This window comes from Pelagibius sp. 7325 (assembly GCF_037652055.1).
Taxonomy (GTDB): Bacteria; Pseudomonadota; Alphaproteobacteria; order Kiloniellales; family Kiloniellaceae; genus Pelagibius.
This window is the reverse complement of the sequence record NZ_JBBKAH010000006.1, coordinates 1-55,464: the sequence shown is the minus strand read 5'-3', so window position 1 is coordinate 55,464 and position 55,464 is coordinate 1. Positions and strand designations below refer to the sequence as shown.

At 66.8% G+C, this 55,464-nt stretch carries 52 protein-coding genes and 1 tRNA gene (1 of these 53 only partly in view); 28 read left to right on the top strand and 25 right to left on the bottom strand.

The window, feature by feature from the left end; genetic code table 11:
- On the bottom strand, nucleotides 1-851 hold the beginning of the coding sequence (locus tag WDC82_RS16300) for an ABC transporter ATP-binding protein (protein ID WP_340118418.1). 997 nt of this gene lie to the left of the window's left edge; 851 of the gene's 1,848 nt are visible here — the first part of the coding sequence; the start codon lies at nucleotides 849-851; its stop codon lies beyond the left edge, outside the window.
- Nucleotides 852-1,064: 213 nt separating this feature from the next.
- Here WDC82_RS16300 and WDC82_RS16295 point away from each other — a divergent pair, with 213 nt between their 5' ends.
- From WDC82_RS16295 to WDC82_RS16240, 12 genes are all read left to right on the top strand, one after another.
- Complete coding sequence (locus WDC82_RS16295) at nucleotides 1,065-1,826, top strand: DUF2927 domain-containing protein (RefSeq protein ID WP_340118417.1); 762 nt, start codon at nucleotides 1,065-1,067, stop codon at nucleotides 1,824-1,826.
- On the top strand, nucleotides 1,823-2,533 hold the full coding sequence (locus tag WDC82_RS16290) for a hypothetical protein (protein WP_340118416.1): 711 nt from the start codon (nucleotides 1,823-1,825) through the stop codon (nucleotides 2,531-2,533). The genes WDC82_RS16295 and WDC82_RS16290 overlap by 4 nt, the downstream gene beginning before the upstream one ends.
- 142 nt (nucleotides 2,534-2,675) lie before the next feature.
- Nucleotides 2,676-3,923: an amidohydrolase family protein gene (locus tag WDC82_RS16285; protein WP_340118415.1), complete on the top strand. Its 1,248-nt coding sequence runs from the start codon at nucleotides 2,676-2,678 to the stop codon at nucleotides 3,921-3,923.
- A gap of 197 nt (nucleotides 3,924-4,120) precedes the next feature.
- On the top strand, nucleotides 4,121-5,704 hold the full coding sequence (locus WDC82_RS16280; protein ID WP_340118414.1) for an ABC transporter substrate-binding protein: 1,584 nt from the start codon (nucleotides 4,121-4,123) through the stop codon (nucleotides 5,702-5,704).
- Between the two features lie 99 nt (nucleotides 5,705-5,803).
- Entirely contained in the window at nucleotides 5,804-6,829 is a 1,026-nt protein-coding gene (locus WDC82_RS16275; RefSeq protein WP_340118413.1) for an ABC transporter permease, read from the top strand.
- 8 nt (nucleotides 6,830-6,837) lie between these two features.
- Nucleotides 6,838-7,809 (top strand): ABC transporter permease, encoded by a 972-nt coding sequence (locus WDC82_RS16270; protein ID WP_340118412.1) that lies wholly within the window; start codon nucleotides 6,838-6,840, stop codon nucleotides 7,807-7,809.
- A gap of 5 nt (nucleotides 7,810-7,814) precedes the next feature.
- Nucleotides 7,815-8,834, top strand: coding sequence for an ABC transporter ATP-binding protein (locus WDC82_RS16265; protein WP_340118411.1), 1,020 nt, complete (start codon nucleotides 7,815-7,817; stop codon nucleotides 8,832-8,834).
- Entirely contained in the window at nucleotides 8,827-9,870 is a 1,044-nt protein-coding gene (locus tag WDC82_RS16260; RefSeq protein ID WP_340118410.1) for an oligopeptide/dipeptide ABC transporter ATP-binding protein, read from the top strand. Before WDC82_RS16265 ends, WDC82_RS16260 begins: the two co-directional genes overlap by 8 nt.
- 25 nt (nucleotides 9,871-9,895) lie before the next feature.
- Nucleotides 9,896-11,074 (top strand): M20 aminoacylase family protein, encoded by a 1,179-nt coding sequence (locus WDC82_RS16255; protein ID WP_340118409.1) that lies wholly within the window; start codon nucleotides 9,896-9,898, stop codon nucleotides 11,072-11,074.
- A gap of 107 nt (nucleotides 11,075-11,181) precedes the next feature.
- The gene (locus WDC82_RS16250) at nucleotides 11,182-11,736 is read left to right on the top strand and encodes a PAS domain-containing protein (RefSeq protein ID WP_340118408.1); all 555 of its coding nucleotides are present in this window, start codon (nucleotides 11,182-11,184) and stop codon (nucleotides 11,734-11,736) included.
- A 146-nt stretch (nucleotides 11,737-11,882) separates the two neighbouring features.
- Nucleotides 11,883-12,509, top strand: coding sequence for a rhomboid family intramembrane serine protease (locus WDC82_RS16245; protein ID WP_340118407.1), 627 nt, complete (start codon nucleotides 11,883-11,885; stop codon nucleotides 12,507-12,509).
- A 152-nt stretch (nucleotides 12,510-12,661) separates the two neighbouring features.
- A complete protein-coding gene (locus WDC82_RS16240; protein WP_340118406.1) occupies nucleotides 12,662-13,243 on the top strand; it encodes a hypothetical protein in 582 nt (193 codons plus the stop codon).
- Between the two features lie 23 nt (nucleotides 13,244-13,266).
- Here WDC82_RS16240 and WDC82_RS16235 read toward each other — a convergent pair whose 3' ends face one another.
- The 3 genes from WDC82_RS16235 to WDC82_RS16225 are packed head-to-tail and all read right to left on the bottom strand — an operon-like array spanning nucleotide 13,267 to nucleotide 16,867.
- Entirely contained in the window at nucleotides 13,267-14,229 is a 963-nt protein-coding gene (locus WDC82_RS16235; protein ID WP_340118405.1) for an ABC transporter permease, read from the bottom strand.
- On the bottom strand, nucleotides 14,226-15,203 hold the full coding sequence (locus tag WDC82_RS16230; protein WP_340118404.1) for an ABC transporter permease: 978 nt from the start codon (nucleotides 15,201-15,203) through the stop codon (nucleotides 14,226-14,228). Before WDC82_RS16230 ends, WDC82_RS16235 begins: the two co-directional genes overlap by 4 nt.
- A complete protein-coding gene (locus WDC82_RS16225) occupies nucleotides 15,182-16,867 on the bottom strand; it encodes a peptide ABC transporter substrate-binding protein (RefSeq protein WP_340118403.1) in 1,686 nt (561 codons plus the stop codon). Before WDC82_RS16225 ends, WDC82_RS16230 begins: the two co-directional genes overlap by 22 nt.
- Before the next feature lie 152 nt (nucleotides 16,868-17,019).
- On the opposite strand from WDC82_RS16225, the gene WDC82_RS16220 reads away from it, so the two are divergent.
- Both WDC82_RS16220 and WDC82_RS16215 read left to right on the top strand, forming a co-directional pair.
- Entirely contained in the window at nucleotides 17,020-18,156 is a 1,137-nt protein-coding gene (locus tag WDC82_RS16220) for a site-2 protease family protein (protein ID WP_340118402.1), read from the top strand.
- A gap of 38 nt (nucleotides 18,157-18,194) precedes the next feature.
- Nucleotides 18,195-18,854: a hemolysin III family protein gene (locus WDC82_RS16215; RefSeq protein ID WP_340118401.1), complete on the top strand. Its 660-nt coding sequence runs from the start codon at nucleotides 18,195-18,197 to the stop codon at nucleotides 18,852-18,854.
- A gap of 4 nt (nucleotides 18,855-18,858) precedes the next feature.
- Here the strand turns inward: WDC82_RS16215 and WDC82_RS16210 are convergent, their stop codons facing one another.
- The 3 genes from WDC82_RS16210 to WDC82_RS16200 all read right to left on the bottom strand — a co-directional run bounded on the left by WDC82_RS16210 (nucleotide 18,859) and on the right by WDC82_RS16200 (nucleotide 21,401).
- Nucleotides 18,859-19,674, bottom strand: a complete 816-nt coding sequence (locus tag WDC82_RS16210) for an NYN domain-containing protein (RefSeq protein ID WP_340118400.1) — start codon at nucleotides 19,672-19,674, stop codon at nucleotides 18,859-18,861.
- A gap of 64 nt (nucleotides 19,675-19,738) precedes the next feature.
- On the bottom strand, nucleotides 19,739-20,713 hold the full coding sequence (locus WDC82_RS16205; RefSeq protein WP_340118399.1) for a TAXI family TRAP transporter solute-binding subunit: 975 nt from the start codon (nucleotides 20,711-20,713) through the stop codon (nucleotides 19,739-19,741).
- A 121-nt stretch (nucleotides 20,714-20,834) separates the two neighbouring features.
- The gene (locus WDC82_RS16200; protein ID WP_340118398.1) at nucleotides 20,835-21,401 is read right to left on the bottom strand and encodes a hemerythrin domain-containing protein; all 567 of its coding nucleotides are present in this window, start codon (nucleotides 21,399-21,401) and stop codon (nucleotides 20,835-20,837) included.
- A gap of 334 nt (nucleotides 21,402-21,735) precedes the next feature.
- On the opposite strand from WDC82_RS16200, the gene WDC82_RS16195 reads away from it, so the two are divergent.
- Nucleotides 21,736-23,025, top strand: coding sequence for a polyhydroxyalkanoate depolymerase (locus WDC82_RS16195; RefSeq protein WP_340118397.1), 1,290 nt, complete (start codon nucleotides 21,736-21,738; stop codon nucleotides 23,023-23,025).
- Between the two features lie 62 nt (nucleotides 23,026-23,087).
- Here WDC82_RS16195 and WDC82_RS16190 read toward each other — a convergent pair whose 3' ends face one another.
- Entirely contained in the window at nucleotides 23,088-23,735 is a 648-nt protein-coding gene (locus WDC82_RS16190; RefSeq protein ID WP_340118396.1) for a ribose ABC transporter permease, read from the bottom strand.
- Between the two features lie 1,031 nt (nucleotides 23,736-24,766).
- Here WDC82_RS16190 and WDC82_RS16185 point away from each other — a divergent pair.
- The gene (locus WDC82_RS16185; protein ID WP_340118395.1) at nucleotides 24,767-25,471 is read left to right on the top strand and encodes an AAA family ATPase; all 705 of its coding nucleotides are present in this window, start codon (nucleotides 24,767-24,769) and stop codon (nucleotides 25,469-25,471) included.
- A gap of 1 nt (nucleotide 25,472) precedes the next feature.
- On the top strand, nucleotides 25,473-27,494 hold the full coding sequence (locus WDC82_RS16180; protein WP_340118394.1) for an SPOR domain-containing protein: 2,022 nt from the start codon (nucleotides 25,473-25,475) through the stop codon (nucleotides 27,492-27,494).
- Nucleotides 27,495-27,529: 35 nt separating this feature from the next.
- On the opposite strand, the gene WDC82_RS16175 is transcribed toward WDC82_RS16180, so the two are convergent.
- The 4 genes from WDC82_RS16175 to WDC82_RS16160 form a co-directional block, all read right to left on the bottom strand.
- Nucleotides 27,530-28,369 (bottom strand): division plane positioning ATPase MipZ, encoded by an 840-nt coding sequence (locus WDC82_RS16175; protein ID WP_340118393.1) that lies wholly within the window; start codon nucleotides 28,367-28,369, stop codon nucleotides 27,530-27,532.
- A gap of 95 nt (nucleotides 28,370-28,464) precedes the next feature.
- Nucleotides 28,465-29,028, bottom strand: a complete 564-nt coding sequence (locus WDC82_RS16170) for a hypothetical protein (protein ID WP_340118392.1) — start codon at nucleotides 29,026-29,028, stop codon at nucleotides 28,465-28,467.
- Between the two features lie 331 nt (nucleotides 29,029-29,359).
- On the bottom strand, nucleotides 29,360-30,082 hold the full coding sequence (locus WDC82_RS16165; protein WP_340118512.1) for an orotate phosphoribosyltransferase: 723 nt from the start codon (nucleotides 30,080-30,082) through the stop codon (nucleotides 29,360-29,362).
- A gap of 75 nt (nucleotides 30,083-30,157) precedes the next feature.
- Complete coding sequence (locus WDC82_RS16160; RefSeq protein WP_340118391.1) at nucleotides 30,158-31,441, bottom strand: multidrug effflux MFS transporter; 1,284 nt, start codon at nucleotides 31,439-31,441, stop codon at nucleotides 30,158-30,160.
- A 265-nt stretch (nucleotides 31,442-31,706) separates the two neighbouring features.
- Here WDC82_RS16160 and WDC82_RS16155 point away from each other — a divergent pair, with 265 nt between their 5' ends.
- Together WDC82_RS16155 and WDC82_RS16150 are read left to right on the top strand one after the other, a co-directional pair.
- Complete coding sequence (locus tag WDC82_RS16155) at nucleotides 31,707-32,030, top strand: enoyl-CoA hydratase-related protein (protein ID WP_340118390.1); 324 nt, start codon at nucleotides 31,707-31,709, stop codon at nucleotides 32,028-32,030.
- A 2-nt stretch (nucleotides 32,031-32,032) separates the two neighbouring features.
- A complete protein-coding gene (locus WDC82_RS16150) occupies nucleotides 32,033-32,635 on the top strand; it encodes a hypothetical protein (RefSeq protein WP_340118389.1) in 603 nt (200 codons plus the stop codon).
- A 121-nt stretch (nucleotides 32,636-32,756) separates the two neighbouring features.
- Here the strand turns inward: WDC82_RS16150 and WDC82_RS16145 are convergent, their stop codons facing one another.
- Nucleotides 32,757-33,680, bottom strand: coding sequence for a dienelactone hydrolase family protein (locus WDC82_RS16145; RefSeq protein WP_340118388.1), 924 nt, complete (start codon nucleotides 33,678-33,680; stop codon nucleotides 32,757-32,759).
- A 414-nt stretch (nucleotides 33,681-34,094) separates the two neighbouring features.
- Between WDC82_RS16145 and WDC82_RS16140 the strand changes: the two genes are divergently transcribed.
- The gene (locus WDC82_RS16140) at nucleotides 34,095-35,006 is read left to right on the top strand and encodes a LytTR family DNA-binding domain-containing protein (RefSeq protein WP_340118387.1); all 912 of its coding nucleotides are present in this window, start codon (nucleotides 34,095-34,097) and stop codon (nucleotides 35,004-35,006) included.
- 10 nt (nucleotides 35,007-35,016) lie between these two features.
- A complete protein-coding gene (locus tag WDC82_RS16135; protein WP_340118386.1) occupies nucleotides 35,017-35,208 on the top strand; it encodes a hypothetical protein in 192 nt (63 codons plus the stop codon).
- Here the strand turns inward: WDC82_RS16135 and WDC82_RS16130 are convergent.
- The 7 genes from WDC82_RS16130 to WDC82_RS16100 all read right to left on the bottom strand — a co-directional run bounded on the left by WDC82_RS16130 (nucleotide 35,181) and on the right by WDC82_RS16100 (nucleotide 43,053).
- Entirely contained in the window at nucleotides 35,181-35,741 is a 561-nt protein-coding gene (locus tag WDC82_RS16130; RefSeq protein ID WP_340118385.1) for a GNAT family N-acetyltransferase, read from the bottom strand. The two genes, WDC82_RS16135 and WDC82_RS16130, sit on opposite strands and share 28 nt — an antisense overlap.
- 10 nt (nucleotides 35,742-35,751) lie before the next feature.
- The gene (locus tag WDC82_RS16125; RefSeq protein WP_340118384.1) at nucleotides 35,752-36,183 is read right to left on the bottom strand and encodes a PaaI family thioesterase; all 432 of its coding nucleotides are present in this window, start codon (nucleotides 36,181-36,183) and stop codon (nucleotides 35,752-35,754) included.
- A 491-nt stretch (nucleotides 36,184-36,674) separates the two neighbouring features.
- Nucleotides 36,675-38,198, bottom strand: a complete 1,524-nt coding sequence (locus tag WDC82_RS16120) for a hypothetical protein (protein ID WP_340118383.1) — start codon at nucleotides 38,196-38,198, stop codon at nucleotides 36,675-36,677.
- Nucleotides 38,199-38,390: 192 nt separating this feature from the next.
- Complete coding sequence (gene cysQ / locus WDC82_RS16115; protein ID WP_340118382.1) at nucleotides 38,391-39,242, bottom strand: 3'(2'),5'-bisphosphate nucleotidase CysQ; 852 nt, start codon at nucleotides 39,240-39,242, stop codon at nucleotides 38,391-38,393.
- A complete protein-coding gene (locus tag WDC82_RS16110; RefSeq protein ID WP_340118381.1) occupies nucleotides 39,239-41,581 on the bottom strand; it encodes a xanthine dehydrogenase family protein molybdopterin-binding subunit in 2,343 nt (780 codons plus the stop codon). The genes cysQ and WDC82_RS16110 overlap by 4 nt, the downstream gene beginning before the upstream one ends.
- 154 nt (nucleotides 41,582-41,735) lie before the next feature.
- A complete protein-coding gene (locus tag WDC82_RS16105; protein WP_340118380.1) occupies nucleotides 41,736-42,674 on the bottom strand; it encodes an acyl-CoA desaturase in 939 nt (312 codons plus the stop codon).
- Between the two features lie 52 nt (nucleotides 42,675-42,726).
- Nucleotides 42,727-43,053 (bottom strand): metalloregulator ArsR/SmtB family transcription factor, encoded by a 327-nt coding sequence (locus WDC82_RS16100; protein ID WP_340118379.1) that lies wholly within the window; start codon nucleotides 43,051-43,053, stop codon nucleotides 42,727-42,729.
- A gap of 182 nt (nucleotides 43,054-43,235) precedes the next feature.
- Between WDC82_RS16100 and WDC82_RS16095 the strand changes: the two genes are divergently transcribed.
- Nucleotides 43,236-43,682, top strand: coding sequence for a VOC family protein (locus WDC82_RS16095; RefSeq protein WP_340118378.1), 447 nt, complete (start codon nucleotides 43,236-43,238; stop codon nucleotides 43,680-43,682).
- A gap of 93 nt (nucleotides 43,683-43,775) precedes the next feature.
- Nucleotides 43,776-44,900, top strand: a complete 1,125-nt coding sequence (locus WDC82_RS16090; protein ID WP_340118377.1) for a hypothetical protein — start codon at nucleotides 43,776-43,778, stop codon at nucleotides 44,898-44,900.
- Between the two features lie 211 nt (nucleotides 44,901-45,111).
- Here the strand turns inward: WDC82_RS16090 and WDC82_RS16085 are convergent, their stop codons facing one another.
- The gene (locus WDC82_RS16085; protein ID WP_340118376.1) at nucleotides 45,112-46,071 is read right to left on the bottom strand and encodes a ribonucleotide-diphosphate reductase subunit beta; all 960 of its coding nucleotides are present in this window, start codon (nucleotides 46,069-46,071) and stop codon (nucleotides 45,112-45,114) included.
- Between the two features lie 334 nt (nucleotides 46,072-46,405).
- On the bottom strand, nucleotides 46,406-48,208 hold the full coding sequence (locus WDC82_RS16080; protein WP_370661559.1) for a ribonucleoside-diphosphate reductase subunit alpha: 1,803 nt from the start codon (nucleotides 48,206-48,208) through the stop codon (nucleotides 46,406-46,408).
- 521 nt (nucleotides 48,209-48,729) lie between these two features.
- On the opposite strand from WDC82_RS16080, the gene WDC82_RS16075 reads away from it, so the two are divergent.
- Complete coding sequence (locus WDC82_RS16075; protein WP_340118374.1) at nucleotides 48,730-49,440, top strand: SOS response-associated peptidase; 711 nt, start codon at nucleotides 48,730-48,732, stop codon at nucleotides 49,438-49,440.
- Here the strand turns inward: WDC82_RS16075 and WDC82_RS16070 are convergent.
- Both WDC82_RS16070 and WDC82_RS16065 read right to left on the bottom strand, forming a co-directional pair.
- Nucleotides 49,437-49,910, bottom strand: a complete 474-nt coding sequence (locus WDC82_RS16070; protein ID WP_340118373.1) for a BLUF domain-containing protein — start codon at nucleotides 49,908-49,910, stop codon at nucleotides 49,437-49,439. The two genes, WDC82_RS16075 and WDC82_RS16070, sit on opposite strands and share 4 nt — an antisense overlap.
- 142 nt (nucleotides 49,911-50,052) lie before the next feature.
- A complete protein-coding gene (locus WDC82_RS16065; protein ID WP_340118372.1) occupies nucleotides 50,053-51,117 on the bottom strand; it encodes a peptidoglycan-binding protein in 1,065 nt (354 codons plus the stop codon).
- Between the two features lie 302 nt (nucleotides 51,118-51,419).
- Between WDC82_RS16065 and WDC82_RS16060 the strand changes: the two genes are divergently transcribed.
- The 3 genes from WDC82_RS16060 (at nucleotide 51,420) to WDC82_RS16050 (ending at nucleotide 54,270) form a co-directional block, all read left to right on the top strand.
- A complete protein-coding gene (locus WDC82_RS16060) occupies nucleotides 51,420-52,391 on the top strand; it encodes a rhodanese-like domain-containing protein (protein ID WP_340118371.1) in 972 nt (323 codons plus the stop codon).
- A 166-nt stretch (nucleotides 52,392-52,557) separates the two neighbouring features.
- Nucleotides 52,558-53,793 carry a YeeE/YedE family protein gene (locus tag WDC82_RS16055; RefSeq protein ID WP_340118370.1) on the top strand — a complete coding sequence of 412 codons (1,236 nt, stop codon included), beginning with the start codon at nucleotides 52,558-52,560 and terminating at the stop codon, nucleotides 53,791-53,793.
- Nucleotides 53,794-54,120: 327 nt separating this feature from the next.
- Complete coding sequence (locus WDC82_RS16050) at nucleotides 54,121-54,270, top strand: hypothetical protein (protein WP_340118369.1); 150 nt, start codon at nucleotides 54,121-54,123, stop codon at nucleotides 54,268-54,270.
- Nucleotides 54,271-54,356: 86 nt separating this feature from the next.
- On the opposite strand, the gene WDC82_RS16045 is transcribed toward WDC82_RS16050, so the two are convergent.
- Nucleotides 54,357-54,431 (bottom strand) — tRNA-Val (locus tag WDC82_RS16045).
- A 511-nt stretch (nucleotides 54,432-54,942) separates the two neighbouring features.
- On the opposite strand from WDC82_RS16045, the gene WDC82_RS16040 reads away from it, so the two are divergent.
- The coding region (locus WDC82_RS16040; RefSeq protein ID WP_340118368.1) for a histone H1-like repetitive region-containing protein at nucleotides 54,943-55,464 on the top strand (522 nt) is incomplete at its 3' end.

Here is a 55,464-nt window from a genome sequence, read left to right as displayed (position 1 = left end):
GTGACCGCCAGGATCAGGGCGGTGTTGAGCAGCGTCAGCGTCACCGTCATCAGGAAGATCGCGCGCATCAGCTGGCGCAGGTTCAGGGTGTGGCGGTCGATCACCTCGGCGACGAAGTCTTCTTCGCGCTCGGCATGAGCGAACAGCTTCACCGACTGGATGTTGGTGTAGCTGTCGACGATCCGCCCGGTCAGGGTCGAGTTCGATTCCGAAACCGCCGCCGACTTGCGGCGCACCGGCGGCACCATGAAGTAGATGACGGCCGCATAGGCCAGGGTCCATACCAGCACCGGCAGCAGCAGACGCCAGTCGATGCCGGCGAAGAGTGCCAGCGTGCCGACCAGGTAGATGAGCAGGAACCACACGCCGTCGATGACATTGATGACCGCCTCGCGCACCGCGTGACCGGTCTGCAGCACCTTCTGGGCGATGCGCCCAGCGAAGTCGTTCTGGAAATAAGTCAGGCTCTGGCGCACCACGTAGCGGTGGTTCAGCCAGCGCACCCGGTTGGTGAGGCCCGGCGCGATGCTGAGATTGATCAGGCCACGCGACACCAGGGTCGCCAGCGGACGCAGGAACAGCGCGACGAAGGCCATGCCGGCCAGCATCCAGCCGTGTTCGGCGAGGAAGTTCTCCGGCGTGCTCACGGTCACCCAGTCGACCAGCACGCCGAGGAAGGCATAGAGCGCGAGTTCGGCACCGGCGGCGATGCCCGAGATCGCCAGGGTGACGATCAGCAGCCCGCGGATCGGCCCCAGGAAATGCCAGAAGAACGCCACCGTGCCTTTGGGCGGGCGGGTGATGTCGGACGGGGCGAGGGGGTCGAACAGGCGCTCGAAGAAGGCATACATGCTGGGCGGTTTGCGGCTCGCTGGCTAGGGGTCGCGGTCGGGTGGATACCTCATACTTGGGGGCGGCCGCAGGCGAAGGCAAATCCGCCGCAAATTCTTGCCGCCAGAAGGATGATAGCAGCTATCCTCGCCACCAGCCGTGCGAAATGGTCAGGGCTGCTGCCCCCCGTCGCCGCCCAACGGCGGCGGGCATGTCAGGAGAAAAGCAAGATCATGCGTAAAAGCGTTGCAGCCTGGGCCTTCGCCGGGTCGCTGCTGCTGACAGCCTGCACGGCGCCCGCGCCCTCAGGGGACCTGGCGCCAGATCCGGCAGAGGAAGCGATCCTCGCCGATTTCCACCGCGTCGCCTATGGCCAACCCACGATCAGCGGCGGCCATCTGGCCAAGTGGACGGGCCCGATTCGCGCTGCCGTGATCGGTACTGACAGGCCGGACTATCGCTCGGCGGCGCGGCGCCACCTGGCCGAACTCGCGGACCTCACCGGTCTTGCCATCGCCGAGGCGCCGGCGGATCAGGCGAACCTGCTGGTCTTCTATGACGACGATCCCTTCGCGGCTGTGCGTGACAACCGGAGCCGCTTCGCCCACCGCATCGCCGATCCGTCGAGCTTCGACAGGCGGCTGGACGCCATGGCGCCGGATGCCACCTGCTTCGGCTTCCTGTGGGGCGGTTGGCCGGGCGGGCAGGGCATCGGCTTCGCCGTGGTCTTCCTGCGTACCGACCGCGGCGACCGCACCGTCGAGGGCTGCCTGGTGCAGCAGACGACACAGGCGCTGGGTCTCCTGCACGATCTCGATCCGAGTGCCGAGTCGGTGTTCGGCGATGCGGGCAAGTACGTCGCCCTCACGCCGCAGGATCGCCTCATTCTGCGCCTACTCTACGACCCGCGCCTGAAGCCCGGCATGGGCTGGGCCGAGGCGGAGCCGCTGGCCCGCGCGGCGCTGCGCGACCTGCGGAAGGGGGGCGGGGGATGAGAGGCTTCATCATTTTGGCGTTCCTGCTGGTGGCAGCCACAACACCGGTGCAGGCGGAGATCGTGGCGGGTTATTCCTGCGGATATTACTTTCCGGATTCCGAGACTGCACCGCCGGAAGTTCGAGAGTTGTTGGAGAAGGTCTCCCCTGGTGCGATCAAGTCCTGCTCGGTCTGGGGTGATCCGGAAACCAGGACCTATGATTTCGTATCCGTGCCTCTGCACCACCCCTTCGGTGTTTGTCAGGTCACAATGCGCCGGTTGTTCCACGAAGATGGCAACTGGACGCATACGCCCCCAGCGGACAAGCCATATCTAGGCGACCGCAGCGTGTCGATGATGGTTGCTGAGGGAGATTGTCCGCGTCAGGACGACCCGCGCTATGTCATCACGAATGATATCAGCCCGGGTGTATTTCTGGCAGCAGTTCGGGTATGGGAAAGACTTTCCTCGGCAAGTGGTCCTGATGCCTTGGCCGACGTGACCTTTCCCTCCGCTCGGGCAGGTCAAATATTCCGGGACTTCGAAAGCGAGTTCGGTCTGTGGAAATCGTTCAAGCTGGTGGGCGTGAGCTTGTCGTCGGCCGCGGCGCATTCTCCCGCTTATTACCATCTGGACCTTGAGGGGAGCCCTACGAACTGGACACTGCTCTTCGATTTCATGGACGAAGAGCCTGTCGTCGTTGGCATCGGCACCTTCGTATACTGATCGGCGCGGACTAGCTCGGACGGCTAGACCTTTTGTCTCAAAGGCTGAGACTCACTGTTTCACAATTGCGGCTTTTGCGGCCTGAGCTTAGCATGAACGCCGATTCCCATGGTTGGAACCTAGGGAGAGGGAGCGTTCAGGGGTGGGCGAGCGCGCGATGATTCTCTTCGAGAACGCCCGGCTGTTCGACGGCTTGGGCGGCGAACTGCGTGACGGCCACCACGTCCTCGTCGAGGGCGAGCGCATCAGGGAGGTCTCGGACAAACCCATCAAGGCAGCGAACGCCGAGGTCATCGACCTCAAGGGGCGCACCCTCATGCCTGGCCTGATCGACGCGCACTTCCATGCCATGGCGGCGGAGCCCGACTTCACCAAGATGGAGGGGCTGCCGCGCTCCTACCTGCACCAGCATGCAAGACACCTCTTGGAGGCCGCGCTGAAGCGCGGCTTCACCACGGTGCGCGATGCCGGCGGCGCAGACTACGGCCTGGCGATGGCGGTGAAGGCGGGGCTCATCGAGGGGCCGCGGCTGTTCTATGCCGGCCGCGCGCTGACCCAGACCGGCGGCCACGCCGACTTCCGCGGCCTGGAAGCAAGTCACGGCGACTATTGCTTCTGCAGCCAGAGCGGGCCGATCTTCGGTGTCATCGCCGACGGCGTGCCGGCGGTGCAGAAGGCGGCGCGCGAGGAGCTGCGCCGCGGCGCCACGCAGATCAAGATCATGGCATCCGGCGGTGTCTCCTCGCCGACCGATCCGATCTGGAACCTGCAGTACTCGGAACAGGAGATCCGCGCCATCGTCTGGGAAGCGCAATCGTGGCGTACCTACGTCATGGCACACGCCTATACGCCGGAAGCGATTGCGCGCTGCGTGGCTTTCGGGGTGCGCTCCATCGAGCACGCCAACCTGATCGACGCGGCAACTGCTAGACAGTGTGCGGAGGCCGGCGCTTACGTCGTGCCGACGCTGGTGACCTACCAGATGCTGGAGCGCTTCGGCGCCGAACTCGGTCTCCCGGCGGTCGGCCTGGAGAAGCTGAAGGTGGTGCGCGCGGCCGGCGTGCAGTCGCTCGAGATCCTGAAAGCCGCCGGCGTGTCGATCGGCTTCGGCACCGACCTGCTGGGCGCCATGCAGCAGCACCAGTCGCACGAGTTCGCCATCCGCGCCGAGGTGCTGTCGCCGGCGGAGATATTGCGCTCGGCGACCTCGGTGAACGCGGCGCTGCTGAACGCCGAGGGCGACCTGGGCGTGGTGGCGCCCGGCGCCTATGCCGACCTGCTGGTGGTCGACGGCGATCCGCTGGACGACCTCGCCCTGCTGGAAGACCAGGGTGCGCACCTGCCGGTCATCATGAAAGGTGGCATCTTCATGAAGCGGGCGCTGCCGTGAACCGGGCGCTGTAAGGCCGGGCAAGCGGCTTGTTTTGCGCGACCGGCTCGTAATAGGCTAACCCTGTTCGGGCGGCTTTTCGCAAGTATTATCAGCAGTTGCATTCTTCAATAACTAAATCAACGGTTGAGGACGATTGGGTCCGGCGGAACATCGACAGGGGGATGCGGCAAATGATGAAGAATAGAGCTGGAAGATTGAGGCGTGGGTTCTTCGCGGTGGCTGCCGCCGCCGGCATTCTCGCCGGCGGCCTGGGCGCCGAAGCGAAGACCTTCAAGTGGGCCTTCCAGGGCGACATCCAGACGCTCGATCCCCACGGTCTGTTCGAGACCTTCACCCTAGGCTTCCAGCTGAACTTCTACGAAGGCCTGGTGTCACGCACGCCGGATCTGCAGCTGCAGCCGGGCTTGGCGACCTCGTGGGAGAACGTCGAGCCGACGGTCTGGCGCTTCACGCTGCGCCAGGGCGTGACCTTTCACAACGGCAACAGCTTCAATGCCGACGACGTCATCTTCTCGGTCCAGCGGATCAACTCCGAAGGCTCCGATATGAAGGTGATCGCGACTCTCATCAAGGAGGCGGTGAAGGTCGACGACTACACGGTCGACCTGGTGACCGATCAGCCCAATCCGATCCTGCCGCTTCAGCTCGAGATCTTCATGATCATGGACAAGGAGTGGTCGGAGGAGCACGGCACCACCGGAGCGACCAACGTCAAAGGCGACGACCAGGGCAATTACGCCAACCTCAACGCCAACGGCACCGGCCCCTTCATGATCAAGGAACGCCAGCCGGACGTGCGCACCGTGCTGGTGCCCAATCCGAACTGGTGGGGTGACGCACAGAGCAACGTCACCGAGGCGGTCTTTACGCCGATCGGGCAGGACGCGACGCGCGTGGCGGCGCTGATTTCCGGCGACGTCGACATGGCCTACCCGGTACCGGTGCAGGACTGGAAGCGGCTGGAGGACGCCGATGGCGTCAGTCCGCTGACCGGCGCCGAGGCGCGCACCATCTTCCTCGGCTTCGACCAGGACCGCGACGAACTGCTGTATTCCAGCGTGAAGGGCAAGAACCCCTTCAAGGACCAGCGCGTGCGCCAGGCCTTCTATCAGGCCATCGACATCGAGGCGATCAAGGACAGGATCATGCGCGGCGCCGCGACGCCCAGCAACCTGATGATCGCGCCGCAGATCAACGGCTTCAACCCGGCGCTCAACGCACGGCTGCCTTACGACGTCGACAAGGCCAAGGCGCTGCTCGCCGAGGCCGGCTATCCGGACGGCTTCACCGTCACCATGGACTGCCCCAACGACCGCTACGTGAACGACGAGCGGATCTGTCAGGCGGTGGCCTCGATGCTCGCCCGTATCGGCGTGAAGATCGACCTCTTGGCGCAGACCAAGTCGAAGTACTTCGCCAAGGTGCTGGCGCAGAACGGCTACGACACCTCGTTCTACCTGCTGGGCTGGACGCCCTCGACCTTCGATGCTCACAATGTCATCGACTCGATCATGTCCTGCCGGGTGGACGGCAAGGGCTCCTTCAATCTCGGCGGCTACTGCAACAAACGGGTGACCGAGCTGTCGGACCTGATCCAGGTGGAGACCGACCAGGAGAAGCGCCAGGCGCTGATCGACGAAGCCAACAGGATTCACGCGGATGAGGTCGGCCATATTCCGCTGCACCAGCAGCCGCTGTCATGGGGCGTCAGCGACAAGGTGAGCGTGGCCCAGCGCGCCGATGACATGTTCCACCTGCGGCACGTGACGGTGAAGTAGCCAGGGTGCTATGAAGGGGGCCCGGGCCGTTCCGCCCGGGCCCCTTTTTGATTCGGGTCAGGTGATGTTCGTTCTCTTCGGCGCCAGGGTCTGGGTCCCATGATCGCCTTCATCGTCCGGCGGCTGTTGCAGTCTGTGCTGGTGATGCTGGCGGTGGGCTTCATCGCTTTTTCGCTGTTCACCTACGTCGGCGACCCGGTCAACAACATGGTCGGCCAGGATACCACCCTGGAGCAGCGTGCCGAGCTGCGCCAGCGCCTCGGCCTCGATGATCCCTTCGTCGTGCAGTACGGCCGCTTCCTTGTGAAGGCCGTGCAGGGCGACTTCGGCATTTCCTACCGACATCGCCGCCCGGTGGCCGAGCTGATCGCCGAGCGCGTGCCGGCGACCCTGGAGCTCTCCTTCGTCGCCGCCGCGCTGGCCCTGTTCATCGGCGTGCCCATGGGAGTCTACACCGGTCTCCACCGGCGCGGCTTCCTTTCGCAGACCTTTCTGGCCGTTTCCTTAGTCGGCATCTCGCTGCCGACTTTCCTCATCGGCATCCTGCTGATCCTCGTCTTCGGCGTCATGTCGCAGGACATCAACGCCGCGCTCGGCTTCACCCTGGTGCCGCAGCTGCCCACCTTCGGGCGCGGCGATACCGTGCAGCTCGGCTGGTGGTCGACCGGCTTCCTAACCACCTCGGGACTGCTCGCCCTCATCCTGCCCTCGGTCACCCTGGCGCTGTTCCAGATGACCCTCATCATGCGCCTGGTCCGCTCGGAGATGCTGGAGGTGCTTCGCACCGACTACATCAAGTTCGCCCGCGCGCGTGGACTCTCCAACCGGGCGGTGAACTTCGGCCACGCGCTGAAGAACACCCTGGTGCCCGTCATCACCATCACCGGCCTGCAGCTCGGCTCCATCATCGCTTTCGCCCTCATCACCGAGCAGGTGTTCCAGTGGCCCGGCATGGGCCTCCTGTTCCTGCAGGCCATCACCGAGGTCGATATCCCGGTGATGGCGGCCTACCTGATGCTGGTCGGCTTCTTCTTCGTCGTTATCAACCTCATCGTCGACCTGCTTTACTATGTGGTCGATCCCCGCCTGCGCGCCGACAAGGTCGTCGCCGGCGGCCACGGCTAGGGGGCGGAATGGGCGTCGGCGGAGAACGGCAGGATGAAGCGGCAGCGGCCGGTGCCGTCGCGCGCCTCGGCGACGTCTTCAGGCGCTTCTTCGACAGCGATCTCTGGCACTCCTTCACGCGCTCCCCCGTGGTGGTGGTCTCCGCGCTTGTCACCCTGGCCGTCGTCGGCGCGGCCCTTTTCGCGCCGCTCATCGCGCCACACAATCCCTTCGACCTGGCCAGCATCGACCTGCTCGATTCCGAGATCCCGCCGGTTTGGCTCGACGGCGGCGACCCGCGCTTCCTGCTCGGCACCGATGCCGAGGGGCGCGACATTCTTTCGACCATCATCTACGGCGCGCGCATATCGCTGGGCGTCGGCTTCGCCTCGGTGCTTTTCGCCATGGTACTGGGCGTCGGCCTCGGCCTGCTTAGCGGCTACCTCGGCGGCACCGTGGATGCCGTCATCATGCGCATCGCCGACGTCCAGCTGACCTTTCCGGCCATTCTTATCGCTCTTCTGATCGACGGCCTGTCGCGCGCCGTGCTGCCGCGCGACCTGCACGGCGACATCTGGTTCACCGTACTGGTGCTCGCCATCGGGCTGTCGTTCTGGGTCCAGTACGCCCGCACCGTGCGCGGCTCGGCGATGGTTGAGCGCGGCAAGGAATACGTTCAGGCCGCGCGCGTCATCGGCGTGCCGCCGTTGCTCATCATGCTGCGCCATGTGCTGCCCAACGTCATGGGGCCAGTGCTGGTGATCGCCACCATCAACCTCGCCATCGCGGTGATCACCGAGGCGACGCTGTCCTTCCTCGGCGTCGGCGTCCCGGCGACCTCGCCGTCGCTCGGCACGCTCATCCGCGTTGGCAACGACTTCCTGTTCTCGGGCTCGTGGTGGATCACCATCTTCCCGGGTGCCGCGCTGGCCATCCTGGTGCTCGCCGTCAACCTGCTGGGCGATTGGCTGCGCGACGCCCTGAACCCGAAGCTGCGGTGAGCGCGATGCCGTCGGACAGCGCGAAGAAGGCTCTGCTGCAGGTCGACAATCTGTGCATCGAGATTCCCGGCCGCCGCGGCACACTGGTCGCCGTCGACGGCATCTCCTTTGAGATCGGCGAGGGCGAGGTGCTGGGCGTGGTCGGCGAGTCGGGGGCCGGCAAGTCGCTGACCGGCGCGGCCGTCATCGGCCTCCTGGAGCCGCCCTGCCGCATCGCCGGCGGCGAGATCCGCTTCGACGGCCGGCGCATCGACAATCTGCCCTACGAGAAACTGCGCCGCATCCGCGGGCGCCACATCGGCATGGTGTTCCAGGACCCGCTGACGTCGCTGAACCCGCTCTACACCGTCGGGCGACAACTGACCGAGACCATCCTCACCCACACCGATCTCAGCGAGAAGGGCGCCCGCAAGCGGGCCGTCGAACTGCTACAGGAGGTCGGCATTCCGGCCGCCGAGCGGCGCGTCGACCAGTACCCGCACGAGTTCTCCGGCGGCATGCGCCAGCGCGTGGTCATTGCGCTGGCGCTCTGCGCCAATCCGCGCCTCATCATCGCCGACGAGCCGACGACGGCGCTGGACGTCTCCATCCAGGCGCAGATCATCACTCTTTTGAAGCGGCTCTGCCGCGAGCACGGCGCCGCCGTCATGCTGGTGACCCACGACATGGGCGTGATCGCGGAGACCGCCGACAGAGTCGCGGTGATGTACGCCGGGCGCATCGTCGAGATTGGCCCGGTGGCCGAGGTGGTGCTGCGGGCCAGGCACCCCTACACCGTCGGACTCATGGGCTCGATCCCGCTGGTCGGCCACGACGTCGAGCGCCTGACCCAGATCGACGGCGCCATGCCGCGTCTCGATGCCATTCCGGCCGGCTGCGCCTTCAACCCGCGCTGCCCCAAGGTCTTCGAGTACTGCCGGCGCGCCCGTCCCGAGCTTGAATCCGTCGGCGCGCCCCAGGACTCCTGCCGGGCGGCCTGCTGGCTCTATGACGACGCGGCGATGCGGAGCGCGACCCATGAGTGAGGCGATGGTGCAGGAGCAGGCGGACGTGCTGGTCGAGGTCGAGGGCCTTGCCAAGCTGTTCGACGTCTCGCCGCCGCTGCTGAACCGCCTGCTGCAGGGTCAGAAACGCGTGCTGCTGAGTGCGGTCGACGACGTTTCCTTCAGGATTCCGCGCGGCAAGACGTTCAGCCTGGTCGGCGAGTCCGGCTGCGGCAAGTCGACGGTGGCGCGGCTCGTGGTCGGCCTGCACGGGCCGACGCGCGGGCGCATCGTCATCGACGGCGCCGACCTGGCGAAGCTGCGGACGCAGGCAGAGATCGCACCGGTCCGCCGGCGCCTGCAGATGATTTTCCAGGATCCCTATGCCAGCCTCAATCCGCGTTGGCGCGTCGCCGGCATCATCGCAGAGCCGATCCGTGCTCATAGGATCCTCAGCGACCGCAAGGCCATCGCCGCGCGGGTGGGCGAGCTGCTGGAGCAGGTCGGCCTCGCCGCCGCCGACGGCGAGAAGTTTCCGCACGAGTTCTCCGGCGGCCAGCGCCAGCGCATCTCCATCGCCCGCGCGCTGGCCAGCAATCCGGAGTTCCTGGTCTGCGACGAGCCGACTTCGGCGCTCGACGTATCGGTGCAGGCGCAGATCCTCAACCTGATGAAGAGCCTGCAACGGGAGTTGGGGCTGACTTATCTCTTCATCAGCCATGACCTGGCGGTGGTCTATCATATTTCCGACTTCGTCGGCGTCATGTACCTCGGCCGCCTGGTCGAGTGGGGCGAGGCCAAGGCACTCTTTGCCCGCCCGCAGCACCCCTATACACGCATGTTGCTGGATGCGATCCCCGACCTTGAGATGACCGGCCGGGCCCGCATTCCGGTGGCGGGCGAGGTGCCGAGTCCCATCGCGCCGCCGCCAGGCTGCCATTTTCACCCCCGTTGCCCCTTCGCCGAGGCGCGCTGCCGCCGCGAGGCGCCGAAACCCTTGGCGACGGCGGCGGGTGAGGTATCCTGCCATGCTGTGGAGGAAGGCCGCCTGCCGCCGCGCGGCGCCGTCCCCCGCTGAGCGCTGTTACGAGAGGATTCATTCCATGGCCGTCATCAACCGCATCGCCGAGTTCCACGACGAGATCAAGGGCTGGCGCCGCGATATCCATGCCCATCCGGAGACCGCCTTCGAGGAAGAGCGCACCGCCGACTTCGTGGCGGAAAAGCTGGCTGAGTTCGGCATCCAGGTGCACCGCGGCCTCGCCAAGACGGGTGTGGTCGGCGTGCTGGACGGCCAGAGCAATGCTTCGGGCCGCGCCATCGGCCTGCGCGCCGACATGGACGCGCTGCACATCCAGGAACTGAATGGTTTCGATCATCGCTCGCGCCACGACGGCAAGATGCACGCCTGTGGCCATGACGGTCACACGGCGATGCTGCTGGGCGCCGCCAAGTACCTTGCCGAGACGCGCAACTTCGACGGCCGCGTCACCTTCATCTTCCAGCCGGCCGAGGAGAACGAGGGCGGCGGCCGCGTGATGGTGGAGGAGGGCCTGTTCGATCAGTTTCCGGTCGAGGCGGTCTACGGCCTGCACAACATGCCCGGCATGCCGGTGGGCACCGTCTCGCTGCGCAGCGGCCCGGCCATGGCTGCTTTCGACATCTTCGAGATCGTGGTGACCGGCAAGGGCACCCACGCCGCCATGCCGCAGCTCGGCATCGACCCCATCGTCACCGGCGCGCAGATCGTATCGGCCCTGCAGACCATAGCCAGCCGGCGCACAGCGCCGATGGATTCCGTGGTGGTCAGCGTGACGCAGTTCCACGCCGGCGATACCTGGAACGTGATCCCGGAGACCGCCGTCATCCGCGGCACCGTGCGCTCCTTCAAGAAGGAGACCCAGGACCGCATGGAGCAGGACATCCAGCGCATGGCCCGCGCCATCTGCGAGTCTCAGGGCGCCACCATGACCCTGCGCTACGAGCGGCGCTACCCCGCGCTGGTGAACAGCGAGGCGGAGACCGGCATCGCCGCGGCGGCGGCCGCCCGCGTGGTCGGCGAGGACAAAGTGGTGAACGGCGCCGAGCCGCTGATGGGCTCGGAGGATTTCGCCTACATGCTTCAGGCCAAGCCCGGCTGCTACGTCTGGCTCGGCAATGGCACCGAGGGCGGCCCCGGCGGCTGCGCCGTGCACAACCCGCACTACGACTTCAACGATGACATCGCCGTGGTCGGAGCCAGCTACTGGGCAACCCTGGTCGAGCAGGTACTGCCGCGCTGAAGGCCGCCTGCCGGGGCTTTTTGGGGATTTTGCGGACAGCGGTTGCCGCTCGCCGCAAAAGAGATATCCTCCAGGAGTGTACAACTCGGCGGAGCACGGCCGATTGAATGAGTAAGCCCCCGCAGGAGCGTCGCTACGCCGCCGATGCGGCACCGCTGTCGGCGCTGTCGCACCCGGAACACGTCTGGCTGCACGACTACTGGCAGGCGCACCGGCCGGGGGGCGGCCTGCCGGCCCGCAAGGACATCGACCCGACCGAGTTCCCCAAGAAGATCCTGCCGCGCCTGGCCGTCATCGCGGTGGAGCCGGCCGACGGCGGCTACCGCTATCGCTACCGGCTGGCCGGCACCGAGATCGTCTCGCGCGCCGGACGGGATCCGACCGGCAAGACCTTCGAGGAACTCTATCAGGGCGATTATCTGGCGAGCGCCAACGGCCTCTATGACGAACTGCGCCGGGATGCCCGGCCGCACTTCTCCCAGCGGGTCTACCCCATCGGCGACGGCGAGAGCTACCTGCGCTATGACCGCCTGATCCTGCCGCTGGCCGCGGATCACAGCCGCGTCGATCAGTTCCTGCTGCTCATCGTGGTGGTGGAACAGTCCGGCCCGGTCCACCGCGAAGGCAGTTTCGAGCGCGCCGGCAAGCCCAGGAAGGGCTGAGAGGCGCCCCTTTCCGCTTGCCATCTGAGGTTAATGACCTCACATCGGGAGGTGATTCTTCCGCGTGGTATTGTCCGATCTCCATGTCTCCTCAGCCTGATCCTGTCGATCTGCCGCCGCAGCCTCCCCGCCGCGGGGGCGAACCGATGTTCAACCTGCCGCGGGGCACGCTGTGGCTGACCCTCGCGATCGTCGCGGTTTTCGGCCTGCAGAATGCCCTGGAAGGCGCGTCCTGGCGCTGGCTGTTCACGACCTTCGCTTTCATTTCCCAGGTGTTCTGGCCGCCGGGTGCCGGCGCGCCGACCGCCCAGGGCCTGATGACCCTGGTCAGTTATGCTTTCCTGCATGCCGATTTCATGCACCTGGCGCTGAACCTCGGATTCCTGCTCGCCTTCGGCAGCTTCGTCGAGCGCCAGCTGGGGCTCGTGCGTTACCTGCTCCTCTTCGCGCTGACCGCGGCGGCCGGGGCGCTGACCGAGTTCTATTTCGCAGGGCCGGGGCCGGTGGCGCTCATCGGTGCCTCCGGGGCGGTCTACGGCATGACCGGCGCGGCCATGCGCTTCATGTTCGCCGGCGGCGGCTCCGACCAGCGGCGCCGCGCGCTGATCTTCGTGCTGGTCTTCCTGGGCCTGAACCTGGTCTTTGGCATGACCGGCCTTGCCGACTTCCTGGCCGGAGCGTCCGTGGGCTGGAAGGCTCACGCCGGCGGCTTCGTCGCCGGCGCGCTGCTGTCCTTCCTGCTGGGGACGCCGCGGCGGATCCAGATGCTCTGAACCGGCGACTGCGGACCCGCCTGCCTTTGCCGATTGGCTGCCTTTGCGGTTTGACGGGGGATAGCCGGTCTTAGTACCTTCGCCGCGCAGGAATCCGCCCCGCATCCCCGGATGCAGGGCCGGAGCTCGGTCGTCAGGTATGAGGGGGTACGATGAGGGGCTATCAGAAGGGCGCGTCGGCGTTCGCCATTGCGGTTGTGATGCTGGCGACCGCCGGCTGCGGCGGCGGCCCGCGCGGCTTCTACGAGTCGGGCCCGCCCCGCATCCCGCTCGGCGGCAGCTTCACCGTCGAGCCCGGCGAGGATGTCGTCGTCTACGGCGTGCGCTCCCAGCGCTGCGGCATGGAGCCGCCGAGCTTCGAGACGGCCCTGGGCGAGATGTTCAGCGGTGAGGGCTCGCAAGGCCCCAGCGTCGGCGAGGTCTACGATGCCGGCATCGGCCAGAGCGTCGCCTTGCTGTGCGGCGGCACGGTGCCTGTACGTGCCGTCGGCTACCGTGCGCCGGAGGCCTTTGAAGGTGACGTCGCGATGATCTTCTACGGCACCGATCAGGCGACGGTGACCGTTGCCGCCCCGCAGCCGGAACCCGCGCCTGCGGAAGAGCCCGCGCTCGACTCGACCGAGCCGTCGGAGCCCGCGCCGCTGCCGGATCCGGACGTGACGCCGCCTCCCAGCGAGCTGCCCGAACCCATTCCGGAAGCCGGGCCGCCGCCGGACTCCGTTCCGAACAACTAGCGTCATCGCAGACAGGCCGGTCTTTACTCCTCGCCCTGCAGGGCGCGCGGATCCAGCGCGTCCTGCAGACCGTCGCCAAGGAAGTTGAACGCGATCACCGTCGCGAAGATCAGCAGGCCCGGGTAGATCGCCAGCGCCGGTGCGTCCCAGATCAGCTCCTGTGCCGAGGTCAGCATGTTGCCCCAGGAGGGCAGCGGCGGCTGGATGCCGAGACCGAGAAAGCTCAGCACCGATTCCAGCAGCACGATGCCGCCGATCGAAAGCGTGGTGGCGACGATGATCGGCGACACCACGTTGGGCAGGATGTGCACCAGCATGATGCGCGGCGCCGAAGCGCCCAGCGCCTCGGCGGCGCGCACGAATTCGCGCGTCTTCATGGAGAGGGTGGCGCCTCGCACCAAGCGGGCGACGGTGGTCCAGCCGAACAGGGCGACCAGGAAGACGATGCGGTAGAGGCTGGCGCTTTCCGATGTGATCAGTGCCTGGGGCAGGCCGACCTTGTTGAGGTCGATGGCGGCGAGGATGATCAGCAGCGGCAGGATCGGCATCGCGATCACGCCGTCGGTAAAGCGCATCAGCAAGCCGTCCAGCCGTCCGCCGTAGTAGCCGGCCAAGAGCCCCAGCAGCGTGCCGATGATGGCAGCGCAGAGTGCCGCCGCAAGGCCCACCGCCAGCGAGACCTGGCCGCCATAGAGCAGGCGGACCAGGACGTCGCGGCCCAGATCGTCGGTGCCCAACGGGTGGCTGGCCGAGGGCGGCTGCTTGGCGTTGAAGAGGTCGACCAGGTTGCCGTCGACGTCCAGGGCCGCTTCCACCAGGGGCGCCGCAGCAGAAGCCAGCGCGAGCAGAACCAGGAACACCAGGCTGCCGAAGGCGAGGCGGTGGCGGACGAAACGGCGCCAGAAGATCTGCCGCACGCTTTGCGCGGCGCCGTGGGCGTGGGCAGCTTCGGCGGCGAGCAGCCCGTCTGGTGCGGGCTGCGTCATTGGTAGCTTATCCGGGGGTCGAGCCAGCTGTAGGCGAGGTCGGCCAGCAGGTTCGCCAGCAGCGTGGTCAGCGTTGCCAGCAGCAGGCCGGCCAAGGCGACGTTGTAGTCGTTGCCGATCACGGCGTCGTAGATCGTCTTGCCCATGCCGAGGTAGGCGAAGATCTGCTCGGTGATGAGGGCGCCGGAGAAGAGGTTGCCCATCTGCAGCGCCAGGATGGTGACCACCGGGAGCATGGCGTTGCGCAGCACGTGGCCGACGATGACCTGGCGGCCGGAGAGGCCCTTGGCCAGGGCCGTGCGCACGTAGTCCTGGCGCAGCGTTTCGATGGCGGCGGCGCGCATGAAGCGGATGATGCCGCCCACGGTGGCGATGGTCAGCGCCAGCACCGGCAGCACCAAGTGGCGCTGGTCGGCCCAGAAGTCGCGCCCATCGCCCATGCCGCCGGCGGGCAGCCAGCCGAGCGTCACAGCGAAGAGGATGATCAGGAGGATGGCGAGCCAGAACGGCGGCACCGAAATACCGGCGAAGGCGATCAGGTTGATCGCGTGATCGACCGGGCTCTGCGGTCGCGTCGCTGCATAGATCCCGGCAGGGAGCGCGATCGCCAAGGCAAGAATGAAACTGATGCCCATCAGCACCACGGTGTTGCCGAGGCGCGGCAGCAGGATGTCGAGGGTCGGCTGGTTGTAGAGTCGCGAGTAGCCGAAATCGCCAGTCAGCGCGTCGCCCAGCCAGGCGAGGTAGCGTGAGAGCAGCGGCTGGTCGAGGCCGTAGATCGCACGCAGCCGCTCGGCATCGGCGGTGGTCATCTCCGGATTTGAGAAGATCATGATGTCGATGGGGTCGCCCGGCATCAGGCCGATGAGGGCGTAGATCAGCAGCGACATGATGGCGAGCACCAGGAAGGACTCGATGAGCCGCCGGGAGAGGTAGGACAGCATCGTCCGCGTCAGCGCCCTTCGACGGTCCATTCCTCGACCCAGAGGGACGAGGTGGCCATCTGCCCGGTGGGCCGCACGCCCTTGAGCCACTTCGGCAGGATGTAGGGGTTGGCGCGCCAGTACAGCCCGATCACCGGCACTTCCTCCGCATAGATCTGCTGCAGGCGGTCCCACAGGGCCTTGCGCTTCGGACGATCGAGCTCGAGGCCGATCGCCTCGATCAGCGCATCCATCTCGGCATTCTGGAAGCCGGTGTAGTTCTGCCCGGACCAGCCGTTCTCCGCGGCGGGAATCTGGTCGGACTTCAGCGTGGTCAGCGGGACATGCTCCGGGCCCTTGCCCCAGCCGAACATGGCGAGCCCGGTGAAGCGGCGTTCGTGCAGCGTCTGGCCGAAGAACACGCGCGGCGGCTCGTTACGCACCTTGATGTCGATGCCGACCTGCTTCCACTGGCTTTGCAGCACCTGCTGCACCAGCTCGCGGATCCGGCTGCCGGCGGTGGTCATGAACTCCAGCTGCAGGGGTTCGCCCGCGGCGTTGTGGCGGATCCCGTTGCGCAGCTGGTTCCAGCCCGCCGCGTCCAGCAGGGCCGCCGCCTGCGCCGGGTCGTAAGGGTACTTCTTGACGTCCTCGTTGTAGACCCAGTCCAGCGGCGAGACGTCGGAGTGGGCGACCGGCTGCTTGCCGTCGAAGAGCCGCTGGTTGATCGCCTCGCGGTCGATCGCGTAGACCAGCGCCTGGCGCACGCGCTTGTCTTGCAGGATCGGGTTGTCGAGCATCAGGTCAATATGTTCGTACAGCAGGCTCGGCTTGTAGACGACGTCGTAGCGGTCGCCGTAGCGCTTCTCGAAGGCGAGCGCCTGGTCCAGGGTGAGGCCGAGCTCGCCGGCGATCATGTCGACGTTGTTGGACAGCAGGTTGGCTTCCAGCGCCGTGGTCGTCTCCACGGTCAAGAGGGTGATGCGGTCGAAAGCCGGCTGCTTGCCCCACCAGGTCGGATTGCGCTCCAGCACCAGGCGCGAGCCGGGCACTACCTCGGTGAGACGATAGGGCCCGTAGAACAGGCCGGGGTTGGTCGGATCGGTATCGTAGGTGGTGCGGTTGCGGTAGTCGTCCGGCGCGGCGTCGAAGATCGGCTCCTCGATGTGCGCCGGCAGCAGGCGGAAATCGTTGATCGCGGCGTACTCGAAGGAGACGCGGTCGCTGTAGAGCACGAAGGTCTTGTCGTCGACGACGTCGATCCGATAGGTGCGCTTGTAGGCCTCCAGGTTGCCGACGCCGGCCGTCGGGTGGCGCCCCGCCTTCCAGGTGAACATGACGTCCCTGGTGCTGACCGGCGTCCCGTCGCCCCAGGTGGCGCCCGGCTGGATGGAATAGGTGAGGGCGATGCCGCGGCCGTCGCCGGCACCCTCGACGCCTTCCGGCAGCGGCACGACCTCGGCGCTGCCGGCCTCCAGCGACGGCAGCTCGGTGCACAGCATGCAGATCAGCTCCCACTGCTGGTCGTAGACCGTGAGGGGGCGCCGCGTCATGGAATTCACGTAGGACTTGGCGATCGAGGGGTCCATGCTGGGGTGCAGCGTGGTCGGGTATTGCGACAGGCCGATGCGCAGCTCCTCGGCGCCCAGGGCGCTGACGGCGGGGGAGATCCCGGCACAAACGGCCAGGACGGTCGCCAGGATGAGTTTTCGCATGGCCGCTCCCCAAGGTATCCGCCGGTCAATCCAGGTATCCTACCCGACCGGGCGCGCCACGCGAAGGGGCCGGTTGGAAATCATCAGGTATTCCTTATATTCAGGCGATACATTCAGGAAGGACAGATGCAACCGAACCTCATGGCCGGAACATGAACGGACGCGGCATTACGCTCTTCGAACTGCTCGGTTTCAAGGTCCGGGTCGACGTTTCCTGGCTCTTGCTCGCGGTGCTGGTCACCTGGTCGCTGGCCGCCGGTGCTTTTCCGCTATGGTACGAGGGGCTCTCGCAGGCCACCTACTGGTGGATGGGCCTGACCGGTATGCTGGGTCTGGTCTTCTCGCTGCTTTTCCACGAGCTCTCGCACTCCGTGGTCGCGCGGCATTACGGCTTGCCGATCAAGGGCATCACCCTCTTCATCTTCGGCGGCGTCGCCGAGATGACCGAGGAGCCGAGGAGCGCCAAGGTTGAGTTCTGGATGGCAATCGCCGGCCCCTTGGCGAGCTTCTTCCTTGCCGCCGCCTTCTTTCTGCTCGGCGTGCTCGCCGAAGCGGCGGGCCTGCCGGTGCCGCTGACCGGTGTCCTGAAATACCTCGCCTTCATCAACCTGCTGCTCGGCGGTTTCAACCTGATCCCCGCCTTTCCGATGGACGGCGGCCGCGTGCTGCGCGCAGCGCTGTGGTACTGGCGGGGCGATCTGAAGCAGGCGACCCGCGTGGCGTCCAACGCCGGCAAGCTGTTCGGCATGGGGCTGATGGCGCTGGGCGTGCTCAGTGTGATCTCCGGCAACTTTATCGGCGGGATGTGGTGGTTCCTCATCGGTCTCTTCGTGCGCGGTGCCGCGGCCAACGCCTATCAGCAGATGCTGAGCCGAGATATCTTCGAGGGCGAGCCGGTGCGCCGTTTCATGACTCACGAGACGGTCGCCGTGCCGCAGGACCTCCCGCTCAGCCGCTTCGTCGAGGACTATGTCTACACGTACCACTACGATCTCTTCCCGGTGGTCACCGACGGGCGCCTCGTCGGCTGCATCGCGACCAGGCAGTTGAAGACCGAACCGCGCGAAAAGTGGCCCTACTTGGCGGTGCGGGATCTGATGGTCGCCTGTACGGAAGACAACACCGTCGATCCCGGCATGGATGCGATCGAAGCCATGGCGCTGATGAACCGCACGGGCAACAGCCGCCTCATCGTCGCCGTCGGCGATCGCCTGGTCGGTATCGTCGCGCTGAAGGACATGCTGGAGCTGTTCAGCCTGAAGATCGACCTTGAGGGGGCCGGGCGTTAGCCTGTCGGGCGGAGAACCGATGGGCCCGAAGCGAGGCGATGACCGAGACCTGTCCCGTCCATCCGCAGTACAGCCGCGCTGAGCGTATCGCCGATGCCGTGGTGCACGGCCTCGGCTTGGTTTTCGGCCTCGCCGCCTGCATCTCGCTCGCGATTCTGGTATGGCCCCATCACGACGCCCTGCTGGGGCTGGCGGTGGGCCTCTACGGCGCCGGCCTCCTGGCCATGCTCACCTGCTCGGCGCTCTACAACCTCGTCGACCATTCCGGTTGGAAGCCGCTGTTCCGCAGGCTCGACCACGCCGCCATCTTCGTGATGATCGCCGGCACCTATACCCCCTTCATGCTGGTCGCCGTCGGCGGCGCCCGGGGGCTTGCCCTGCTCGGCTTTGTGTGGTCGGTCGCGCTCGCCGGCGTGGCGCTGAAGCTGATCTGGCCCTGGCGCTTTGAGCGCCTGTCGGTCGCCGCCTATCTGCTGCTCGGCTGGAGCATCGTCGTTGTGCTGGACCCGCTGCTCGGCGCGCTGTCGGCGGCGGGCCTGGCCCTGCTGCTGGCGGGCGGCCTGCTCTACAGCCTCGGCGTGGTGTTTCACCTGTGGGCCCGGCTGCCCTACCACAACGCGATCTGGCACGCCTTCGTGCTGGTCGCAGCCGTCTGCCACTTCATCGCGATCGTGAGCGAGGTGGTGGTCGCCCGCTGAGGCCTCAGTCCTCGCGCAGCAGGCGCTTGACGATGTAGCCGCCGGACTTCTCGTCGAGTTCCAGCTTCAGCAGCTTGCGCTTCTCGGCCTCTTCCAGCAGTTCGCCGAAGCCGCGGAAGCCGTGATAGCTCTCGTTGAAACCGGGCTTGCGGCGCTTCAGGGTCTGCTTGACCATCGATCCCCAGACTTTCTCCTGCGCACCGCGCTCCTGCATCAGGTCCTCGATCACCTCGGTCACTAGGTCGAAGGCTTCCTGCTTCAGTGCCTCCTCGCTGTTCGGCTTCGGGACGGCGGTCTTCTTGGCGGCGCTGCGCTTGCGCTTGGCCTTCTGCTGCGTGACCGATTCACGGATCAGGTCGTCGTAGTAGATGAACTCATGGCAGTTCGCGGTCAGCAGCTCCGACGTCGAGTTCTTCACGCCGACGCCGATGACGGTCTTGTTGTTCTCGCGCAGCTTGCTGACCAGCGGCGAGAAGTCTGAGTCGCCGCTGATGATGACGAAGCTGTCGATGTGCGGCTTGGTGTAGCAGAGGTCGAGGGCGTCGACGACCAGGCGGATGTCGGCGGAGTTCTTGCCGGACTGGCGCAGGTGCGGAATCTCGATCAGCTCGAAGGCCGCCTCGTGCATCGGCGCCTTGAACTCTTTGTAGCGCGCCCAGTCGCAGTAGGCCTTCTTCACGACGATGTCACCCTTGAGCAGCAGGCGCTCCAGCACGCGGCCGATGTCGAAGGCGGCGTACTTGGCGTCCTTCACGCCCAGGGCCACATTCTCGAAATCGCAGAACACCGCCATGTTCTGTGCGCTGTCGTTCTCGCTCATCGCTGTTTTCGCCCTTTGGCCGCTGGTCCTACGCTGGTGACCGGATCATACGGCGGACGGCGCCTTACAGCCAGCCCCGTTCCTTGTAGTACCGCAGGGCGCCTTCATGCAGCGGCGCGGAAAGGCCGTCGCTGATCATGTGTTCGGGCACCAGGTGGCGGAACGCCGGGTGTGCGCCCCGCAAGCTGTCGAGATTGTCGAACACGGCCTTGGTGATGCGGTAGACGATATCGGCATCGAGTGTCGCCGAGGCGACCACGGTGGCTGTGACGCCGAAAGTGCGCACGTCGCGCGGATTGCCTGCGTAGAGGCCGCCTGGAATCCTCATCGCCGAGTAGAAGGGATACTTGGCGACGAGGATGTCGATCGGGCGGCCGGAGACCTCGATGATGGTGGCGTCGCAGAGCCGTACCGCCTGAGCGACCGAGTCGTTGGGGAAGCCGACGATGTAGATCATCGCCTGCACGCGGTCGTGGCAGAGCGCCAGCGACTGCTGGCTGGCCGGCAGTTCCTCGGCCAGACTGAAGCTGCGGCGATCCCAGCCCATCTGGCGCATGACGATTTCCATGGTGCCGCGCTGGCCGGAGCCGGGATTGCCGATGTTCACGCGCTTGCCGGCGAGGTCCTGCAGCCGGGCGATGCCGGAATCGCGGCGGGCCACCAGGGTGAAGGCCTCGCCGTGCAGGGAGAACAGCGCGCGCAGCGCGCTGTCGGGTGTGTCCTCGGCGAAGCGGTCGCTGCCGTTCACGGCATGGTACTGCCAGTCGGATTGGGCGATGGCGAGTTGCAGTTCGCCGGCGCGCAGGTCGCGCAGGTTGGCGATCGAGCCGGCCGTGGCGGGCGCCTGGCAGGCCGTGCCCGGCAGTTCCGCCGCGGTTTCCACCAGGCGGCAGATGGCGCGCCCGGCCTGGAAGTAGACGCCGGCGCGGCTGCCGGTGCCGATGGTCAGCGTCGAGTCGGCCCCGGAGGCCGGGGTGGTGGCGGCGCCGGTCAGGGCGGCGGCCATGACGAGGAGGTGGATTATCGTGCCGAGTCCCATGCGGGGGGGTCTCCTGGACTGGCGGTCGCGGGGAGGTTGCGGGTCAGCCTGTCGATGACAGCCTAACAAAGCATGAAAGCCGCGCCAACGACCGCGCGGTCAGAATTCGCCAGGGAAGGCCTCAGGCGCCGGCCGGTAGGTGCCCGTCCCAGTCGACGATGTCGGCAAAGAGGGCGTCGAAACGCTCGTCGTCGCGCCGCTCGAACAGCGGATCGCTCACCGGCTCCAGCTGCGACTTGATGCCCCGCCAGTCTTCCGGGGTCAGGCTGTGCTCGGCCGCCGGGAAGAACAGCTTTTCCTCCATCATGATGTGGCGGCGGTAACCGGAAAGAAACGCGCGCGCGGGCTCCAGAAATTCGTGCCGCTCCATGGCGATGTCCTGCTCCACGGCGGTCAGGCTCGCCGCGAACCGCGCGCTCAACTGTCCGAGCTTGGCGTGCTCCTGCTGCAGGTTGCCGACCTCCGCCGCCGCCTGCGGCGCGCGCCGCTTCAGCCTTTCGAAGACGAGGTCCTCGAGGGGATGGTGGTGCAGATCCGGATAGCTGCGGCAGTAGTGGAGGATGCCGTCGACGATCTCGAAGTCCAGCGTGCCGCCCTCCTCGAAAGTGCCGATCTGGCGTTCCAGGGCATCGAGCAGCTTGGTCATGCGGGAATGGTCGCTGCGCAGGGAATCGATGATGCTGGCCATGTCTTCCATTCCGTCTTGGGAATCGCGGGCGGACCGCCGATCACGCTTATGACCGTATTTTTTTTGTCCGCTGCGGGCATTGACCTGGGTCAAGGGCTCGCCGCAGGCGCCGGTGCGGGCCGAAACGCGCGGTTTCGTGGAGAAAATCCCACTGGCTGGGACCGGAGATTTTCGCTTCGCGGGACGGACACCGAATGCTAAGGTTTTGTTGCGTCGCAACAAGGGCTGTCCCGACGGCGCGCCGGCAGGGGGCTGTTTTGCCTCTGCCGAGTAAAATCAAGGCAGCATAAGGGAGTGCCCGACAGGGTACGCCAACTCTGGGGACCGAGTAGCCTTGCTTTATCATGCCTACGAGATGACCCATGCTGCGGTGCAGCCGCTGCGCGCGCAGTCCGACGCGTTGCGCTACCTCTGCCGCAGCGCCTTCAGTCCGGTGGCCTACACCCCCGTGGGCAAGGCCGTCGCGGCGGCCTGCGAGGTGTTCGAGAACGTCACCCGGCGCTACCGCAAGCCGGAATGGGGCATCGACGAGACGAAGATCTTCGGGCTCCCGGTCGCGGTCGAGCCCGAGGTCGTGCACTCCAAGCTGTTCTGCGACCTGCTGCACTTCAAGCGCGACGAGACGGCCGAGACCGGCAAGCGCTATGATCCCAAGGTGCTGATCGTCGCGCCGCTGTCCGGCCACTACGCGACCCTGCTGCGCGGCACCGTCAAGGCGATGATCCCCGAGCATGACGTCTACGTGACCGACTGGCGCGACGCGCGCCTCGTGCCGGCGATCTATGGCGGCTTCGATCTCGACGATTTCATCGACTACGTGATGGAGTTCATCCGCTTCATCGGGCCGAACACTCATGTGATCGCGGTGTGCCAGCCCTCGGTGCCGGTGCTTGCGGCGGTCGCCGCCATGGCCGATCAGGAGGATCCCCTGCAGCCGGCTTCGATGACGCTGATGGGAGGCCCGATCGACACCCGGCGCAATCCGACAGTGGTGAACGAACTGGCGGCCTCGCGTCCGCTGTCATGGTTCGAACAGACGGTGATCCACGCGGTGCCGTTCCCCAATCCCGGCGCCCTGCGCCGCGTCTATCCCGGCTTCGTCCAGCTTTCCGGCTTCATGACCATGAACCTGGAGCGCCACATGGAAGCGCACGCCGGCCTGTTCCGCCATCTGGTCGCGGGTGACTGCGACTCGGTCGAGCAGCACCAGACGTTCTACGACGAGTACCTCTCGGTCATGGACCTCAATGCCGACTTCTATCTGGATACGGTGAAGACGGTGTTCCAGGAACATGCCCTGCCGGAAGGCCGCCTGATGCATCGCGGCAAGCCGGTCGACTGCCGCAAGATCCGCAAGACGGCGCTGATGACCGTCGAAGGGGAGTTGGACGATATCTGCGGCCTGGGCCAGACCGAGGCGGCGCACGATCTCTGCACCGGCATTCCGATCGACGACCATTATCACTACGTCCAGCCCGGGGTCGGCCACTACGGCGTGTTCAACGGCACGCGCTGGCGCACCGAGATCCAGCCCCGGGTGCGCGAGATGATCCGCACCACGCAGTTCAAACGGAACATCCAGGCCAAGCCGGCGCAGGTGATCCGCCGCGTCAGCGCAGCGTGATAGCGGCGAACCCTCGTTTTCTCAGGAATGCGGCAAGCGTTGTCCGGATTTGAACCCGGCGCTCAGGCGCTGCGTTTTTCCGACATGCTGTCCAGCACCCCACCCAGTCCTCGGGCGGCCGGCCGGTAGCGCCACACGCTGGCGGGCGGGAAGTTATCGACTACCCAGGACGTGCGCTGCGCCTGCAGGCCGAGGCGCGTCAGGATGCGCCGCGAGACGGGCGAGGCGGGTCCATAGGTGAACTGCACCAGGACGCCGTCTTCGTTCAGCGCCTCGATGGCTTCGGAGATGATGCGCAGGCAGACGCGATCGGGGATCGACAGCAGCGGCAGACCGGAGATCACCGCCTTGACGGGGCCGATGCCGGCTTCGCGCAGCAGGCGCCGCAGTTCCGCTGCGTCGCCCTGCAGCAGCCGCACGTCGGGAAAGCGCGCCGAGATGACTCGCGCGAAGCTGGGATCACGCTCGACGACGGCAATGTCCTGCGGGGGTATGCCGGATTCCAGCAGCGCGGCGGTTACGTTGCCTGTGCCGCCGCCCAGCTCGACCACCGTGCCCGCGGCCCTCGGGTCGATTTCCGCCGCCATGGCGCTCGCCAGGCTGCGCCCGCTCGGCACCAGGGCGCCGACCGCCTTCGGGTTCTGCAGCCAGCGGCGCAGGAACTTGAGGTTGCGCCGCAGCGGCGCCATGCGCCTGGGTTCTACAGACATAGTGGATCGCCCGTCATTCTCGGCTGACCATTGCAGCAGGGCTGCTGTTTCACGCTGGTATGTGGTCAAGGTCGGCAGCTTCAGCCCGCACCGAGGCGCAGGGCGACTCCGGGACCTTCATCCCGTGAATGGTATATGGCGAGGAAGGGTTGGCGCACAAGTGTCCTTGCTGGGATCCCCTTCCGGCTATGGGCCGGGGATTTCGGGGCATTTCCGGCGGTGGCCCCGAGGCGGCGGGGAAAAAGAAGGCTCCGAAGGGGACGGTTCCTCATCCCCTTCGGAGCTTTGGCAGGAACAGCATGATTCCCCCCGGCGCTGATGACGCGACGGATAGACGATCAGGCCTCGATATCGATCGTCTGGCCCCGGTTCGGCTCCGGATAGGGAAACCGAGGGGGCGGGTCTTTGGGGGCAGCGTCCACCGGCCGCGGCGTTTCCGCCTTGGCAGTGGGGGGGACCTCCTGGGTCCGAACGGCTGCCTCCGAACCGGTATTGGCCAGAGGCGCCGGGGCAGGTTGGATCTGCATTTTGTCCTCCATACAGTCCTGGCTTCTAATCAGCCTGATAAAATAATAGATAGAGATAATTAAGTAAAGCTTGAAATAAAAAGCTGTTTTATTTTTATTTATACTAAAGTCTAATAAAATTTTATCCAGTTTGCAGTGAAATAAACTGCTAAATCCTTCAACTCCCAGTTATTTTCATGAGAGAATATTGCAAAATTCTCGGAATCGCCGTGGAGGGGATCGCCCTCGGCTTCAGTGATGGATAAACTGTTTGCCTACAGGTTGTATTCGGATGGCGGCCGGGGCATCCTCAGAAGCGGGCAGGCTGTGGATTTGACCCAACACCTGCAGCTTCGCCTTCCATTCAAACGCTACATATAGTAGAGATTAACTAAATATTAACTTTCGCTGCCAGGCATCGAGGATTAGTCTTTGATGTCGGACGTGAACGGAGCCAAGGGCGCTACGTCGGGCCGTACAGCGCCAAGTAATACCGGCTCATCGAGAATTCGGGGGGCGAGCAGGTTGAAGGTTTTGGTTGTTGCGTCTCAGAAGGGCGGGTCAGGAAAGACCACCCTGGCGGGGCATCTTGCGGTTCAGGCTGAATTGAGCGGGGACGGGCCGGTCGGTCTCATCGACGTCGACCCGCAGGGCAGCCTCGCGGACTGGTGGAACGAGCGCGCGGCGCCCAATCCCTTTTTCATCCAGACGGCGGTGCCGCGGCTGGCGGACGATATCAGGGAGCTGGCCGCCCATGGGCTGGAACTGCTCATCATCGATACGCCGCCGGCGCTCACCGCGACCATCGCCGATGTCATCCGGGTCGCCGACCTGGTGTTGATCCCGACGCGGCCCAGCCCGCACGACCTGCGCTCGATCGGCTCGACCATGGAACTGGTCGAGCACCTTGGCAAGCCGCTGGTCTTCGTCGTCAACGGCGCCGCGGCGCGCGCGCGCATCACCTCCGAGGCGGTATCGCTGCTGTCCCAGTACGGGCCGCTGGCACCCTCCATCATCCACCAGCGCGTTGACTTTGCGGCGGCCATGATTGATGGCCGCACGGTGATGGAACTGCCGGGCGAGTCGCGCTCGGCCGATGAGATCGGCGAACTTTGGGGCTACCTGCGCGACAGGCTGCAGGGGGGCACGCTGCGGCGGCGGCCCCTGCCGTCGATCCCCGGTGCCGTTGCCGCGATGACGGCGCAGACGAAGGCCGAGGGCAGGGCCTGAGATGACCCAGCAGAAGGCCGCCTCGCTGACGAGTTCCCTCTTCGCGCGCAAGGGCAAGGCCTCGCCGGCCCGCCTGCTGATCTCCGAGATGGAGGGCGCGGAGACCGACACCCTGGATCCTGCCGAAACCGCCGCCGCCACCGCGGCCGCCGCCCAGGCGGCGTCCCTGGCTGCCGCCGGCACGGCAGGGAAGGCCAATGGCGTCAACGGTGCCGCGCGGCGCAAGGCGAAGGCCCTGGAGGCGGACCTGCCGCTGCTCGCCTTTGTCGAGGCGCGGGATGCCGGCGGGGAGGCTGCGGCTGCGGAAGGGGCCGGCCCCAAAGAATCCGCCATGGTCAAGGGTGACGCCGGGGCCGGGTCGGCCGGCGACCTGCCGCCGGCGGCCAGCCTGCTGGAACGCGGCGCCCAGTCCCTGCGGCGCACCAACGGGCGGGCGGTGGATACCCTCCCGATGCGGGCGGTGATCTCCGACATCGAAATCGTGATCGAGCCCGACGCTGTCGCCGATGATGCGCTGGACGACGACGAGGCCAGCGAGGCCAGCGAGGCGGAGACGGTCTCCGGCGATGCCAACGTGGCCGCCATCGAGGACGCGCCCCAGGATGACGAGGCGCCACTCGCCGCGCCGGCCTCCGAGATGGCGATCGAGATCGAGGCGGTGGTCAGCCAGGACGCTGCCGAGGACGCCGTCATGGAAGACGCGGTGCTGGCGGCGCCGGCGGCCGGGGGCGAGGAGTCGGATGCTGCCGACCCAGCCGCTGCTGCCGTCTCCGGGGACACCGCGCCCCAGGCCGCCCTCGCATCATCCTCTGCACCGCCGGCCGCACCGGCGGCGCAGCCTTGGTCTGCTCAACGTTCCGTCGGTGACACGGCGATCCCGGCGACCATGGCCTTGCGCAGGGCGGCGGCGCTCAATCCCACCATGCCGGCGTCGAGTGGCTTCTCCCGGATCGACAGCGTACCCAAGGCGGCCCCGCCGCCGGCCCGCCCGGTGCTGCCGTGGCGCAGCGCGGCGGTGGTCGTGCTGGGCGCCATGCTCGGCCTCGGCGGATACTTGGCGATCTCCGGCGAGCCGGCGCGGCAACCCGCCGCCATTACAGTGACGGGTGCGCCGGCAGGCGATGAGCCGTCCGCGCAGGACCTGTCCACGGCGCAAGCCACGGTTGGCCCGGCCGCGACGCCCGAGGCCCCCGCCGCCCCGGCGGCGGTCGCCGAAACGCCGGCACCGCTGCCGGAACCGTCTTTCGACATCATTCGCATCGAACCCGACGGCCAGTCCATCATCGCCGGCCGCGCGCAGCCGCACAGCGCGTGGATCCTGCTGAACAACGGCAGCCCCATCGCCACGGTGCAGGCCGACGCCAACGGCGAATGGGTGGTGCTGCCCGACGCGTCGCTGGTGCCGGGCGCCAATGCCTTCAGTCTGGTGCCGAAGACCGAGCGCGGCAAGGTCGCGATCCCAGCCCCTGTCCCTTCTTCGTCCTCCGGCACCTCGCCGGACAATGACCCGGGCGCGCAGCAGCGGCCCAGCGAAGCGGCGGTGCCGCAGGGCGCGCCGCTGCCTGCCGAAGCCGGTCCCGATGTCGCGCTGCCGAAGCCCAAGCCTGAAGCGGCGATCCCCGCGGCAACGCCGTCGGTTCCGCCGGCGGCTTTCCGCGTGTCGCCGGACGGTGTCTACGAGGTGCAGGTCGCCTCGGTACGTGAGGTCGCCGATGCCGAACGCGAACGCGGCCGCTTGGCGGCCAGCTTCCCGATGCTCTTGGGCGCGTTGGACCTGCGGGTGCAGGAAGCCTCGGTGGAGGGAGCGGGTGTCTTCTTCCGGGTGCGCAGCGGGGCCATCGCCGATCTCGGCGTCGCGCGCGAACTCTGCCGTCAGTTGGAGGCCGCCGGCCAGGGTTGCCTGGTGGTGCGCCGTGCCGCGGCACCGGAGACGCCGAACGTGGAGGCCGTGGCCAAGCAGGCAACGGAGCCGGCCGCCGATGCCGGTTCTGCCGCACAGCAGCAGGCCGAACGGCCGCGGTAAGCCCCCGGGCGTCTAAGGGGGTGTCAGAGGGAGCGTCAGGCGGGCGCGGCCTCGAACAGGCCGATTGCCTGCAGCAGTTCCTGGACCTCGCGCCGTGCGGCGGCATGACTGGCGATCTCGCCCTGGCCGCCGCCGGTCTCCGGCAGGTCCAGCGCGGTCATGCCCTGCATGAACATCTCGCGGAACACCACCCGCTCGCTGATGCCGGGCGCCAGACGGAAGCCGATGCGCTTGGCCAGCAGCGAAAGCAGCGCCTGAATCTCGCGCATGTTGCGGGCTTCAAGGTGGGCGAGGCGGTTGCGCAGTACGACCCAGTCGATCGGCGGGCGCCCGGCGACGACGCGCTGGTTGTTCTGCTCCCATACCAGCTGGCTGTAGACACTGGGTGCTTCCACCTCGCGGCGCTCGCGGTTGATGTGCGCCAGCACCTCGATGTCGAGGAAGCTGTCGTTCAGCGGCGTGATCAGCGTGTCGGCGCGGTTGTGGCCGATGCGGCAGAGATAGGAATCGCTGCCCGGCGTGTCGATGACGATGAAATGGCAGTCGGCGAGATCGTCGAAGGCGTCCTGCAGGCGCCCGGCTTCGTCGGCCTCAGCGGCGGCGGGATCGCCCGCGCCCGAGCGCACGATGGCGCGGTGCTTCGACAGCTCCAGCGGTCGGCCGCTGCGTTCGGCCTGCGCCGCGCGGTTGCGGAAGAAGGCGGATAAAGTGCCTTGGCGTGCGTCGAGGTCGATGGTGCCGACGCGGAAGCCCAGCTTCATCAGCGCCACGGCGAGATGGATCGCCGTGGTCGACTTGCCGGTCCCCCCTTTCTCACTGCCGACGACAATGACGTAGGGCACCGATTCTTCGGGCCGATGGCTGTCGAGCTGCATGCTGAAGACCACCCCTCCACTGTCAGCGGGCTACGGCTGGCGCGGCGGCTGCCACGCGCGAAGGACGCCGCCCGCCCCTGCCTTAGAACCGTGCCTTAGAACAGCACGGTCCAGTTCTCGGCATCCCTTGCCGAGCCGCCGGCTGCGGAAACCATACGCAGATGTTCGGGGTCTGCCGGAGCATCCTCCGTGTCGTCGTCCTCTTCCAAGGACGCGGGCGTCAAGCTGGCCGCCGCTGGCCGCCGTTCCATCGCACGCTTGTCAGCGTCGGCGAGAATGCCTTTCAGCGCGGCCAGTCGGCGCACCAGGATCTCCGTACGGGCCCAGGCAACGTGCTCATTCCCGTCGGTCGACTTGTGCACCGCCGCCCACTGCTCCCGCCGCTCGGACTTCATCACGAAGGCGATGTTCTCGCCCGCGACGCTGCAGTCGAGCGACTGGGTGTAGGGAGCGACCTTGCCCTCCCAGATCTCGGAGATGACGTTCCAGGAAAAGCCTTCGTCGACCAGCAGTTCCATCATGACCTGATCGAACTCGCCCCGCGCCAGTTCAAGGGCATAGCTGATCATGCAGTCCAGTTCCTGGCTGCCGTGCGGCGCGGTTTCCAAGGCCGACATCACACGCCTGATGATGCCGTCTTTTCGTTTGTATTCGCCCATCGACCCCCGTCCCTGAGCAGCACACAGATACTACTGATTTTGGCGGCGAAGAGAAGCTTCGCGGGGAGGGGCTGGACAAAAAATAGAAGCAAGTATGGTTAATATCGCGCAGGCAACACGACGACTGGGAGCTTGCAGCAACCGTCCTCGTGCGACAGGGGCGGCGACTGCCCCATTTGCGCTTTCCGCGCGCTCTCGCTATGGAAATTTCGGGCCGCGGGTCTCAGCTCGGATCATGGCCGGGCCGGAATCGTCAGCGGCGATTCCATGCTGCACCGGGACCGTGTGACTCTGCTGCGTCGTCTTGAAGTCGGGCGGATCGTGATCCGCCCTAGGCGCCTTCGGCTTCCTTGCCGGCCGTCTCTTTGCCACCCGTCTCTGTGCCGCCGTGCGCGGCCGACCAGCTTTCCGGATCCTGCAGGAAGCTGCGCACCTCCTCGACCTGGGCGCCGGAGAGGTAGCCGATGCTTTCGGCGGCGGCCAGGGCGTCCCACCAGGTGGCAAGAGCGTGCAGCTTCACGCCCTTCTCGGCCAGTGCCGCAACGCCCTCCGGAAAGATGCCGTAGTGGAAGATGACGAAGGTATGCGCGATCTCGGCACCGGCCTTGCGGATCGCGTCGACGAAGTTCAGCTTCGATCCGCCGTCGGTGGCGAGATCCTCGACCAGAAGCACCCGGCTGCCTTCCGGGAGGAACCCCTCGATCTGCGCGTCCCGTCCGAAGCCTTTCGGCTTCTTGCGGACGTAAAGCATCGGCAGGCCCAGGCGCTCGGCGATCCAGGCCGCGAAGGGAATGCCCGCCGTCTCGCCGCCGGCGATGCAGTCGATGGACTCATAGCCCGCCTCGCGCGTGATCATGTCGCAGGCGAAGTCCATCAGCTGGGCGCGGGCGCGCGGGAAGGAGATGATCTTGCGGCAGTCGACATAGACCGGGCTGGCCCGCCCTGAGGTGAAGATGAAGGGCTCGTCAGGGCGGAACAGCACCGCCTCGATCTCCAGCAGGATGCGGGCGGTGATTTCGGCGATCTCGCGCGACGAAGCGCTGGCGGTCGGCATCATGGCGGAACCCCTCTGTCGTGACTGGCCCTGTTTATAGCCAATGGCCGGCCGTGACAATCGGCGGCCGCGCCGTCAGTCGCCTTCGGGGGCACCGGCTGCGGCCGGCCGCAATTCCAGGGCGGTGCGGGCCAGCAGGTAGCCGAGCAAGGCGATGATCGCCGAGGCGCTCATCACGCCGACCATGGGGAACACCGTGTCGTCCTGCAGGTGGCCGACAACGACGGTGGCGAAGGAGCCGACGGCCATCTGCAGAAAGCCGGTGAGACCGGAGGCCGTGCCCGCCAGGTCGGGCCGCAGAGAGATGGCGCTGGCGGTGGCACTGGGCAGGCTCAAGCCATTGCCGATGCCCACCAGCATGACCGGGCCGAAGATCGCCAGCGGCACGATCTCGATGGTCAGGGCGAGCACGGTCAGCAGCGCGACGCCCAGCAGCGCGGCGAGGCAGCCGGCGAGGATCATGCGGTCCGGCCCGACGCGGGTGGCGAGGCGCCCGGAGGCGAAGTTGCCGGCCATGTAGCTGAGCGCGTTCAGCATGAAGTACTCGCCGTACTCGCTGGGCGGGCGATCGAGAATCTCGACCATGATGTAGGGCGCGCCGGCGAGGAAGGCGAAGAACGCACCGGTGGAGAAGGACACGTTGAGCGCGTAGCCGGTGAAGGCAGTGTCGCGCAGCAGGATGCCGAAGCCCTGCAGCATCGCCAGCGGGCCGTCGCCGGCGTGGCGGTGGTGATGGGTCTCGTGGAGCAGCAGCCAGGCGAAGACCAGCACCACCGCGCCGACCGCCAGGACGGTGAAGAAGGACGCGCGCCAGCCGAACCACACATCCAGGTGGCCGCCCAGATAGGGAGCGATCATCGGCGCCACCACCATCACCATGGTGATGTAGCCGATCATGCTGGCGGATTCCTCGCGGCTGTGGGTGTCGCGCACGATGGCGCGGCCCAGCACCAGTCCGGCGCAGCCGCCGACCGCCTGCACCACGCGGCCGACGATCAGCAGCAGGACGGAATCGGCCAGCGCGGCCATTAGGCTGCCGGCCAGGAACACCACCACGCCGCCCAGCAGCACCGGCCGGCGGCCGAAGCGGTCGGACAGCGGGCCCATGAACAGCTGTGACACGGCGATCCCGGCGAGATAGAGCGTCAGGGTCAGCTGGATCGTGCCGTAGTCGGTGGCGAAGACCTGGACCATGCCGGGCATGGAGGGGATGAAGATGTTCAGCGCCATCGGCCCCAGCGCGGTCACCGCAATGAGGATCGCCAGCGACGGGCGCGGTGCGGAGCCACTCGGCGGCACGGGACCGCCCGGGCCGGCGGCGGAACCGGCACTGTTTGTCGTTTGCGCGGGGGCGCTCATGAACCGTCCGGAATGTCGAAGCCGGGGGCGTGGCTAAAGGGTAAAGCCGGCCCCGAAGAAAACGTTGCAACGCACTGAGGAGGGGATCCCGAGCGGGTCGCGACGCAGTGCATGGATGCCAATATGGTCGCAGCAGCGGCGCCTGTCCACCGTACAGGAGCGACATTAAGTCCTTGCAGGCGTTGGGGGCTTTCGCAAAGCGCCGGTGCGGCCTAGGCTGGCGCGCAGTCGGCGGAAGGCCGGGATTCAGAAACTGAGAGGCGGTATGGCGGACGCGATGAACCTGCGGCAGGCAGGCGATTGTATCGAGGTCGAAGGGGCAGGGCCTGCGGGAAGCAAGGGGCTGCTGACCCGCGTGGTGGCCGACGACGCGCTTGAGGCCGAGGCGGCGGCGATGGTGGAACGCATCGCCGCCGGCGCGCCGCTCACCGCACGCTGGCACAAGCGCCTGGCGAAGCAGGCGCTGCGTCCGGAAATCTCGACCGCAGAAGACTGGCGAGAGCCGCTCCTGCCCTGCGAAACCGCCGACTACCGCGAAGGCATCCGCGCCTTCCTGGCCAAGGAAAAGCCGACCTTCGGGGGGAAGTAAGGATGAAGCAGGAGCACTTCGACGCGGCTCTCGCATACTGTGTCCGCAAGCACGATATCGATCGCGTCGTTAACGGACACCGGTTGTTCTCGCGGATTGGCCGCAACAGTGCCCTGCGGCTCCTTAAGTGGCTGGCTCTTCAGAAGTTTCTGAGAGAGTACCCGGTCGATCTGCGGAAGAACCCGGACCACATTTGCGACTTGCTCAACAGCGCCTTGAAGAACCGGGATGCGAAAGAGGCCGAACTTGCAAACCTCTTGGGATGGGAGTTCGGATTTCCGCGGGGTTGCCTCGCCCCGTTGAATGCCTTGCTGACCGAGGATTGGCACGAGAATCATGAAGACTTTGCGGTGGCCCTCATGGAGCTGCGCGATCCCAGCAGCATTGACCCTCTCTATCAGGTCGCGCTGATGGATCTGGACTATCTGGCCTACGATGAGGCGTGTGCTCTTGCGGCCAAGTGCTGCTGGGCCCTTGGCGCTATCAACACCGACGCGGCCATCGGGAAACTCCGGGCACTCGCAGAATCGGAAAACCCCGCGAAGGCTGCAGCAGCCAAGAGGCAGCTGCGGCATCAGCAAAGACCAGCCGATCAGGCACGCTGATTTCGCTTATGCAGCAAAAAAGGGGGCGGCGCTTGGGCCGCTCAGCCGCCGCGCCGCCCCAGAGAATTTCCCTTGGGGGTATGCCCGGGCGGTTCTCTCCTACCTGGCCGCCCGGCGGAACCTATCTTAGCTGATCCTTGAAGAAGGTCACGGTGCGGTTCCACGCCACCTCGGCGGCTTTCTCGTCGTAGCGTGCCGCGTTGGTGTCGTTGTTGAAGGCGTGGTTGGCATTGTCGTAGGTGAACATCTCGTAGCTGACGCCGCTGGCGTCCAGCGCCGACTTGAAGTCGGGGATGCCGGCGTTGATGCGCTCGTCGAGCCCGGCATAGTGCAGCATCATCGGCGCCTTGATCTTCGCCACCTGGTCGGTCGAGGGCTGGCGGCCGTAGTAGGCGACCGTGGCGGCGACCTGCGGCGAATTCACCGCCACCTGGTTGGCCATGGCGCCGCCCCAGCAGAAGCCGACGGCCCCAACCTTGCCCGTGGTGGCCGGATGCCCGGCGAGGTAGTCCACCGCGGCGACGGCATTCTCGATGGTCTGCGCGCTGTCGAGCTGGCCGATCATCTCGCGTGCCTTGTCCTCGTCGGCGGGCGTGCCGCCGGCCGGCGACAGGAAGTCGACTCCCAGCGCGACGAAGCCCTCCAGCGCCATGCGGCGGGTGACGTCCTCGATGTGCGGGTTGAGGCCGCGGTTCTCGTGGATCACCAGCACGGCAGGCAGTTTGCCCATCTCGCCGGCCGGTCGCGCCAGGTAGCCGGTCAGTTCGCCGTGCGCGCCGGGAAAAGTGATGGTCTCAGTGGCGACCCGGCTGTCGTCGGGCGCCACCATCGCTGCCTCGGCATAGTTGTTCTCCAGGATGGGCAGCAGGGCGCAGGCCGCGGCGGTGCCGCCGGCAACCCGCGTCAGGTGGTCGAAGAAGCGGCGCCGATCGAGGGTCAGATGGGTGTACTCGTCGTAGAGATCGATCATCTCCTGGGTGATCTGCGGCGACGCCGTTTCGCCAGGAGACTTCTTGCCAGTGTGGTGTCGGGGGGACGCGGACATCTTGCTCGGCACTCCTATGGTGGGCGGCCTTATGGTGGACGGCCCTATGGTGGACGGCAGGGTGGACCGGAAAAGGCGAAGGGGGCGGCGGGTCCCCAGGGGCAAGAGGGGATGAATCGCAAAAACCCTGTCCGGAGATCGAGGGCGCAATTCGTTGCGGGGCGCCCGTTTTCCCTGACTTGTCCTCCCGAGGATCGGCGAAGCCATTGGGAATCGCCCCCTTCTTGCGCCAACTCTAGCGTCGGTCCCCGTCGGCGGATAGCGTCCGGCGGTGGAAATTTCTCGAAACCGCAAGCCGCGGGGCGACTGCACGGGCGCTCACGAAAAAGTCAGTCTCGACGGCGGCTTATCTTCGGGTAACATTTTCATGCTGCATGAAATGTCATGCTCCTGCGCTCTTTGGGAGTGCCCGAAATGATCCTGCGCGGCGCCGCCGGTAGCCTTCCCTGGCCCCTATGGGGCCTTGCGGTGACGCTGGTCGCCGCCATTCTGCTGGGCGGCCACCAGCGCGAGGCCCTGGCCGACTTCCCGCTGGTCGCCGGCTACGCCTACTGGATCGGCCGCCTGCTCATGGCCTATCTGCTGTTCGCCGGCGCTCTCGCCTTGCTGGAGCTGAGTCCGCTGACGCCGCAGGTGAAATGGCCCTGGCTGGTCCCGGCCGCCGCCCTCTTGACCCTGCCGCTGTTTACCCTCTGCGTGACCATGTTGGATCTGCTGCTCGGTCTGCCGGAGCTCAACGCTCCCGAGCAAAGCCTTTGGGGCGCCGGTGCGGCCGGCTTCGGGCTGGACGCCAGCGGCGCAACCTATTCGGCCGGCGCCATGGCGGCGCTCTTTGCCCTCGAATCGCTCTACCACCTCGACAATCACCTGGCGCTCTGCGCCCTCATTGTCGCCCCCCGCCTGATCCTGCAGGGCAGCGGATCGGCGAAGGCCGTGGTCGAAGAATCGCCCGCCGCCGCGCCGCGCCCGCAGCTGTTGCGCCCGGCACCGCCGGCGCCCCCCGCTTTCCTCGCGCGCTTCGATCCGCCGGTGACCGGCCCGCTCTTTGCGGTGCAGGCGCAGGAGCACTACGTGCGGGCGATCACCGCCGAGGGGGCGCCCACCACGCTCTACCGCTTCGGCGACGCGCTGCGCGAGCTGGACGGGCTCTCCGGGCTGCAGGTGCACCGCTCCTTCTGGGTTGCCGATGCCGGCGTCGCCGCGCTGAAGTCCGGCAAGCGCGGTCTCAGGATCGTGCTGCGCAACGGCGAGCAGGTGCCGGTCAGCGCACGCCATGCCGACGACGTGCAGCGGCGCTATGGCGCGCGTCTCGATACTGTCGCCTGATGGGGGCGCGATGGTAGGCGGTGCCGATTACGAGGGCGAGCTGGCCGCGGCCCGCCTGCGCATGCAGCTGGAACAGCAGGCGGCCTCGCCGGTGGAGCTTCGGCGCCTGCGCCTGGCCGAGGGACGCGAGCAGCTGACTGGACGTGTGCTCGTGCTGGCGCTGGCGGCCGTCGTCTACGGCCTGGTCGTGCTGTTCGGCTGAGATGAGGATGCCGCGCAGGCGTCGAACGCCGCACGCGTGATGCTGTAGCGCCGTGCCGGTTCGCCGTGGTAGTCGACCATGCCGGTGAAGACGAGGCCGATCTTTTCGGCGACGCGCCGGGACGCATGGTTGTCGGGATGGATGTCGGCGACGACCGAGGCCATGTCGCCCTCGGCGAAGCCCAGCGCCAGGATCGGCGCAGCGGCCTCGGTGGCGTAGCCCTTGCCCCAGGCGGCGCGATTCAGGCGCCAGCCGATCTCTACCTCGGCGCCGGCGACGTCGCAGGGATACAGCATCACCCAGCCGAGAAAGCGCGTCGGATCTTCCCTGGCGAAAATCGACCAGTACCCCAGTCCGGGCGCACAAGGTTCCTGGATGCGCCGGCGCAGGAAATCCCGGTGCTCCGCCGCGTTGGACCACGGTGGGCCGACGTAGCGGATGACTTCCGGATCGCCGTCCATGGCGAGGCAGGCAGCGAAGTCGCCCATGTCGCGCGGGCGCAGGATGAGGCGCGCCGTCTCCAGGGTTTCCATCGCTGCGGCGTCACTTGCGCAGGGTGATGTACTTGAAGGTGCCCTGGCCGGTGCCGATCATGCGCCCGTCCTGGTCGCGCACCTCGCAGTCGGCGAAGAACACCGACTTGCCGCCGCCGGTGCGGCGCGCACGCGCGACGAGGCGTTGGCCGTGCTGCGCGGCACCGACGAAGTTGGTGGTCAGCGACAGGGTGAACGCGCGCTTCGGCGTCTCGCCCTTGGGCGCGTGGCAGCCGCAATAGCCGCAGGCGGTATCGACCAGCGTGGTCAGCATGCCGCCGTGCATGACGCCGCTGCGGTTCAGGTGGCGTGCGTCGACCGTCAGAGTGACCTCGGCAAGGTCCGGCTCCCAGGTCTCCAGCGTGTAGCCGACCAGGTCGGCGAAGCCACCATGGGTGCGCAGCGGGTCGACGTCTTGGGGGGGCTTTGTCGAATCAGGCATGGCCGCAGACTGCCGCTTCGCGCCCCGGCTGTCCATATGCAGGCTGATGAGAGGTTTGCCCATAAAGCTAGACCGGGGCGCGGCGGCCCCGGTCATTTGCTCTCGTTGGACAGGATCGGCTCCCACCGCGGTAGTTAAGGAACCTCCTGACGAGTCACCGCACAGGCTTTGCGGCGGCTATATCGTCACCGGTTTTCCCCGGCCACGTGCTGATAGCTTGCGACTCATCGCGTGCACCGGTCAAGAGGCTGGGACTAGGAATATCGGCGGATTTCTGCGCTTTGCCCGCCCGTGCTGCAGATGCAAAGCAGGGGCGTCGCCGGCAATCGATTGGAATTGGTGGCGAATTGCGGGGCAACCGGCGTCGCGGCGAAGCCGGTTGCCGTCCCGCAGCAAAAAAGAGGGACGGCGATATAATGCGCCATGCTAACCGCAAGATTGCCTATGCCGGCGAGCAAAGGAAGCGACGGTTGCCGATAGCGTCGCCCGAGTTACAGGCGCGCGAAGATCCCCGCTGCCAACGACTGCACCTCGGTCCAGGCCGTGCCGACCAGATCGCTCGCCAGTGCGATGAGCTTGGGCGTCCACAGCCGGATGAGCGGCTCGAACTCGACGTAGAGGAAAAAGAGCGCGGTCGCGCTGCCTGCGAGCGCGCCGAGCTGTACCGCCCGGCGCCAGATCTGGCTCCTGCCCTGGCGTCGTGCGGTGCGCCGCAGCATGCCACGGCCCGCCGTCGCTTTGGCCTCGTTGCTGCGACTCCACTCCGCCTGCGCCGTCGCGAGCCGCCTCGCAGCTTCCGCCTTCCACTTGCCTTCCGCCACGACGAGGGCCTCCTGTGCCTCGCGTTGCCAATCCTCGCGCGCCCGCCGCAGGCGGGACTCTGCCAGACCCTGCGTGCGCCGCTCGGCCTGTTCGATGGCCTCGGCGCGCTCGGCCTCGCTTTCCTTGCGCCACTCCGTTCGCGCCTTCGCGAGGCGCCGCTCGATCTCCTGCGCCACGCGCGTCTCGATGTCGTCGGCGGTCTGCTGCGTTTCAGCGGCGGCGAGGCCGGTTCGCGCCGCCTCGAGTTCCCGCGCGAGAGCCTCGGCTTTGCGTGCAGCGTCTTCGGCCTTGGCCTGCGCGGCGTCGCGGGCGCTGCGCGCGTCTTCGACCTTCTGCCGCCACGCCAGTTCGATCGCCTGCTCCTGGTCGGCGAGGCGAGCGTCGCTTTCCTGCCGCCACTGCGCCTCCGCCGCCGTGCGGCCGGCTTCAAGTTGCCGGGCGGCGGCCTGCGCATCGGCCGCCTGCTGGCGCGCCGCCGCAATGTCGCGCTCGGCCTCGCGGCGCCATTCGGCCTGCGCCTCCTGAAGACGAATCTCGGCGGCGGCCGCCGCGTTGCGTTCCGCTTCGGCCACCGCGGCGGCGACGGTCGCCCCGCTGGCCTGCGCCAACTCGGCTTCCCAGGCGGCGCGCGCTGCATCCAGCTCGTCGGTGAGCTTCTGCCGCCACGTCCGCTCCAGGGCTTCTGCCTGGGCGCCGAGGCGCGCGGCATTTTCTGTCTGCCACTGTGTCTCGGCCGCGGCCAGTGCCTCTGCCGTTCTGCGCCGGCCGAGACGCAGCGCGGCGGCGACCCGGCGGTCCATGCGGCGCTGCCAGTCCGCCGCCAGCGCCTGGCCGTCTCCGATGTCTCCGCGCGGCTTCATCCGCCGCGCGCTGCGCGGCAGCGGTACCTCGAACTGTCCGACGATGGAGGCGTTTTCGTTCTTGTCGACGACCACGATGCGGATCGCGACGCTCGCCGGCGGCTCGACGTCGTCCGGCAGCACCAGCGCAAGGCCGTCGAGATCCGCCGGCGTCAGCGACCAGCTGGCGTCCTCGTTCTTCGCGCCCCTGGTCAGCTCGGCCCGCGCGGGCAGGTAGACGACGCGAACCGTCAGCCGCTTGTGCTGCCGGTAGGGCGTCAGCAGCGGCGCGAGGTCAAGCGGGATGCCCTCGCGAGCCGCAGGCTCCGCCACGATACTGGCCATGTCGTTCACGTCGTTCGTCCCCCGGCGGGCGAGGGGCTTAGCGCCCTCGCGTAGCCGCAGCGTTCATGCGGCCGGCATTGTCGGGCGCAAGGCGTGAACGATTCGGAAAAGCCGGGTTTTGTCTAAAAGGCCGACTCCGCCGGCGCAGAACTCCGCGACATGGCGGCGGAAGTTCCGGCGGCGGCGGGTCCGCTCAGGCTGCTATTCCGCACCCACCGCGTAGAAGTGAGGATTCTCGAAGCCGGGCTTGCCGTAGTCCAGCGGCTCGTCGTCCAGGGTGTAGACCTGGCCGCCGGCGGCGAGCAGCACGGCGTGGCCGGCGGCGGTGTCCCACTCCATGGTGCGTCCGAAGCGCGGGTAGAGATCGGCGCGCCCGGTGGCGACCAGGCAGAACTTCAGCGACGAGCCGGCGGAGACCTTGTCGGCCACCTTGTACTTGGCAAGAAAGGCGTCGAGCTCCTCGCCCTGGCCGTGGCGGCGGCTGGCGACGACCACGGCGCCTTCTGCCGGGATCTCGCGGGCGCGGATGTCCATCAGCGGCTTGTCGGTCTCGGCGTAGACCGCGCGCCCGCTGGTCTTGTTGCCCTCGGCGTCCTCGCCGCAGACGCCGGCCCAGGTCATGGCCAGGGCAGGGGCGTGCACCACGCCGGCGGCGGGTTGGCCGTCTTCGATGAGGGCGATGTTCACGGTGAACTCGCCGTTGCGGCTGATGAATTCCTTGGTGCCATCCAGCGGGTCGACCAGCCAGAAGCGGTTGCCCTCGATCACCGGCATCTCGCCGGCGGCCATGGCTTCCTCGGCGACCACCGGAATATCCGGCGTCAGCGTATTCAGCGCGCCGAGGATGAAGGTCTCCGCCGCTTCGTCCGCATCGGTGACCGGCGAGGCATCGTCCTTTTCGCGCACCTCGATGTCTTCCTCTTCCACGTAGTAGGCGAGGATGATCTTGCCGGCGCGCTCGGCGATGAGGCGCAGCACCGAGACGATGTCCTCGGCGCCGGCTTCGTCCTGGTTCAGCAGCTCTTCGATCGACTTCTTGTCAGACTCACTCACTCCGCGGCCTCCCGCTGCTGGGCATCGTGTATCGCGCGCCACACCTTCTCCGGTGTCGCGGGCATGTCGACGTGGCGGATGCCGAGCGGCGCCAGCGCATCGACCAGCGCGTTGATGACCGCCGGGCAGGCCCCGATGGCGCCCGCCTCGCCGGCACCCTTCACGCCCATCGGGTTGGTGGTGCAGGGCGTGTCCTCGACCAGCGTCAGGTCGATGGCGGGCAGATCGTCGGCGCGCGGCATGCAGTAATCCATGAAGGAGCCTGTCAGCAGCTGCCCCTCGGTGTCATAGACCGTGTGTTCCAGCAGCGCCTGGCCGATGCCCTGGGCGGTGCCGCCGTGCACCTGGCCCGCGGCCATCAGCGGGTTCACGATGACGCCGAAATCGTCGACCACTGTATAGCGCACGATCTTCACCGTGCCGGTCTCCGGGTCGGCCTCCAGTTCGCAGAGGTGGCAGCCGTTGGGATAGGTCTGCTTGCCGGCGACCAGGTGATGCTGGTCCTGTAGTTCGCCCTTCATGCCGTCGGGCAGCGCGCCGTCTTCCTTGGCGGCTTTTGCGACCTGGCCCAGATTCACGAACTTGTCGGTGCCGACCACGGTGAAGCGGCCTTCGACGAACTCGATGTCGGCCTCGGCGGCCTCCAGCAGGTGGCCGGCGATCTTGCGCGCGCGCTCGATCACCTTGTCGGCCGCGCCGTCGATGGCCTGGCCGCCCATCAGCAGCGAGCGCGAGCCGCCGGTGCCGCCGCCCTGCGGCAGGTCCCAGGAATCGCCCTGGTGCACGGTGATCTGATCCGGCTCGGCGCCCAGCTTGTCGGCGATCAGCTGCGTATAGGCCGTGAAATGGCCCTGGCCGTTGGACTGGGTGCCGATCCACAGTTCGATGCCGCCGTCGTCCTTCACCTTCAGGCGCGCGGTCTCCTCGCCGTTGGAGCCGCAGACCTCGCCGTAGCAGGCAAAGCCCAGGCCGCGCAGCTTGCCGGCGGCGGCGGCCTCTTTGCGGCGCGTCTCGAAGCCGGCATGGTCGGCGGCGGCGAGGCCGCGCGCCAGCATGCCGGGGAAGTCGCCGCTGTCGTAGGTCTCGCCGAAGGCGGTGGTGTAGGGCATCGCCTGGGGCGGGATGAAGTTGCGCCGGCGCAGCTCGTCCGGCGCGATGCCGACGTCGCGCGCGGCGGCGTCGATCAGGCGCTCCACCAGGTAGGCCGCCTCGGGCCGCCCGGCGCCGCGATAGGCGTCGACCGGCACGGTGTTGGTGAACACCGTGGTGACCTCGGCATAGCCGACCGGGATCGTGTAGAGCCCGCTCAGCATCGGCGCATAGCAGCCGGTCGGGATGAAGGGGGCGTAGCTGGAAAGATAGGCACCCATGTTGGCGGTGGTGGTGACGCGCAGGCCGAGGATGCGGTGATCGCCGTCCAGCGCCAGTTCGGCGAGGCTAACGTGGTCGCGCCCCTGGGTATCGCTGAGGAAGCCCTCGCCGCGATCGGCATTCCAGCGCACCGGGCGGCCCAGGCGCCGCGCGGCGAAGAGCACCAGCACGGTCTCGGGGTAGACGAAGATCTTCATCCCGAAGCCGCCGCCGACGTCCGGCGTGATGACGTGCATCTTCTCCTTGGGAATGTTGAAGACCCTGTCGCAGAGCGGCGCCAGGAAGCGGTGCGAGCCCTGCGAGCCGGTGTAGAGGGTGAAGGTCTCGCTCGCCTTGTCGTAGTCGCCGATGGCCGCGCGCGGCTCCATCGAATTCACGACGATGCGGTTGTTCACGAACTCCAGCCGCGTGACGTGCGCCGCCTTTTCGAAAGCGGCCTTGGTACCGGCCTCGTCGCCGGCCTCCCACACCAGGCTCGTGTTGTTGGGCGCCTCATCCCAGACCTGCGGCTGGCCGGGTGCGCTGGCGGTCTTGGTGTCGGTCACCGCCGGCAGGGTGTCGTAGTCGACCATCACCAGTTCGGCGGCGTCGCGCGCCTGCTGCGCGGTCTCGGCGACCACGAAGGCAATCGGGTCGCCGGCGAAGCGCGCGCGCCCGCGCGCCAGCGCCGGGCGCGGCGGCATGACGGTCTTGCTGCCGTTCTTGCCGGGCATGGGCACCAGGCAGGGAATGTTGCCGACGCCGTCGGCATCCAGGTCCTCGACGGTGTAGACGGCCAGCACGCCGGGCGCCGCCTTGGCGTCGTCCAGATCGATGGCGGTGATCGTCGCGTGGGCGAAGGGGCTGCGCACCACGACGCCGTGGCACTGCCCCTCCAGCCGGATATCGTCACTGTACTGGCCGTCGCCGGTGAGGAAGCGCAGGTCTTCCACCCGGCGCAGGCCCTGGCCTACGCCAAATCGCCCCATGGCTTAAAGGTTCTCCGTGATGAGATGGGTCTACGAGTGAGGAATGGCCCCGATGATAGGCGACCGCCCCGCCCGCGACCAAGGAGAAAGTCGTGACGCTTCTGTGCGAAGGGGCCGGGTTGCGGTCGTTCGTGTGCCGCCTGTTCGGGCGGGGTCAGGCAGTTGCCGGCTGCGCCGCGATGGCGTCGTCGCCGTGCAATCGGCGCAGTTCCCAGCGCGGCGGCAGGGTCTCGGGGGTCTGGATGTCCGAGGCGAGACCAAGCTTCTTCAATCCCAGGATGAACCACCAGCCGGGGTCGGCCTGCCCCGGCTCCAGTCCCAGGCGTGCGGAGGAGGGGAAGGCATGGTGATTGTTGTGCCACGACTCACCGAAAGTGATGAGCCCGGCGTAGGGCACGTTGAAGCCCTGCACGGCGACGCCGGCGACATACCAGTGACCCTGCGGCCGGCGGTGGGCGTAGTGGCCGATTAGCCAGTGACCGGTCAGCGACACTGCGACGCGCAGGCAGACGCCCCAGATCACTCCGGGGAGGCCGCCGATGGCGAAGAAGACGACGCCCAGCAGGACGTTCTGCGCCATCCAGTGGCGTTCGAGGAAGCGGTAGAAGGCATCGTTGCGGACTTCCTCTTCGATCACGAAGCGCGGCGGATGCGCCAGTTCGAGGTCGCAGTGCATCTGCCAGAAGGCATCGATCAGGAACGGACGGCGGTGACTGGAGTGGTCGTGGCAGTGCTTCTGGCGCTGTGCCCAGTCGCGCAGGTCGTGCGCCTTGATCATGCCGAAGGGGCCGGCCATGCCTACCAGCACGCCGAGCCAGACCAGCAGGTACTCGAGCCAGCGCGGGGCCTTGAAACTGCGGTGGATCAGCAGGCGGTGCATGCCGACGGAGTGGCCGGCGCAGATGGTGATGCTGGTGGTCACCAGAAAAAGGGCGAGGGCATCCCAGGAGAAGGTGAGGAAGGCACCGCCGACGCCGGCGACGGTCATGCCGGAGACCCAGAGCGATTTCATCGGACGCCAGCGCACGGTTCCTTCGCTGGCGTCGACACCCGGACCGGCTTTGACCCGTTTGGTCGAGATACATTGCGACATCGCGAAAACCCTCCTCGATCGGGCGTGAACGCGAGCGCCGCGCAGCCGGACCTCAGGCCTTTTTCTCGTCGGCCTCTTCCGCCTTCAGCTTCTCGATTGCTTCACGCTTCAGTTCTTGGGACACGCTGCAGAAGTTGGTCATGAAGTCGAACAGCCGCCCGACCAGCACGTCCTTCTTCACCTCGTAGCGGATGAAGTTCTTGTGCCGGGTGGAAACCAGCAGACCGGCCTCCTCCAGAATCCGCAAATGCTTGGAGACGGTTGGTTGCGAGAGATCGAACTTCGCCGCGACGTCGCCGGCGTGCATCGGACCCTCGGAGAGATAGGCGAGGATCTTGCGCCGGCTGGTTGACGACAGGGCTTCGAAGATCTTGTCCATGTGTTCTCCTTCTTCGGAAAATACCTATATAGCTATTTGCCTATATAGGCAATTATAAATTATTGTGGCTGAAAACCCAAGGGCTTGGACCGCTTTGGCGAGGGCTGCAGTCCGCAATTGACAGGAGATTGTCGCGAGCCTGCCCCGCTAGGCTACCCGGCCCGGCAAGAGGAGGGTGCGCGATGGAACAAAGGTTGAGCCTGGTAACCCTGGGCGTCCGCGATCTCGCGCGGGCGCGGAAGTTCTACGAGGAAGGACTCGGCTGGAGCCGGAACGGCGGGGTCGAAGCAGAGGTGGCTTTCTACCAGCTCGGCGGCATGATCCTGGCGCTGTGGGGCCGCGACAGCCTGGCCGCGGACGGCCGGCTGACCCTGGCCGCGATCGAGCCCGGCCAGAGCTTCGGCGGCCTCGCCCTCGCTTACAACACCCGCAGCGAGGCCGAGGTGGATGCCGTCCTCGCGGAGGCCGCGGCGGCGGGCGGTCTCGTCCTGAAGCCCGCGGAGAAGACCGACTGGGGCGGCTACGCCGGCTACTTCGCCGACCCCGACGGCCACCCCTGGGAAGTCGCCTGGAACCCCTTCTGGACGCTTCGGGACGACGGCAGGGTGTCGCTGGAGGCGCCGGCGTAGGGGCGGGGCTCCGGCACCACCTCCGGAGACGGGACTCCCCGGATATTGAACGTTAAGGTTGGAGGTCTTGGGAGATTGGGGAAGGGGGAGAGTGTGTCCGAGTCAGTCTTGAAAGCTGCCGTATTGGCCGGGGTGGTGATGATGGCGGGCTTTGCCACGCCCGCCGCCGCGGCGTCGGACGTGGATGCGCGGATCAAGCAGGCGGCGCAGCATTTCGCCGATCTGAAGGACACGCAGGCCAAGGTGATCCTGGAGGAATTGAGCGCTCAGGGCGTGGCCGAGGCCGACGTGCTGCTCGGCTATCTCTCTTCCGATCCGCTGTATGAAGAGCGCGACTACGAGGCCGCGGTCGCGGCCTTCGAGCAGGCGGCAACGGCTGGCGACGAAGAGGGCATCTTCCAGCTCGCCGAATCGCGCTTCTGGCCGGACTACAGCGCCTGGATGTTGACTCCGGACGAGAAGGCCGTGCGGCTCTCGGCGGAGGATGCTTTCGGCCTGCTGCTGCGCGCTGTTCAAGATCGGCCAAGCGCGTGGGGCGAAGCCGGCGCGCGTTACTGGCGCCTCGCCTGGCTTTGCACCTTAGGCGGCTACGACTGCGGCGACGAACTGACCGATGAGGCGGTTCGCAAGGGCAGCCAGCAGATCGGCAACCTGCGCATGATCAAAGGCGCTTTCGACATCCTCGAAATTTCTCGATCAGGCGAATCAGGTACGCCCGAGGGCGAGGCGTTGCTGACTGCCTATTTCGCTCTCGGCATGGCGGAAGCCGATCCATATGTCGCAGGTATCGCTTCGGAGTTGTTCTGGCGTGACTTCACGGGACCAGAGGACTGCCCCGTGCCGGGATCTCTCGCCGTTGCCGGGCGGTTGCTGGCCATGGGATGGAATGCTGAGGATCAACGCGAATTGCCGCGGGACCTTGGGGAATGCTTCAGTGCCGAGGAACTGGAAGGGGAGCGGGCTGCTTTGGTTCGTTCCCTCGACATGCAAATCCGCAACTACAGCAATCAAGACACGTGGCACCTGCGGAGCTGCTACCAGAATTCGCATGCGGTGACGTTCGGCGACTGCCTCATTCATGCCGTGAGGGACCACTACTTCGCCTGCACGAAGCTGTCGCTGATCGGCTACGTCCGGACCCGCTACAAGATCGACTACACGGCATCAGCGCGCTACAAGCGCTGCCGTGAGGCGATGATCGAGGCAAGGCAGGGATAGCGCGCTCTCAACTGTCATGCCCGAGGGTGACGGTGGGAGAGGAGGCGAGAGAGGTGCGACCGCACCGCTGTCGTCCCGGGGCTTGACCCGCGGGCCCAGTGGCATCGGCGACCGGCACCGAGCGGGCGGTTAGGTCCATGGATCCCGGCAACAGGTGCCGGGATGACAAAGCTGGCTGTGGCGGGTTGCGCTGAGAGGCGCCGGCCACTCTTTAGTCGAAGGCCTCTTCCCAGCTGCCCTGGGTGGCGGCCTTGGAATACTCGGTGGAGCGATTTTCGAAGAAGTTGGTGTGCTCGACGCCGTTGAGGATGGCGTCCAGCCAGGGCAGCGGGTTCTTCTCCGTGCGGTAGATCGGCTGCAGGCCCAGCTGGGTCAGGCGGCGGTCGGCGATGTAGCGGATGTAGGCCTTCACGTCGCCGGGCTCCAGGCCCTCGATGGCGCCCTGCTCGAAGGCAAGGTCGATGAAGGCGTCCTCGTGGGTGACGATGGTCTCGCAGGCCTTGTAGAGATCCTTCTCGAAGGCGTCGTTCCAGACCTCCGGGTTCTCCTCGATGAAGGTCTTGAACAGGCGGATCGCCGACTGGGTGTGCAGCGACTCGTCGCGCACCGACCAGGTGACGATCTGGCCCATGCCCTTCATCTTGTTGAAGCGCGGGAAGTTCAAGAGGATCGCGAAGGAGGCGAAGAGCTGCAGGCCCTCGGTGAAGGCGCCGAAGACGGCCAGGGTCTTGGCGATGTCCTCCTTGGTGTCGCAGCCGAATTCCTGCATGTAGTCGTACTTGTCCTTCATCTCCTTGTAGTGGAGGAAGGCGGAGTACTCGGCCTCCGGCATGCCGATGGTATCCAGCAGGTAGGAATAGGCGGCGATGTGCACCGTCTCCATGTTGGAGAAGGCGGACAGCATCATCTGCACTTCGGTCGGCTGGAACACGCGGCTGTAGTGCCGCATGTAGCAGTTGTTCACCTCGACGTCGGACTGCGTGAAGAAGCGGAAGATCTGGCTCAGCAGGTTGCGCTCGGAATCCGTCAGGTTGCGGTTCCAGTCCTTCACGTCGTCGGCCAGGGGCACCTCTTCGGGCAGCCAATGCAGGCGCTGCTGCATCAGCCAGGCGTCATAGGCCCAGGGGTAGCGGAAGGGCTTGTAGACGGGGCTGGCATCCAGCAGCGACATCGGGCAGGGCCTCCATTTACTTCTCTTGGCGCGCGCTCTTCGGTCAGGGGCGCCGCCGCCGGTTGGTCGATCATAGGGGGACTATTGAATACAAGATCAGGCGTCGGGGGAAACCGGTAACTGCTCCTGAAAAGCGGGGATAACGGGCGCTAAAATCAGGGCCCGTGAAAGCTGGGGCCGCGGGAAGTAGGGGCCGGCGGTCCCCCCGAACCACCGGCCCCTTGCACCCCCCGAAGTGCCCGGGGCGTCGAGCGCCCGCGACAGGTCCTTCGAAGGTCACGCCAGACCGCGAACGCCCGCCTCGGGGCGGTCGCGGCCCCGATCTACTGGAGGTCTACTGACAGGCGAGGCACTCCTCGTAGTCGGTGGTGGAAGCGGCTGCCGCGGCGACGCCCTTGGAGGCGATCTTGCCGAGATAGGGGACCGCCGCCGTCGGCGTCATCGGGATGGCCGATTCGGCGCGCTGGATCGACTTGGAGCGGCAGTAGTAGAGGCTCTTCACGCCCTTCTTCCACGCCTGATAGTGAATCTGGTGCAGGTCGCGCTTGTGCACGTCGGCCGGCACGAAGACGTTCAGCGACTGCGCCTGGCAGATGAACGGCGCGCGGTCGCCGGCGTGCTCGATGAGCCAGCGCTGGTCCAGCTCGAAGGCGGTCTTGAAGACGTCCTTCTCGTCGTCGCTGAGGAAATCGAGGTGCTGCACCGAACCGCCGTTGATGGTGATCGAGGTCCACACCTCCTCGGTGTTCTGACCCTTTTCCTCCAGCAGCGCCGCCAGGTGCTTGTTGCGCACGTTGAAGGAGCCCGACAGCGTCTTGTGGGTGAAGGAATTGGCCGCGATCGGTTCGATGCCCGGCGAGGCGCCGCCGCAGATGATCGAGATCGAGGCCGTCGGCGCAATCGCCATCTTGTTGGAGAAGCGCTCCATGAAGCCGAACTCCGCGGCATCCGGGCAGGCGCCGCGCTCCTCGGCCAGCTTCTTGGAGGCGGCGTCGGCGCCCTTGCGGATGTGGGCGAAGACCTTCTTGTTCCACACCTTGGCCATGACGCCTTCCAGCGGAATGCCGTTGGCCTGCATGAAGGAGTGGAAGCCCATCACGCCGAGGCCGACCGAGCGCTCGCGCATCGCCGAATACTTGGCGCGCGCCATGCCCTCGGGCGCCTTGTCGATGAAGTCCTGCAGCACGTTATCGAGGAAGCGCATGACGTCCTCGATGAAGCTCTCTTCCTCGTGCCACTCGAAGTAGGTCTCGAGGTTCAGCGAGGAGAGGCAGCAGACGGCGGTGCGGTCGACGCCGTGGTGGTCGACGCCGGTCGGCAGGGTGATCTCGCTGCAGAGGTTCGACATCTTCACGGTCAGGCCGGCCAGCTTGTGATGCTCCGGGATGTGCCGGTTCACGTGGTCGCCGTAGATGATGTAGGGCTCACCGGTCTCGATGCGGGCGGTGAGGATGCGGATCCACAGATCGCGGGCGCGCACCTTGCGGATGACGGCGCCGTCCTTCGGGCTGGTCAGGCCCCATTCCTCGTTCTTCTCCACCGCGCGCATGAAGGCGTCGCTGATCACCACGCCGTGGTGCAGGTTCAAGGCCTTGCGGTTGGGGTCGCCGCCGGTCGGCCGGCGCAGCTCGATGAATTCCTCGATTTCCGGATGCGAGATCGGGATGTAGCAGGCCGCCGAGCCGCGGCGCAGCGAGCCCTGGCTGATCGCCAGGGTCAGCGAATCCATGACCCTGATGAAGGGGATGATGCCGGAGGTCTTGCCGTTGTGGCCGACCCGCTCGCCGATCGAGCGCAGGTTGCCCCAGTAGCTGCCGATCCCGCCGCCGCGCGCGGCCAGCCAGACGTTCTCGTTCCACAGCCCGACGATGCCGTCCAGACTGTCGCCGGCCTCGTTGAGGAAGCAGGAGATCGGCAGGCCGCGGGTGGTGCCGCCGTTGGACAGCACCGGCGTCGCCGGCATGAACCACAGCTTCGAGATGTAGTCATAGAGCCGCTGGGCGTGGGCGCTGTCGTCGGCGTAGTGGGCGGCGACGCGGGCGAAGAGGTCCTGGAAGGACTCGCCCGGCATCAGATAGCGGTCGCTCAGGGTCGCCTTGCCGAAGATCGTCAGGTTGGCGTCGCGGCTGCGGTCCATGTGCACCTTGATGCCACGCTCGTTCTGGAACTCGTCGCGAATCTGGCCGGCGCCGAGAAGTTCTTCCTCGTCGTCCGGCTGCGCGTCGTCGTTCGCGGCCTGCAACGGCAGGGTCGCCTGCTGGGGGGTCGGGGTTGCGGCTTGTCTTCCTAGCTGCGGTGCGTTATCCACAGATTCCAGGCCAGTTTTGGTGTCGCTTTCGCCCGCCGCCGACTGGCCGAAAATCCCCGATCCATCCATGCTTTTTCCCCTCAGTCCACAGCTTGTGGAAGATCTTGGCGTGAATTGTGGTAACAATATCTGGGGCCGATGCCCGTGGCCCCACACCACATATGGCCCCCAATCTATACCGGTCGTCTTGAATCTGTCATCGTGAACATACCAAGAACATTTACCATAGTAGCGTCCGATGCGGTTGCCGCAAGGCCGCCGGGCGGGTTACCCACAAGAATTCGCCGCCGGCCTGTTCGCCCCGGCTGCGGCTGCGCTTTTTTCGGTGTACCTAGAGAGGGTTTCTGACCATGTGCGGCCGCTTCCTGCTGACGGCGCCGCCCGAGGCGGTGCAACGTCTTTTCGGCTTCCTCGAGTTGCCGAACCTGGAGCCGCGCTACAACATCGCGCCCAGCCAGGCGGTGGCGGCGATGGTCCGCGACGCCCAGGCGCAGCGTCGCTTCCTGTGGATGCGCTGGGGCCTGGTGCCGAACTGGTCGAAAGAGGACCGCCAGGGCGCCCCGCTGATCAACGCGCGGGCGGAGACCGTTGCCGAGAAGCCCTCGTTCCGTGACGCTTTCGCCGGGCGGCGCTGCGTGGTCTTCGCAGACGGCTTCTACGAATGGCGCCAGGGCGGCAACCGCCAGCCCTACTGGGTGCGCCTCAGTGACGCCTCGCCCTTCGCCTTCGCGGCGATCTGGGAGCCTGTAAAGGCGACGGGGGAGGGCGAGCCGGCCGGTGATCCCCAGGGCGGCTGCGCCCTCATCACCACCGAGGCGAATACGAAGATGGCGGCGGTGCATCACCGCATGCCGGTGATCCTGACGCCGGATCAGGTCGGTCCCTGGCTCGACCCGGCCAGCCCGCGCGCGGCGCTGGAAGCGCTGCTGAAGCCGTTGCCGGACGATGCGGTCACGCTGACCCCGGTCTCCAAGCGGGTAAACGCGGTGCGCGAGGACGACGCTGGCCTGCTGCGCGAGGAGAAACTGCCCGAAGCGCCCTCGCAGCTGGATCTGTTCTAGACGCGGCCGAAATCGCGCTCGCGCAGTTCCACGCTGTGGCGGTAGAAGCTTTCCATGAAGAGGATCAGTTCTTCGGGCACGTCGGCCGGCAGCGCACCGCGCAGCGTCTGCTTGGCGAGGTTGATCAGGCCGCGCGCGCGCTCCTGCTCGTCGTCCTTGAGGCCGCGGTAGCCCATTGACCAGTCCGGGAAGGCGCGGCGCGCGCAGGGGCCGCCGAGCAGCCGGATGATGCCGTGGTGGCGACGGTCGCCGTCCAGCCGCTGGGAAAGCGCTTCGACGGCCGCTTGCGGCCCCTCGACGTATTGCATGAAATGGCCGTCGACATAGACCAGCATGCCGGTCAGGCTGGCCGCATCGTTGTTGGCGCGGGACTGCACCAGCAGGGCTTCGATCTCATCGGGCGAGAGGAAATGCCGCGCGGTACTGACGTACAGCAGGCGGTAGCAGGACTCTGCGGGCGCGCTGTCCATGATGGGGGCACCGTTGCGGTCGATTGAGGCTGCGCCGGGACGGGGCCGGCAGGCCTTCTGGATACACCCTCGGCGTTAAAATTTCGCAAGCGGAGAGGGCGGCGGCCTCTGTGGGAAGATCCGCTTTCGAGGCCTGCCGCTGCTAAGCGGCGTTCTGCCGGCTCTCGAAGAGGCGTTGCACCAGCCTCGGCGTGATCTCCGCGGCGGCGGCGGCGTCGCCGAGGCTGCTCAGGTAGGCGGCGATGGCGCTGCGCGTGCGCGGGCCCATCAGACCATCGACGGCGCCGGCACTGAAGCCCAACTGGTTCAGGCTGTGCTGCACGTACATGACCGTCGGCTTGTCGGCGAACTCGGCCTCGTCGCCCGTATCCTTCCGGGGCGCGAAGGCCTTGGCGCGCCGCTTGCCGGCCTCCAGCTCCGCCGGGGACATCTTGTTGGCGATGGCGGCGCGCACGTCCGCCGCCTGGCGGTGACCGCGGTCGCTGGCGATGTCGAGCCAGGCATAGCCGGCGGTGGTGTTGATCGGCAGGCCGAGGCCGGCGGCCTGCACCACGCCGAAGGAGAAGGCGCCGTCGGGGTGGCCCTGCTCGGCCGCCTTGCCGTACCAGCGCGCCGCCCAGGACAGGTTCTTGGTCACGCCGCGGCCGTTGGCGTAGCACTCGCCCAGCAGGAACTGCGCGTCGCCGTGGCCCTGCTCGGCGGCCTTGCCGAGGTAATCGGCGGCGCGCAGGTAGTCCTGTTCCACACCGGCACCGTTGTAGTACGCGGCGCCGACGGCGTACTGCGCGCGCGGCTCGCCCCGCGCGGCGGCGGCGTTGATCCACTTGGCGCCGGCGGTGAGGTCCTTGTCGATGCCGCGCCCTTCATTATAGGCCTCGCCCAGCTCGTAGGCGGCCGGTCCATGACCGCGCTCGGCCGCCTGCAGGAAACGCCGGACGGCTTCCGCGTCGTTGCCTTCGCGCTGCAGGCGCAGGCCGCTGTCGTACAGCGCATCGTTGAGCGCGCTGCCCGTCAGGCCTTCGAACTCGGCCGCATCCTCCCCGTTCAGCGCCCCGGACAGCCCCTTGTCGGCGTTCTCCAGCGAGTCCTTCACGTCGGAACAGCCCGCGGCCGCCAGCCCGATCAGCGCCCACAGCAGGACAGGGGCACAGAACCGGCGCGCCGCACGCCGAGCCAGCCGTTCACCCCGAACCATCAGCTCTTTCATCACACTCCCCTTCGCGCGGGCCCACGCTCCGGTCCCGCTTATCGCATCCCCCACCGGCCGCGCGCGGCGCCCGGGCGACGACCGGCGCTGTCCCGCGTTTCGGCCGCGGAAGAGGCTTCCCCTATGAATACCAAAATGCCGGCACCCCGTGCGGCCCCAATTTTCCCCTTCAATCGACTGTGCGGCGAAACCACAAGGGGCAAATTAGCGTCATAATCAACGGTAAAATATTGTATTTTTATATTATTTCACAATATGAGATGATAGATTTAAGACGATCCCCCCTTGCGATGAGGTCAACGATGCTCGCCCGTTCCCCGCTGGTGCGCCGATTTGCCGCCTTTGCCGCGCTCGCCGCGCTGCTGCAGATCGCCGTGCCGCAGTCCGCCGCCGCCGAAGCGGCACCGCGGCCCCTGGTCGATGTCGCGTGGCTGTTGGAAAACAACGGCCGCGACGATTTGGTGGTACTCGACGTCCGCAACGAACTGAGCAGCGGTTCGGAGGCGGTCTACCGCGCCGGCCATATCCCCGGCGCCGTCTACAGCAACTACCTGAAATCGGGCTGGCGCACGGAGATCGACGGCGTGCCGGCCCAGTTGCCGCGGCCGGAAACCCTGGAAGCGCTGATCGGCGAGCTGGGCATTTCCAACGACAGCCACGTGGTGATCGTCTCCGGCGGCGAGGATGCCCACGACTACAGCAGCGCCGCGCGGGTCTACTGGACCTTCAAGGTCGCCGGGCATGACCGCGTTTCCATCCTGGACGGCGGCTACCGTGCCTATGCGGCGGACTCGGCCAACCCCGTGGAGACCGGCTGGGTCGACCCAATGCCGGACATCTTCACGGTCGAACTGCGCGACGACATCCTGGCCGGGCGGGAAGAAGTCGCCGCGGCGCAGGCGGCCGGGCGGCCGCTGGTCGACACGCGGCCCGCCGAGTACTTCACCGGCGAGACGCGCCACACCTGGGCCAAGCGCGCCGGAACCATCCCCGGTGCCCTCTCACTGCCGGAAAGCCGGCTTGCCGAGGGCGGGCGTATCGTCGATGCCGCCCGGGCCGCCGGCCTGCTGGCGGAACTCGGCCTTGCCGAGGCCGGCAGCGACGCGGACAGCGAGGTGATCTACTTCTGCAACACCGGCCACTGGTCGGCGCTGGCCTGGTTCCTCCAGAGCGAAGTCCTGGGCCGCAAGAGCGCGCGGGTCTATGACGGCTCCATGGTCGACTGGACCGCCGAGGCGGACCGCCCGCTGCAGTTGGGTGCCGCCACCAACTGAGCACCCGCTCGGGGTGGCGGCCGGTCGCCGGTCAAGGGCGCTCACAGTGCCGTGCGTCAGCCTCGACAGCGGCCGCTGCCCGTTCCATAACAGAATTCCCGGCTTGCCGGAGCCCGCGTCGGCGGGCCCCGCTCCATCAGCCGGTGCCCTCAGGAAGTCCGATGCGATGAGTTCTTCCATTTCGATCCCGCGCCCCGATGTGGGCCCCGATTGGCGGGTCGCCGTGCCGGGCCTCCTGCTGCTGGCGGGCGGCGCCCTCTACATCGCCGGCGCGACGGGTGGCAAGCTCGCCTGGCTGTTCCTGCTCGGTGGTGCTCTGGGGCTGGTGCTCTACCATGCTGCCTTCGGTTTCGCCTCGGCCTGGCGCGTCTTTCTGGCCGAGGGCCGCGGCGAGGGCTTGCGCGCCCAGATGGTCATGCTGGGGGTGGCCACCCTGCTGTTCTTCCCGCTGATCGCCGAGGGCAGCGCCATCGGCGTGAACGTCGGCGGCGCCGTCGCGCCTTTCGGGGTTTCCGTCGCGGTGGGCGCGGCGCTTTTCGGCATCGGCATGCAGCTGGCCGGCGGTTGCGCCTCCGGCACCCTCTATACGGTCGGTGGCGGCTCGACCAAGATGGTCTTCACCCTCATCTTCTTCATGGTCGGCTCGCTGATCGGCGCCGCACACATGCCGTGGTGGCTGCAGGCGCCCAGTCTCGGCAGCCTTTCCGTCCTGCAGGCCTGGGGCCTCGTCCCGGCACTCGCCGCGCAGCTCGCCGTTTTCGCGGCGATCGTCCTGCTGACCCGCGTGGTCGAGCGGCGGCGCGGCATCGGTCCTGCGGCAACCCCTGCGGGCGGCCCTGCCGGCGGCTCGCTGGCCCGCCGCCTGGTGAGCGGCCCCTGGCCCCTCATCTGGGGCGCGGTCGCCCTGGCGGTGCTGAACGCCGTCACCCTGGTCACCGCCGGCCATGCCTGGTCGATCAGCTTCGGCTACACCCTGTGGGGCGGCAAGCTGGCCCAGGCCCTCGGTGTCGACCTCACGGCCTACGCCTTCTGGACCTGGCCTTTCCCCAGCCAGGCTCTGGCTGCCTCGGTCTTCGCCGATAGCACTTCGGTGATGAATTTCGGCGTGCTGGCCGGCGCTTTCCTGGCCGCGGGGCTCGCCGGTCGCTTCAACCCGGCCTGGCGGCTGCCCTGGCGCCAGGTGCTGGCGGCGGCCCTCGGCGGCCTGCTCATGGGCTATGGCGCCCGTCTCGCCTTCGGCTGCAACGTCGGCGCCTACTTCAGCGGGATCGCCTCCGGCAGCCTGCACGGCTGGCTGTGGTTCGTCTCGGGCCTAGCCGGCAGCTACCTGGGTACCGGTCTGCGCCCGCTGTTCGGCCTCGCCGGCGGCCTCTCCTTTCGCTCCACGCCCCAGGCAGCCTGATCAGACGGAAAATCGCGCGAATTTCGCGCCATGATTGCATTCCTGCGCGGAAGCAGTACCCCTAAGCGCTTGAATAGGCTCAATTGCACCCTATCTAAAAAACCATGAAGCAAGCCACTCTCAGCAAGCCCCGGCCCAGTGATCCGCCGAAGGTGAAAAAGCGGCGCTGCTTGATGTGCCGGGACCGCTTTGAGAGCGGCTGGCCTGGAGAGCGCGTCTGCAAACGTTGCAAGTCCACCACCGCTTGGCGCGAAGGCTGAGGCCGGCGCCCGTCGATTTCTGCGGCCCGCGTGAACCTCTGTCTGCTTCGGCGCCGTACTTCAAGTCATGCGACGCGAAGAAGAAATCAGCCCCTATCTGAAGCGGCCGCTGCGCAGCTTCGACGAGGTTCTGCGGCTGCGCAGGTTGCGGCGCGATGCCGATCTCTATCAATCGGCGGCCGATAGCAACCAGCCGCCGTCAGACAAGTCTGCTTGAATCGCTGGAAATCTCCGACGTTCGCTCGAACAGCCGTGTCCCGTCCGGGCCGCGAAGGCGCCGCTATGGATGCCGCAGACGAGGGATGGTGGGCGATGCTGGGATTGAACCAGCGACCTCTCGCGTGTGAAGCGAGCGCTCTCCCGCTGAGCTAATCGCCCGTCGCAAGGCACCTCCGAAAGGCGCCGAAAGCAAAGGGAAGCGTGATTTAGGCCAGGTGCCACGGCCTGTCAAGCGTGCCAGACCCGTCGTTTCCCCTTTGATCAAGCATCCCTTTGCGGGCTCCAGGCACTCGCCTCGGTGCCCCAGTAATGGGGCATGAAGGCAGTCTCGTTACTGGCAAGAAACAATCCGCGAGTGCCCAGGTCGCCGCCAAGGTCTCGCATGAAGATGTCTTTGTAAACTTACCTCGAAAGATGCCGCTTAGACCAAGGGGTTGCCTTGCCATCAGGCAGGAAATCCCATCATTTTCCTTTTTAAACCAATAGGATAAATAGGATCAAGATAAGCCGGTCAATAGACGGGATTCGACATAAGTTTGGAATAGTCGCTACTGTCGCCAGTCTATCCAAGAGGTGTAATGGTAATCGTTTGTTAATTGAATCGGGATAAGAAGCAATCGCCATTAGCCGAAATCCACTTGGGTTTATGGAGTTAGACGAGGAAATAGCAATGGCTATCGCTAGCAAACAGGCTTCCCGGAAGTCTGGTACTAAAGCGGTCCGCAAGACCGCGAAGAAGACCACCGCGCGCCGTAAGACCACGGCTCGCAAGACGGCTGCCCGGAAGACCACGGCCCGGCGGACCACGGCTCGCAAGACCACGGCTCGCAAGACCACGGCTCGGAAGACGACGGCTCGTAAGAGCCCGGCTCGGAAGACGGCTGCCAAGAAGAAGACGACCGCTCGTAAGACGACGGCCCGCAAGACGACCGCTCGCAAGAGCCCGGCTCGCAAGACGGCCGCCAAGAAGACGACGGCTCGTAAGACCTCGGCGCGCAAGACGACCGCCCGTAAGACCGCCGCTCGCAAGAGCCCGGTCCGCAAGACGGCCGCCAAGAAGCGCGTTGTGAAGAAGACCACGGCGCGTAAGACGACCGCCCGCAAGACGACCGCTCGCAAGAGCCCGGCTCGCAAGACGGCCGCCAAGAAGCGCGTTGTGAAGAAGACCACGGCGCGTAAGACGACCGCCCGC

Excerpts from the sequence above, each read along its gene's own strand:
- WDC82_RS16295 (WP_340118417.1), top strand. The coding sequence starts at position 1,065 with ATGCGTAAAAGCGTTGCAGCCTGGGCCTTCGCCGGGTCGCTGCTGCTG.
- WDC82_RS16190 (WP_340118396.1), bottom strand. The coding sequence starts at position 23,735 with ATGTCTGTAGAACCCAGGCGCATGGCGCCGCTGCGGCGCAACCTCAAG.
- WDC82_RS16055 (WP_340118370.1), top strand. The coding sequence starts at position 52,558 with ATGAGTTCTTCCATTTCGATCCCGCGCCCCGATGTGGGCCCCGATTGG.
- WDC82_RS16175 (WP_340118393.1), bottom strand. The coding sequence starts at position 28,369 with ATGCAGCTCGACAGCCATCGGCCCGAAGAATCGGTGCCCTACGTCATT.
- WDC82_RS16085 (WP_340118376.1), bottom strand. The coding sequence starts at position 46,071 with ATGTCGCTGCTGGATGCCAGCCCCGTCTACAAGCCCTTCCGCTACCCC.
- WDC82_RS16215 (WP_340118401.1), top strand. The coding sequence starts at position 18,195 with ATGACCGAGACCTGTCCCGTCCATCCGCAGTACAGCCGCGCTGAGCGT.
- WDC82_RS16060 (WP_340118371.1), top strand. The coding sequence starts at position 51,420 with ATGCTCGCCCGTTCCCCGCTGGTGCGCCGATTTGCCGCCTTTGCCGCG.
- WDC82_RS16220 (WP_340118402.1), top strand. The coding sequence starts at position 17,020 with ATGAACGGACGCGGCATTACGCTCTTCGAACTGCTCGGTTTCAAGGTC.
- WDC82_RS16140 (WP_340118387.1), top strand. The coding sequence starts at position 34,095 with ATGATCCTGCGCGGCGCCGCCGGTAGCCTTCCCTGGCCCCTATGGGGC.
- WDC82_RS16235 (WP_340118405.1), bottom strand. The coding sequence starts at position 14,229 with ATGACGCAGCCCGCACCAGACGGGCTGCTCGCCGCCGAAGCTGCCCAC.
- WDC82_RS16125 (WP_340118384.1), bottom strand. The coding sequence starts at position 36,183 with ATGCCTGATTCGACAAAGCCCCCCCAAGACGTCGACCCGCTGCGCACC.
- WDC82_RS16160 (WP_340118391.1), bottom strand. The coding sequence starts at position 31,441 with ATGAGCGCCCCCGCGCAAACGACAAACAGTGCCGGTTCCGCCGCCGGC.
- WDC82_RS16050 (WP_340118369.1), top strand. The coding sequence starts at position 54,121 with ATGCGACGCGAAGAAGAAATCAGCCCCTATCTGAAGCGGCCGCTGCGC.
- WDC82_RS16250 (WP_340118408.1), top strand. The coding sequence starts at position 11,182 with ATGAGTAAGCCCCCGCAGGAGCGTCGCTACGCCGCCGATGCGGCACCG.
- WDC82_RS16145 (WP_340118388.1), bottom strand. The coding sequence starts at position 33,680 with ATGTCCGCGTCCCCCCGACACCACACTGGCAAGAAGTCTCCTGGCGAA.
- WDC82_RS16165 (WP_340118512.1), bottom strand. The coding sequence starts at position 30,082 with ATGCCGACCGCCAGCGCTTCGTCGCGCGAGATCGCCGAAATCACCGCC.
- WDC82_RS16205 (WP_340118399.1), bottom strand. The coding sequence starts at position 20,713 with ATGGGACTCGGCACGATAATCCACCTCCTCGTCATGGCCGCCGCCCTG.
- WDC82_RS16240 (WP_340118406.1), top strand. The coding sequence starts at position 12,662 with ATGAGGGGCTATCAGAAGGGCGCGTCGGCGTTCGCCATTGCGGTTGTG.
- WDC82_RS16270 (WP_340118412.1), top strand. The coding sequence starts at position 6,838 with ATGGGCGTCGGCGGAGAACGGCAGGATGAAGCGGCAGCGGCCGGTGCC.
- WDC82_RS16265 (WP_340118411.1), top strand. The coding sequence starts at position 7,815 with ATGCCGTCGGACAGCGCGAAGAAGGCTCTGCTGCAGGTCGACAATCTG.
- WDC82_RS16180 (WP_340118394.1), top strand. The coding sequence starts at position 25,473 with ATGACCCAGCAGAAGGCCGCCTCGCTGACGAGTTCCCTCTTCGCGCGC.
- WDC82_RS16290 (WP_340118416.1), top strand. The coding sequence starts at position 1,823 with ATGAGAGGCTTCATCATTTTGGCGTTCCTGCTGGTGGCAGCCACAACA.
- WDC82_RS16100 (WP_340118379.1), bottom strand. The coding sequence starts at position 43,053 with ATGGACAAGATCTTCGAAGCCCTGTCGTCAACCAGCCGGCGCAAGATC.
- WDC82_RS16170 (WP_340118392.1), bottom strand. The coding sequence starts at position 29,028 with ATGGGCGAATACAAACGAAAAGACGGCATCATCAGGCGTGTGATGTCG.
- WDC82_RS16080 (WP_370661559.1), bottom strand. The coding sequence starts at position 48,208 with ATGGACCGCAGCCGCGACGCCAACCTGACGATCTTCGGCAAGGCGACC.
- WDC82_RS16275 (WP_340118413.1), top strand. The coding sequence starts at position 5,804 with ATGATCGCCTTCATCGTCCGGCGGCTGTTGCAGTCTGTGCTGGTGATG.
- WDC82_RS16110 (WP_340118381.1), bottom strand. The coding sequence starts at position 41,581 with ATGGGGCGATTTGGCGTAGGCCAGGGCCTGCGCCGGGTGGAAGACCTG.
- WDC82_RS16130 (WP_340118385.1), bottom strand. The coding sequence starts at position 35,741 with ATGGAAACCCTGGAGACGGCGCGCCTCATCCTGCGCCCGCGCGACATG.
- WDC82_RS16095 (WP_340118378.1), top strand. The coding sequence starts at position 43,236 with ATGGAACAAAGGTTGAGCCTGGTAACCCTGGGCGTCCGCGATCTCGCG.
- WDC82_RS16065 (WP_340118372.1), bottom strand. The coding sequence starts at position 51,117 with ATGAAAGAGCTGATGGTTCGGGGTGAACGGCTGGCTCGGCGTGCGGCG.
- WDC82_RS16135 (WP_340118386.1), top strand. The coding sequence starts at position 35,017 with ATGGTAGGCGGTGCCGATTACGAGGGCGAGCTGGCCGCGGCCCGCCTG.
- WDC82_RS16255 (WP_340118409.1), top strand. The coding sequence starts at position 9,896 with ATGGCCGTCATCAACCGCATCGCCGAGTTCCACGACGAGATCAAGGGC.
- WDC82_RS16105 (WP_340118380.1), bottom strand. The coding sequence starts at position 42,674 with ATGTCGCAATGTATCTCGACCAAACGGGTCAAAGCCGGTCCGGGTGTC.
- WDC82_RS16070 (WP_340118373.1), bottom strand. The coding sequence starts at position 49,910 with ATGGACAGCGCGCCCGCAGAGTCCTGCTACCGCCTGCTGTACGTCAGT.
- WDC82_RS16210 (WP_340118400.1), bottom strand. The coding sequence starts at position 19,674 with ATGAGCGAGAACGACAGCGCACAGAACATGGCGGTGTTCTGCGATTTC.
- WDC82_RS16225 (WP_340118403.1), bottom strand. The coding sequence starts at position 16,867 with ATGCGAAAACTCATCCTGGCGACCGTCCTGGCCGTTTGTGCCGGGATC.
- WDC82_RS16230 (WP_340118404.1), bottom strand. The coding sequence starts at position 15,203 with ATGGACCGTCGAAGGGCGCTGACGCGGACGATGCTGTCCTACCTCTCC.
- WDC82_RS16200 (WP_340118398.1), bottom strand. The coding sequence starts at position 21,401 with ATGGCCAGCATCATCGATTCCCTGCGCAGCGACCATTCCCGCATGACC.
- WDC82_RS16155 (WP_340118390.1), top strand. The coding sequence starts at position 31,707 with ATGGCGGACGCGATGAACCTGCGGCAGGCAGGCGATTGTATCGAGGTC.
- WDC82_RS16245 (WP_340118407.1), top strand. The coding sequence starts at position 11,883 with ATGTTCAACCTGCCGCGGGGCACGCTGTGGCTGACCCTCGCGATCGTC.
- WDC82_RS16075 (WP_340118374.1), top strand. The coding sequence starts at position 48,730 with ATGTGCGGCCGCTTCCTGCTGACGGCGCCGCCCGAGGCGGTGCAACGT.
- WDC82_RS16150 (WP_340118389.1), top strand. The coding sequence starts at position 32,033 with ATGAAGCAGGAGCACTTCGACGCGGCTCTCGCATACTGTGTCCGCAAG.
- WDC82_RS16260 (WP_340118410.1), top strand. The coding sequence starts at position 8,827 with ATGAGTGAGGCGATGGTGCAGGAGCAGGCGGACGTGCTGGTCGAGGTC.